Genomic DNA, 57,545 nt, shown 5'->3' on the forward strand with positions numbered 1-57,545 from the left:
GCGTACCGTGAATCCGTGCTGCCGGCGGCAGTGACTGCCCGCGTGGCGGTAGAAGCGGGTATTGCGGACTACTGGTACAAGTACGTGGGCCTGAATGGCGCTATCGTGGGCATGACCACCTTTGGTGAGTCGGCGCCGGCAGAACAGCTGTTCAAAGAGTTCGGTTTCACCGTGGAAAACGTGGTGGCCAAGGCGCAGGCACTGCTGAAATAAGCCCTGCCCTGTCGCGTGACCCTAAGCCCGGCACATTGCCGGGCTTTTTCTTGCCCAAAAATCGTCCAACCTCACAAAACACGAAGATAAAAAATCAACGGCGTTGCTTAAGAACACTTATTAACTATATGTTAATTTTTGGTTTATTAAATGTAACCAGGAGTTGATCATGTTAACAAGAATCAGCATGTCGGTCGTAGCGATGGCTGTGCTGGGCGCAGTGCCTGCTTACGCTGAGTTCCCGGCAGGCTATCCCGCTGACTATCAAAAAATCGTGGACGGTGCGAAGAAAGAGGGCAAGGTCGTGGTGTATTCCACCACAGATACCAAAGCTGCCGGGCCGCTGATCCAGGGATTCGAAGCGTTGTACCCGGGCGTTAAAGTCGAATACAACGATATGAACAGCACCGAATTGTACAACCGTTATATCAGCGAGCAGGCTGCAGGTGGCACCAGCGGCGACGTGGTATGGAGCTCGTCGATGGATACGGCGCTGAAACTGGCCACTGACTACGCGCAAGAATATGCCTCGCCAGAGCAGGGCCAACTGCCCAAGTGGGCGGTATGGAAAGAGAAAGCCTACGGCACAACCTATGAGCCGGTGGTCTTCATCTATAACAAACGACTCATCCCGCAGGGTGATGTGCCGGACTCACATGCTGCACTGGCAAAACTGATCGCCAGCCAAACCGACAAGTTCAAAAAGAAAGTCACGACCTATGACATTGAAAAGTCGGGGCTGGGGTTCATGCTGTCGGTACAGGACTTTAAGGCAGATCCCCATTATTTCGCCACGTTGGCAGACATTGCTAAAGGGGGGCTGGCGGTTCAGTCGTCTACCGGGACCATGATGGAAAGGGTGTCATCCGGTGAGAATCTGATTGGTTTCAATATCCTGGGTTCATACGCTGAAGCTCGCGCCAAAACCGACCCTTCACTCGGTATCTCTTATCCGAAGGACTATACCCTGGTGCTGTCGCGCGTGTCCTTTATCAGTAAAGAGGCGACCAACGCGAATGCAGCAAAACTGTGGCTTAACTTTGTGCTGTCGGAAAAGGGCCAGAGCATTCTCGCCAATCAGGCGGATATTCCCTCCATCCGTAATGACATTGAAGGCAAAAACGATATCGATGGCATGACCAAAATGCTCGGTAATGCGCTGAAGCCGATTCCGGTGGATGAAAGCCTGCTGGAGTATCTGCAACCGGCCAAACGTCTGGATTACATTAAACAGTGGCGTGCCGCCGCGGCCAAATAAGTTCAATATCCGGACGCGTGTCTGCCACCGTGGCGCGCGTCCTTTGGTGGTTTATGACCAGGGATAAATTATGAATGCATGGCGCAGAAAGTGGCAGAGCCTGCCGCGCAGCTTGGTGGTGGTGATAACCGCACTGGTTATTTATGTGCCACTGTCATTTATCGTGATTCAAAGTTTCCTCTCCGCTCCCTTTTTCTCTCCCTCCAAGGTTTTTAGCCTTGAGGCGTTCCAATTTATTTTCACCGATCCGGACTTTTACAAGGCGCTGAAAAGCGGGTTTATCCTGGCTTTCGGCCTGGTGGTGATCGCGATTCCGCTGGGGGGGATCCTGGCCTTTTTAATGGTCAGAACCGATTTGCCCGGCCGCCGATTTATTGAACCGCTGATCCTGGTGCCAATCTTTGTCTCGCCGATGGTCTTGGGCTTTGGCTATGTGGTGGCCGCCGGGCCGGTCGGCTTCTTTTCACTGTGGGCGGAATCGCTGCTGGGGTTTGTGCCCTGGAATATCTATTCGATGGCCAGCATCGTGGTGATCGCCGGGTTGACGCACGTACCGCACGCCTATCTCTATATCTCCTCGGCGTTGCGCAGCGTGGGTTCAGACGTAGAAGAAGCCGCCCGAACGGCGGGTGCTTCACCTTTGCAGGTAATGACTGCCGTTAGCTTGCCGATGGTGCGGCCTTCGATTCTGTACGCCGGGGTTTTGCTGTTCTTCCTCGGGCTGGAAGTGTTCGGTCTGATGCTGGTACTGGGGGATCCAGAGGGCAATCTGGTACTGGCAACCTACCTGTATCAATTGACCAACAAGCTGGGGACACCGTCTTACCATTTGATGGCGGCGGTAGCGGTGGTGCTGATCTGTATCACCATTCCATTGGTCATGTTGCAGCGCCGCCTGATGCGTACCGCCAACCGTTTTGTCACGGTTAAGGGTAAGGCCTCGCAGGCGCGGGCGTTGCCGCTGGGAAAATGGCGCTGGGTGGCCGGTGCGGTGGTGGTGTTTTGGCTGACGGTGACTATCGGTGTGCCACTGGTGGGTGTGGTGCTGCGTGCCTTTATTTCTAATTGGGGGGTGGGCGTTTCAATCTGGGATGAGCTGTCGCTCAACACTTTCCGCACTATCTGGCAGCAGCCGAACTTGCTGCGAGCCATCGTCAACTCGATGGCGATTGGGGTACTCGGTGGCGCGCTGGCGGTGGTCTGTTACTTGTTCATCGGCATTGCCATGCATCGCAAACCTGACGGGGCTACCCGTTTTCTTGATTACAGCGTGCTGGTGCCGCGTGCGGTACCTGGCCTGTTGGCGGGGTTAGCCTTCTTGTGGGTCTTCCTGTTCTTGCCAATGTGGCTGGATAAGTCGCTGAAAGAGGGCTGGCTTTCGGTGCTACCGATGGCTGAATGGCTGCGGGAAAACCTGATCGTCTGGCTACGTTCCTTACGCAGCACCATCTTCAGTGTCTGGCTGGCGTACACCGTCGTTTGGATGGCGTACGGCCTACGGCTGATCTCGTCGACGTTGCTGCAAGTCGGCCCTGAGCTGGAAGAAGCGGCGCGCAGCGCTGGGGCGTCCCGTGGCCAGATCACCCGCCACGTCACCATTCCGCTGTCGCGTTATGGCTTGATTGGCTCGTGGTTGCTGATGTTCCTGATTTTCGAGCGTGAGTATTCCACCGGGGTCTATCTGTTGTCTCCGGGCACTGAAACCATAGGTTCGATGCTGGTGTCTCTGTGGGCGGCGGGTGCCATTGATATTGTCGCCGCACTTTCCTTCATTAACATCCTGTTGGTGGTGTTAGGTCTGGGTATTGCCCTGCGCTTTGGAGTGAAATTACATGATTGAACTTTCGGTAGAGGATCTGCATTTAACTTACGGCGACAACCCGGTACTGAAGGGCGTCTCTATGCAGCTAAAGCGTGGCGAAGTGGTTTCGTTGCTGGGGCCGTCGGGCAGCGGTAAAACCACGTTGCTGCGTGCGGTCGCCGGGCTGGAAAAACCGACTCAGGGCCGCATTATCATTGGCAGCAATACCGTGTACAACGGCAGCGCGCGCAGCGAAATTCCTGCGGAGGAGCGCAACCTGGGGCTGGTATTCCAGTCCTACGCCCTGTGGCCACATAAAACGGTGTTTGAGAATGTTGCCTACCCGCTGAAATTACGCAAAGTGGCTTCGGCGGAAATCAACCAGCGGGTACAAGGTGTGCTTGATCAACTGGGGCTGGGGCATTTGGGTAAGCGCCATCCGCATCAGTTGTCCGGTGGCCAGCAGCAACGCGTGGCAATTGGCCGGGCGCTGGTGTACAACCCGCCGGTCATTCTGCTGGATGAGCCTTTGTCGAACCTTGACGCCAAGCTGCGCGAAGAGGCGCGGGTTTTCCTGCGTGAGCTGATCATCAAGCTGGGGCTTTCGGCGCTGATGGTGACGCACGATCAGAACGAGGCGATGGCGATTTCCGATCGCATTTTGCTGCTTAACAACGGAAAAATTGAGCAGCAGGGCACGCCGCAGGAAATGTACGGTTCGCCGTCGACCCTGTTTACCGCCGAGTTTATGGGCAGCAATAATCGCCTGAACGGCAAGATCACCGAGGTGGTTGACGGCAAAGCGCGCATTGAAGGCAAAGACTGGGCGTTGTGGGGCATGGCGGGGGCAGGGGTAAAAGCCGGCGAAGAGGCCACGGCGGTGATCCGCGTGGAGCGCGTACGCCTGGGGGATGACCCGCAGGGTAACCAGCTTGAGTTGCCGCTGCTGACCAGCATGTATCTGGGCGATCGTTGGGAGTACCTGTTCCGCACCGTCGCTGAGGATTTTGTCGTGCGGGCCTATGGCACTGAAGTGCGCGGCCAGACGCTGTGCCGGCTTTCCCTGCCGGCCGAGCATCTGTGGATATTCCCGAAAGCCTAGCGGTCCACACCTCATCGTTACCAAGATATCTGGCGTATCACAGCGGATTGAGATTGAAAAAGTGTGCGCTAGATCATCTTATTCTCGCAAAATGCCGTTCGGTTGTCAGGCAGGCTGTCGCATCTGTTCCTTTTGGCAAAACTTTGGTTTATGCTCGGCTGAAGCGTTTCAGTTGTAGCTGTATTCAACAGAAACGTCAGAGTGAAGGTAATGAGTGAAGGCTGGACCGAAGGAATAATGCGACGCGACGATTCACAGCAGGTGGTGCGCTAAAGTACTCTATGCGGGTTATCTAGATGACCCAGTCAGCGCCCTCTCAATAACGGTGAACGCGCCCGGGGAGAGTAGGCCCTTTTTCAGGAGCAGCATGACAATCCGCATAGCGATAAACGGTTTTGGCCGCATAGGCCGCAGCGTTTTACGCGCACTGTACGAATCGGGACGACGAGCGGAAATTTCCGTGGTGGCAATTAACGAATTGGCAAACGCCGAGGGGATGGCCCATCTACTGAAATACGACTCCAGCCATGGCCGCTTTGCCTGGGATGTGCGTCAGGAATGCGACATGCTGACCGTCGGGGACGACCGCATTCGCTTGCTGCATCAGCCCGCACTGGAACAGCTTCCCTGGGGTGAGCTTGGTGTAGATGTGGTGCTGGACTGTAGCGGTGTCTACGGCAGCCGAGCCGATGGCGAGGCCCATCTGGCTGCGGGGGCGAAGAAAGTGTTGTTCGCCCACCCTGGCGGTAACGATCTGGATGCCACCATCGTGTTTGGCGTCAATCATCAGACGCTGCTGCAGGAACACCGCATCGTTTCCAATGCGTCATGCACCACCAACTGCATTATTCCGGTCATTAAGCTGCTGGACGATGCCTTCAGCATCGAATCCGGAACGGTAACGACCATTCACTCTTCGATGAACGATCAGCCGGTGATAGATGCCTATCATCAGGATTTACGGCGTACTCGTGCGGCGAGCCAGTCGATTATTCCGGTCGACACCAAATTGGCTGCCGGAATTACCCGTATTTTCCCGCAGTTTTGCGATCGTTTCGAAGCGATTTCCGTACGCGTGCCGACCATCAACGTGACGGCGATAGATCTCAGCGTCAGCGTCAGTTCGGCGGTGAAAGTGGCAGAGGTCAACCAGTTGTTGCAAATGGCCGCACGGGGATCTTTTCGTGGTATAGTTGACTATACAGAACTACCATTAGTCTCGATCGATTTTAACCATGACCCGCATAGCGCTATCGTCGACGGTACGCAGACCCGGGTCAGCGGTCAGCACCTCATCAAGACCTTGGTCTGGTGTGATAATGAATGGGGCTTTGCCAATAGGATGTTGGATACAACACGGGCAATGGCCGCAAGCGGTTTCTAGTACGGCGGCATCGGCATTGGTCGATGCGCCGCTCAGGCAACTTTATAGTTTCTAGAGAATCAACCAAGAGGGTTCACCATGTCTGTAATTAACATGTCCGATCTGGATCTGGCAGGTAAACGCGTTCTGATCCGCTCCGATCTGAACGTTCCAGTGAAAGACGGTAAAGTGACTTCCGATGCACGTATCCGTGCCTCCCTGCCGACTATTGAAGCTGCGCTGAAACAAGGCGCCCGCGTGATGGTAACGTCCCACCTGGGCCGTCCTACCGAAGGCGAGTACAACGAAGAATTCTCCCTGCTGCCAGTTGTTAACTATCTGAAAGATCACCTGAAAACCCCGGTTCGTCTGGCGAAAGACTACCTGGATGGCGTTGACGTTGCAGAAGGTGAACTGGTTGTGCTGGAAAACGTCCGTTTCAACAAGGGCGAGAAAAAAGACGACGAAACCCTGTCCAAAAAATATGCGGCGCTGTGCGACGTGTATGTGATGGATGCTTTCGGTACTGCACACCGTGCGCAGGCGTCTACCCACGGTGTAGGTAAGTTTGCACCTGTAGCTTGTGCGGGTCCGCTGCTGTCCGCAGAACTGGAAGCACTGGGTAAAGCGTTGAAAACCCCAGCTCGTCCGATGGTTGCCGTGGTTGGTGGTTCTAAAGTTTCGACTAAATTTGATGTGCTGAACTCGCTGGTGAAAATCGCCGATACGGTGATTGTGGGCGGCGGTATCGCTAACACCTTCGTGGCTATCGATAATAACGTCGGCAAATCCCTGTACGAACCTGACTTCGTCGAGGCAGCGAGAAAACTGCGTGACGAGTTCAAAATCCCGGTTCCTACCGATTCTCGAGTAGGGACGGAGTTTTCTGAAACTGCACCTGCTACCTTGAAAAAAGTCAGTGAAGTCAACGATGATGAAGAGATCATGGACTTCGGTGACGAAACTGCGCTGGCTATGGCTAAGTTGTTGAAAGAAGCCAAAACCATTCTGTGGAATGGTCCGGTTGGCGTATTCGAGTTCCCTAACTTCCGTAAGGGCACCGAAATTGTCGCAAAAGCTATCGCAGACAGCGAAGCCTTCTCAATTGCCGGCGGCGGCGACACTCTGGCAGCCATCGATCTGTTCGGGATCGAGGATAAGATTTCCTACATCTCAACCGGCGGCGGCGCCTTCCTGGAATTCGTGGAAGGTAAAGCGTTGCCAGCGGTAGTGATGCTGGAAGAGCGCGCTAAGCAGTAATTCAGACAACGGGAGGCGAAAGCCGCCCGTTTGTTTTATACCGCGCGGCATACTGCGGCGCGGCATGAAAAAATCGATTTACATCCATCTACGGCCGACGAAACAGGACAAAGTAACATGTCTAAAATTTTTGATTTCGTAAAACCGGGTGTCATCACTGGTGATGACGTTCAGAAAGTATTCGCAGTAGCTAAAGAGAACAACTTTGCGCTGCCAGCAGTTAACTGTGTAGGTACCGACTCTATCAACGCCGTGCTGGAAACAGCAGCGAAGGTACGTGCTCCGGTTATCGTACAGTTCTCTAACGGCGGTGCTGCGTTCATCGCCGGTAAAGGCGTGAAGACTGACGTTCCTCAGGGTGCAGCAATTCTGGGCGCAATCTCTGGTGCACATCATGTTCACCAGTTGGCTGAGCATTACGGCGTGCCGGTTATTCTGCACACCGACCACTGTGCCAAGAAACTGCTGCCATGGCTGGACGGCCTGTTGGACGCTGGCGAAAAACACTTCGCAGCGACGGGCAAGCCACTGTTCTCTTCTCACATGATCGACCTGTCTGAAGAGTCCCTGGAAGAAAACATCGAAATTTGCAGCAAATACCTGACTCGCATGGCGAAGATCGGTATGACCCTGGAAATCGAACTGGGCTGCACCGGCGGTGAAGAAGATGGCGTGGACAACAGCCACATGGACGCATCTGCACTGTATACCCAACCAGAAGACGTTGCTTACGCGTACGAAAAACTGAACGCGATCAGCCCACGCTTCACCATCGCAGCGTCCTTCGGTAACGTGCACGGCGTTTATAAGCCAGGCAACGTTAAACTGACACCGACCATTCTGCGTGATTCTCAGGACTACGTGTCCAAGAAATTCAATCTGCCACACAACAGCCTGAACTTCGTGTTCCACGGCGGTTCCGGTTCTACCGACGCAGAGATCAAAGAATCCGTAGGTTACGGCGTGATCAAAATGAACATCGATACCGATACCCAATGGGCAACCTGGGACGGTATCCTGCAGTACTACAAAGCGAACGAAGCTTACCTGCAGGGCCAGTTGGGCAACCCGAAAGGCGCCGACCAGCCGAACAAGAAATACTATGACCCACGCGTATGGCTGCGTTCAGCTCAGACTTCCATGATTACTCGTCTGGAACAGGCTTTCAAAGATTTGAACGCAGTTGACGTTCTGTAATCTTGCCTAGCTGTTAGCCATAAAGGCTCCCTTCGGGGAGCCTTTTTTGTTTCTAGCTCAGCAGGCTGGCGCCGACGTTGATCGACAGCCCCAGGATCACCAGGTTGAAGACAAAGGAAATGACCGACTGTAGCAGGGCGACTTTGCGTACTTCTGCTGCGCCAACCGCGACGTCGGCGGTTTGCGAAGCGACTGCAATGGTAAAAGAGAAATAGGCGAAGTCCCAATAGGTCGGCTCTTGAAGGTTACCGGGGAACAGCAGCGGTAGAGGATCCTGCGGTGCGCCCTGGCGGTAAAACTGGTGCGCATAGTGCATGGTAAATGCCGTCGGTAGCAGTAGCCATGACACCACAAGCGTGGTGCCGGTTAACACCAGGTGCAGTGTTTTCAGTGAGTCGCTGACCTGCTTGGCCGTACTCAGTTCAAACAGAATGGCCAAAATGCTCACCAGACAACCGATGCTGACCAACGCCAAAACCATGCTGGCGCTTTCGTCCTGCGCGCGGGCACGTTGGCGAATGTGCTTGGGAGTGCTAACCAGCATCAGCCGCCAGAGAAACAACAGATAGAGCCAGGCCAGCACGTTCCAGCCGAGCATCAGCCGTTGCAGTTGAGACAGCTGGGCGGGGAGTAACAGATAGCACAGAATACCTGCGCCAACAGAAAGTAACAGCCGCGGACGGACCTGCCAGTAGTGCCTGAGCGGGGAAAGTATACGCATTGCGGGACAGGTTCCTTGTCTTAAAAAAGTGAGGGTGCTGTGTTCAGCATAGAAGAAGTCGAGCCACCGTTTTGGCTATTTTTAGCGCTTACGCTTGGCATGCTGCGTGAATGTTGGTTAACCTATGGCGGTGGTTTCCTACTGACATCTGATGTCGGTGTATTTTTGAGAGTTTACCCCTTTAGGGGCTGAGTTAGGACGACACGAATGAAAGATCTGAACGTAGTAGACGGCATTAATGGTGCCGGTAACTGGCTGGTGCAGAACCAGGATTTATTGATTCAGTATGCAGTGAACATCGTTGCGGCGATCGTTATCTTCATCATCGGTTCGATCATTGCTCGTGTGGTCAGCAATGCGGTAAATCGGGTAATGAAGCTGCGCGGTATCGACGCCACAGTCGCTGATTTCCTGTCGGCAATGGCGCGTTACGGTATTCTGGCCTTCACCTTTATCGCTGTGCTGGGGCGCGTTGGCGTACAGACCACCTCAGTGATTGCGGTGCTGGGTGCTGCGGGTTTGGCTGTGGGTCTGGCTTTGCAAGGGTCGCTGTCCAACTTCGCCGCAGGCGTGTTGCTGGTGGCCTTCCGCCCGTTGCGTGCCGGTGAGTATGTCGACTTGGGCGGTGTGGCCGGTACTGTCGACCAGGTGCAGATTTTCTCTACCACGCTGCGTACGGCAGACAACAAGACCATCGTGGTGCCGAACGGTAAAATTATCGCCGGTAACATCATCAACTATTCCCGCGAGCCAAATCGTCGCGTAGATATCGTGGTCGGCGTGGCGTATAACGCTGACATTGATGTAGTGAAAAAGGTACTTGGCGATGTGATCGCGGCCGACAAGCGCATCATGCACGCCAAAGGCGTGACTGTGCGCCTGACCGAGATGGCACCGTCCTCACTGAACTTTGTGACCCGTTCCTGGACCACCAATGCAGAATACTGGAACGTGTACTTTGATCTGATGGAAAACTTCAAGCGTGCGCTGGATGCCAACAACATCGGCATTCCGTTCCCGCAGATGGATGTTCATCTGTATCGCAACGATGCGACCACAGCGAAAGCAGAATAAGTGAGAAGGGGCCACGGCCCCTTTTTTACTGCCGGCCGAGGCGAGATCCCAGGGATGTCGCCTCGGCTTTTTTGTTGGATCAGTGTGGCAAAGCGGACGCTGGCGTGGGTACGCGGCGGTGCGAGCTGAGCCGGTAGAGCAGGAATATGGCGGCAGAACCCACCAACACCGGCATCGCCAGCCAGATAAAGAACACCTCAGACGAACCCGCAGTGACAATCATCCAGGCACCGAGCATGGATCCCACGATTGAACCGAAGCGCCCGCTCGCCATCGCCCAGCTGACCCCCGTGACGCGGGCCGCGGTGGGATAGATCGTGGCGGACACCAGGTTCAGACCGTTCTGCGCACCAGCCACGCCGAAACCGATCAGGAACACCGTGGTCGCCAGCGTGTAGACATCCCCCATCAGGTAACCGGTGGCGCCGACAACCAGCGCTGCACCCAGGTAGGACAGAGCAAGTACCCGGTATGGCCCGACGCGGTCCATCAGCAGCGCCATAAGGATAGCTCCGAGCGTCCCACCCAGTGGCACCATTGCCCCAATGCGCGACGCGTGCACGATATCGTAACCGGCATCTTTGAGAATACTCGGCAGCCAACTGGTGAGCTGGTAAAACACGAACAGCGAACAGAAGAATGCCACCCACAGCAACAGGGTGCGCACCGCACGGCCTTCGATAAACAGGTGCGATATCGGCGATCTGGCCTGTACTGGACGTTCGTCATCGACAATCGTTACGCCTGCCCAGTTTTTGCCGGTGATGCGTTCGACCACGTGGCGCAGGCGATCGGCATGTTTTGGGCTGGAAGTCATAAAGCGTACTGATTCGGGCATTTGCCAGGCCAGCAGCGGCAGCAACAGCAGCGGGGCAATGCCGCCGAACATCAACAGGCCACGCCAACCGAATGCAGGGATAATTTGCCCGGCGAGCAGGCCACCCAGCGCCAAACCGGCGGTAAAGCCGCTCCAACTCAGTGTGACCATGATCATACGGCGACGCGCCGGCGAGTACTCCGAACTGAGGGTGATGCAGGTGGGCATCGCACCGCCTAAACCGATGCCGGTGATTAACCGCAGCAGAGTCAGCGACTCGATTGAATGGGTATAGGCAGAGGCCAGAGTGCCGCCGCCAAAGATCAGTATCGAAACGAGCAGTACGCGTTTGCGGCCGATGGCATCGGCGACCGGGCCGAAGACTAAACTGCCAATCAAAAGGCCGAACAACCCGGCACCGAATGCGGGAGATAACTGCGCAGGCAGCAGGCCCCACTCTTCACGCAAGGCCGGGGCGATATAGCCGATGATGGCCGTGTCAAAACCGTCCAGCAAGACGATCAGAAAACACAGCGTGAGGATCAGAATCTGATAGGGCGAGATCTTGGCGCTGTCGATGATCTCGCTGATACGAGCGGTGTTTTGGCTCATGATAGTTCCACTTTATTCGTCTGGTGTGGAGCTGGCTGGAGGGCAGAGTAGGCGTCAGGTTCCTTCTGAAACGGGCCTGATCCAAAGCCGCTTTGGCTGGCGTGGTATAGAAATACGAGTATACCTCAGAGAGGAGACATTGAGAGGGGGGCGTGGGGGAGATGATGCGGGTGAGCTTGCAGTGACTGGCAATTACTCTGACACATAACCAACCCGGCACCCTCAAATCCTAGCGTCAGCTCAGTGCCAGAAACAGATGTTGCTAATACAACAGCGAGCTGCCTCATGAATACCTGAATAGCCGGTCACTCAGAAGAGTACCGGCTGATGATAGAAAAAACGGAAATTTCAAAAAGTGAGTGGAACTAAGGTGGATATGATTACCGTGTGTTAAGGTGAATCATTGATAACTTTACTGGGTGTGATGTAATAAATGGAGAAGATCGAACGTCGGTTTCAGCGCTGGAAAGTCATTATGGTTCCGGGGGAGAAATCCTATGAAAGCTGGGATGAAATGGTGACCGGTGAAAACTTTCCAGAAGAGGCTAGACAAAAATATAAAACGCATCGTACTAAGGCAATCGATCGGACGTTGAACCAACCCGGTTACGTTCATACCATGTCCGAGAATGGAATCACTGTCCGGTACCGAATGGAACGCTGGCGTTGAACGTGCGTAGCAGCAGGAGTACAGGGGGGGTATATCAAATATAACGGTAACAATCAGTCGTTGTGAGCGTAATGTCTGCTGCTCGCTCATAGCTGACCGCCAGTATCATGCTTTTTGGGGTGTCATCAGGTGTTCATCGTGTGGCAGGTGGTCATTTCCAGTCATGGCCGCCAGTATGTAAGGTGTCGGCGATGAGGGTGGCAGGCCAATCTTTAAAAAGTTGCTGTTGTCCAAGATGTGGCTATCATCTTTTCTTTAAACTGCCCTGAAAGGACTGCCTGCCGCTATGCCCGTGAATTTTGATCTGAACGATCTCTATGCTTTCCGTGCGTTGGTTGAATACGGTAATTTTCGGCTTGCCGCAGAGTCCATCTGCCTTTCACAGTCAGCATTGAGCCGCAGGATAGAGAAGCTGGAATCAGCGCTGGGTATTAAGTTGTTCGACAGAACAACCAGGCGCGTTACGCTGACACTTTATGGGCAGACCTTCGCCGAGCGCTCAGATCAGCTACTGATGAATGTTGAGCTGGTTCTGGCTGATATCAATAAGGTCAGTCAGGATCGCGTTGGGCTGGTAACGGTCGCGACCGTGCCCTCGGCGGCCTACTATTTTATGCCTGACGTGATTCGCAGTTTCCAGGCCCGCTATCCTCGGGTACGGGTTAAGCTTATCGATAGCAGTGCAGGTAACGTCATTGAAGCCGTTGCCAGTGGGCAGGCTGATTTCGGTATCTGTTTTGCGAGAACCCTGCAATCCAATATCGAGTTTCTGCCGTTGGTCGCGGATGTTTATGTGGCTGCCTGCAGGCGCGATCACCCCATCGCCGGTAAAAAAAGTCTGACCTGGCGCGAGTTTTATCAGCAAGACTATGTAGGGCTGGATAAGACGTCAGGTAATCGCAATTTGCTCGATCAGATGCTGGAGCACATCATTCCTGAGCGCCCCAGCATCTGCGAAACCCGGCATGTCACGACCATGCTGGGTATGGTTGAAGCGGGGATAGGCATTGCTGCGGTACCCGCCATGTCGATGCCGGCCTCAGAGCATTCGGTACTGACACACCTGCCACTGACAGATCCGGTAGTGAAGCGCACGGTTGGCCTGATCAGGCGCAGCGGGCGTTTGCAATCCTATGTTGCCGCCGAGTTGGAAAAGCTAATCACTGAACAGTATCACTCTGCTTAACGGGTGGCGCAGTCTTCACCGTTCTCATCCCGGTGGCGCGAATAATGTCTTGCGCCTGGGCGGAAGACAGGAAGTCCAATAGCGCTTTGCCTTCCTGGCGATGTTCTGCCTTGAGGATGACCGCGCCGGCAAAGCGGGTGATGTACTGGACATTTTCAGGCAATTCACCAATAAAGGTGACGCCCGGAACAGGGAGCAACTCACTGACTTGCTGGAAGCCTATCGCATATTTCCCTTTTGCTACCTCGCTGGCCACCGGAATGCGTTCAACCTTATGTGCTTTTTCTTTCACCTTGTCTTCAATACCCAGCTTTTTGAATAGCTGGTTGCTGATATACAGGCCGCTGGCACTGTCAGAATAGGCAATGGACTTAGCCTGTAGCAGGGTTTTGCGCAGATTTGCATCTTGTTTGATATTGGGTTTAGGGTCGCCTTGCTTAACCACCATACCAATCGGTGAATCGGCCAGTTCCACGCGCGAACCCGGTTGGATCCAGTTATCCTTTTCCAAATTCGTTAGTGCATCACCCACCATAATCACTACATCGGCTTTTTCTCCGCGAGCCAGGCGCGCGGGGATCGCCTGGGGCGTCTTGCCCATAGAGGGACCGGACACCAAGATGATTTTGTCGCCACTCTTTGCTTCAAATTGCGGAGCCAGTTTTTCCAGTGCGGCTTTAAAGCCGCCTGAAATCATGACGGTCACCTCTTTGGCCATCGCACCTGTGCTGACAGAGAGGAGTACCAGGGTGGCGAAGAGTGGGCGATAAATTTTTTGCATGACGAGACCCCCTGATTTAACGTGCGGTTAGTAGTGATAACGTGCGACGACGGTACAAATACAACGTCGCCAGTAAGGCACACAGAGCAGCAAAACTCATCCAGTAGCCGGGGGAGGCTTTATCGCCGGTGTACTCGATCAGTGCGGTAGAAATAACAGGCGTAAATCCGCCAAAGACAGCGGTTGCCAGACTGTAGGCCAGCGAGAAACCGGCAACCCGGACCTCTGTAGGCATGATCTCTGTTAACGCCGGGATCATGGCACCGTTGTAGAGCCCATAGATGAAGGACAGCCACAGCAACACGCTGAGCATCATGGAAAAACTGGGGGCTTCAGCAAGCAGGCTAAGGGCCGGATACGCAGTGAACAGCGCCAGCAACGCCATGGTAATCAACACCGACTTACGGCCAAAACGGTCTGACAGCGCACCCCCTACCGGCAGCCAGAAGAAGTTAGATACCGCGACCAGCAGGGTCACCAGCAGGCTGTCAGAGGCGCTGAGCATCAACACTTTTTTACCGAAGGTGGGTGCATACACGGTAATCAGATAAAACGCGGTGGTGGTCATGGCGACCATCAGCATGCCGGCAATAACCACCTGCCAGTTTGCCAAGAGGGTTTTAAACACATCGTGCATCGCCAGATGCTTGCGACGGGCGTTAAACTCTTGGGTCTCTTCCAGATTACGGCGCAGGAAAAAAATGAAAGGCACAATCAAGCAGCCGAACAGGAAAGGCAGACGCCAGCCCCATTCGCGAATGACGCTTTCTTCCATGGCTGCATTCAGTGCGAACCCCATAGCCGCGGCCACCATAATGGCCACTTGCTGACTACCTGACTGCCAGCTGGTGTAAAATCCTTTACGGCCTGGTGTGGCAATCTCAGCCAGGTAAACGGATACGCCGCCCAGCTCAGCCCCCGCTGAGAAGCCTTGCAATAAACGGCCGCCCAGTACCAGCAGTGGCGCCCACAGGCCGATGGTCTGATAGGACGGGATGAGGACAATCAGAAAGGTCCCAGCAGCCATGATCGACAGGGTTACAATCAGCCCTTTACGTCTGCCGACTTTATCAATGTACGCCCCCAGTACGATGGCACCGATAGGACGCATCAGAAAACCCGCGCCAAAGACCGCGAAGGTCATCATCAGCGAGGCAAACTCACTGCTGGCTGGAAAGAATGTATGAGCGATGTAGGTGGCATAAAATCCGAACAGAAAAAAATCAAATTGCTCCAGAAAGTTGCCAGAGGTAACGCGCAGTATCGCGCTGGTTCTTGCCCGAGTCGTCATTGGTGCGTTAGGGGGATGCATCTTTATCTCCAGTTTGTCATTGACGCTTTTACTGCGCCTGTTACTGCAGACTGGATCAGGAAAATGAAGTAAATAAGCGCATTAAACTCATAAACTGATGCGTGTAACGCATGAATTGATATTAACAATTGCGCGCGACAAGCTGTAACGTGCCATTAACACACGTGCCTTGTTTTACTTTGCTGGCAGCACGCTAAAAACTGCGTGCGTGTTTTGTGATAAGGATCATACGAGGGGTTGAGGTTGAAAGATGCTGAGAGGGCGAGAAAGAGGAGGGCGTCCCCCCGGTTTTGAAGAACCGGCCGCAATTCTCGCGCTTTGATATGTCTGGCAGACGCCTGGCGGCGTCTGCCACGAAGGATATTTATGAAAAGGGTTGTCTGTGAGTGCGGGCTAATCCGACTTACTGTCCGTAATAAGCATTTTTACCGTGCTTACGCAGGTAATGTTTATCCAGCAGCGCCGGTTGCATGCTGTGAATACCGGGCGTCAGCTGACGTGAAAAAATCCCCATATAGGCAATCTCTTCCAGTACCACGGCGTTATGCACCGCGCTGTGTGCGTCCTTGCCCCAGGCAAAGGGCCCGTGTGAATTGACCAATACCGCCGGAATGGCATTTGGATCGATACCGCGGCGGCGGAAGGTGTCAATAATCACCTTGCCGGTTTCCAGTTCGTATTCATGCTCTATTTCGTCTTCGGTCATTAGGCGGGTGCAGGGAATCGCGCCGTAGAAGTAGTCGGCATGAGTGGTACCCCAGGCGGGGATGTCCAACCCGGCCTGGGCCCAGATGGTGGCGTGGCGTGAGTGGGTGTGAACGATGCCGCCAATGTCGGCAAACTCACGGTAAAGCGCCAGATGGGTGGCGGTGTCGGAAGAGGGCTTTTTGGTGCCTTCCCGGGTTTGGCCACTGGCGAGATCGACCACGACCATGTCCTCGGCGGTCATGTGTTCATACTCCACGCCGGAGGGTTTGATCACCACGAGCCCGCGCTCGCGATCGACGGCGCTGACGTTGCCCCAGGTGAAGGTCACCAGGTTGTGGCGCGGCAGGTCGAGGTTGGCTTCCAGCACCTGTTGTTTAAGCTGTGGCAGCGTTAGCATGTTATACCCCCTTGTTGCATTTTTTGTTCGATCCACCGGCGTGCCTGGACAATCTCGGCCACCGGTTCTTCGGCTTTTTCGGTCCACATTTCGATCAGGAAAGCGCCGCGATAGTTAAGCTGTTTCAAGGTGCTGAAGACGGCGACAAAGTCGACGCAGCCTTCACCAAAGGGTACGTCGCGGAACTGCCCCGGTGAGTTTTCAGTGACCGGATAGGTGTCTTTCAAATGGATGGCCGCGATGCGGTCAATGCCCAGCGCCAGCTCCTGCCCTACGTCATTGCCCCAGGCGCTGAGGTTGCCAACGTCCGGATAGACCGTGAACCACGGCGATGCCAGGCAGGCGTCCCAGGCCTTCCACTTGCTGATCGAGTTCATAAAGGCGGTGTCCATAATCTCCACCGCCAGCATCACCTGGGCGGCGGCAGCGCGTTCGACCGCCCACTGCATGCCTTCGGTGAAGCGGGCGAGGGTGCTTTCGTCCTGCTGTTCGTAATAGACGTCATAACCGGCCAGCTGAATGGTGCGGATACCGACGTCCTTCGCCAGTTGGATCGCCTGTTCCATTACCTCGAAAGCGCGTTGGCGCAGTGCATCGTCATGGCTGCCGAACGGAAAGCGGCGGTGGCCGGACAGACACATCGACGGGATACTGATACCGGTTTCCAGCATGGCGCTGACCAGCGACAGCCGCTGTTCTTTGCTCCAGCTCAGGCGTGCCAGCCGTTCATCGCTTTCATCCACCGACATTTCGACAAAATCAAAGCCGCAGGCTTTAGCCAATGCCAGCCGTTCGGGCCAGGTCAGGTGCTTCGGCAAGGCTTTTTCATAAATTCCCAATGGGTGCTGACGCATATCAACTTCTCCAGATGTCATCAATGGCGGCGCGGAACTGACCGGCGGCGGCCAGCGGATCGGCAGCCTCCGCCAACGCTCTGCCGACGATAAAAGCGGTAACGGCGATGTCTTTAAACAGCGGTAAATCGCGCGGCGTGATACCCCCGGTAACCGACAGTTCAATGCCCAGATCCGACAAGGCTTTCATCAGATCCAAATCTTGTTTGCCCCAGGTTTGTCCACTGGCCTGCGCGTCGCGGCCACGGTGATAAATCGCCTGACGGATGCCGAGCGCACGCCACTGTTTGGCATCCTCCAACGTCCAGCGACCAAACAGCTCAATCTGGATATCCCCCTGGTGCTGTTGCGCCACGTCCAGTGCGCTGGCCATGGTGGCCAGCGGGGCGGCACAGATGACGGTCATCCAATTGGCCCCGTGACCGAAGGCCTGCTGCGCCAGCGTGCCACCGGCATCGGCGACTTTCAGATCGGCCACCAACGTATGTTGCGGGCAGCGTTCGCGCAGTGCGCTTACTGCCTGAATACCGGCGCTGATGCATAAAATGGTGCCGGCCTCGATGATGTCGACGTGCGGCTGCAGACGCTCCGCCGTCTGCAGGGCGGCGCCCAACTGGGTGTGATCGAGCGCCAGTTGCAAGCGGGGTTTATTGCTCATAGGGCCTCCTTTTGGGGGGATTGCAGCGTGTGTAACGTCGCCACCAGCGCCTGATAACGGCGATATTTTTTACCGTAAGCCTCGGCGGCGGTGGCGTCAGGCAGCACCTGTTCGAAGCGCGGTGCCAGTGCCCGCTGGGCGGCGGTGAAATCGCTGAATGCGCCGCTGCCGACCATCGCTGCCATGGCGGCGCCCAGACAGCCGGTTTCTTCCACCTGCGGCAGTTCCACCGGCAGGCCGCTAACGTCGGCGAACATCTGCATCCAGGGGGCAGACTTGGCCGGGCCACCGGTAACGCGCAGGGCGGTGGCCGCAGGGAAGCGTTGCCGCATGCGGTTGAGGTGGGTCATATGACAGAACACCACGCCTTCGTAGATTGCCTGCACCAGATGTTCACGCTGGTGGAAGGCCTGCATGCCATGGAAGCTGGCGCTCAATCCAAGCCCGGCGTTGGATCCGTATAGGAAGGGAACAAACAGCAGGCTGCTGTCGGCCTTCGGCAGCGTTGCCACCCAGTCGTTGAGCTGGGCGTAATCGTCTAGCCCCCATTGGCGGCAGAACCACTCCAGGTTGGCGGCGGAGGTGGGGCTCGCTTCGTGCACAATATATTTGCCAGCCTCGGCGTGGCGCCCATAAACAAAGGGGTGTTCGAACCCTTCGGTAATGCTGTCGGTGATGCCGCTGGTGACTGACCAGGTCCCCATCACGGCATTGAGCCGCGTCTCGTCGTGCAACCCGGCGCACAGCGCGGTGGACACCACGTCGAACAGCCCGCCGACCACTGGCGTACCCACCAACAGCCCGGTGGCTGCCGCGGCGGTAGCGTTGACCTGCCCGGCGATCTCGGCTGAGCCGACGATGGGCGGCAGTGCGGGCATGATGTCGCCGATGCCCAGCAACTGCGCCAGCGCCGTGTCATAGCGCCCGTCCGCCATGTGGTAAAGATTGGATTCGGAGATATTGGTTTCTTCACAGGCCAACTCGCCGGTCAGGCAGTAGCGCAGATAATCGTGCGCCATCAATACGCTGCCAATTTGGCGGTAGCGTTCAGGCTGGTGTTGCCGTACCCAGCGCAACAGCGATACCGGGTGACCGGTCCACAGGGTTTGTCGGGTCTGCGGATAGAGCGTCTGCGGCATGCCCTGCTTCTGCCATTCTTGCACCAGCGTCAGTGCGCGCTGGTCAGAAGACAACATGGCATTGCCCAGCGGCTGCCCTTGCTTGTTCAGCAGAAAGGCACCTTTGCCCTGCGCCGAGATGCCGACGGCCTGAATATCACCGGCGGCGATGTTGTTACGGGTCAGCACGTCGCGGATCACCTCGGCGGCGGTGTGCCACAGTGCGGGCATATCCCGTTCCGCCCAGCCGGGCTGCGGTGCGATAATCTCCAGATTGCGGCGTGCAATGCCCAATTCTGTGCCCCGACGGTCATACAGTCCGGCTTTGATAAAGGTGCCGCCGCAGTCCAACCCCAGCCAATATTCCATTATTCGGCTCCCGCTTTTTGGTCGCATTTATTCGGCAGCGTCAGCGCCAGTACCGAAGCGATAGCCAGTGACACCGCCAAGCTGTAAACGCCGACGTCCTTGCTGAACAGACTGATGAGCACGCCGACCATATAAGGGCCGCAGAAGCCGCCGAGGTTGCCGAGCGCGTTGATGACGCCGCGTGCACCGCCGGCCACTTCGGCGTTAAACAGTTTGGGAGGAATGGTCCAGAACACCCCGGCGGCAGCCTGGATAAATACACCGCAGCCGACCAGCGCCGCATACGACCACCAGATGTGCTCCTTTAGCAGCACCGACAGCGCCATACAGATGGCGAAGCAGGCCAACGGCAGCGCGACGAACACTTTGCGTTTGCCGGTGCGGTCGGAAAGGGTGGAGATAATCAGCATGCCGAAGATGGCACCGATATAGGGCAGGATAGCCAGCATGCCGACCTGCTCCATATTGCCGTTGGTCAGCCCTTTGAGAATGGTCGGCAGCCACAGGGTGTAGCCGTAGATCCCGGTCTGGTAGAAGAAGTTCACCATGATCAACTGCCACATGATCCTGTCGCCCAGCACCCGGCGCAGTGAGGCGTTACGCACCGTTTTGCCTTTGATCAGCAGTTGTTCGTCGTGCAGGGTTTTTATCAGATAGTCTTTTTCCGCCTGCGAAATCCATTTGGCTTCCTGCGGGCGGTTGCTGATGGTGAAATACCACAGCACCATCACGACCAGCGACAGCGCACCTTCCACCAGGAACAGCATGCGCCAGTCCCAGGCGGTGATGATCCAACCGGACAGCGGCGCGGTGAGGATGCCGGCGATCGGCACGAACATGATGACGATGGCGTTGGCGCGGCCGCGTTCTTTGTCCGGGAACCAGTTGCTGATCATGGTCAGCACCACCGGCAACATGCCGCCTTCCGAAACACCCAGCGCGAAGCGCAGGAACAGCAGTTGATACTGGTTGCTGACCAACCCGGTCAGTACCGATATCACCGCCCAGGCCAACAGCGACCAGCCGATGAATTTTTTACCGTTGCCGTACACCGCCAGCTTGCCGCCGGGCACTTGCAGGAACAGATAGCCAATAAAGAAGATGCCGCCGGCCAGACCGGCCATAGAGGCGGTGATACCGAGCTCGTCATCCATGCCACCGGGCATGGCGAAGGCGATATTTACCCGGTCCATATAGGAAATAATGCAGGTAATAAGAATAGGCGGCACTATTCTCAACCAGCGTAATTTGGGTATTGCCTGGCTTTGGCTAACGGAAACAGAGGCTGTATTCATATATACACCTTTCAATATTCTGTAGGGTCGGACTTTATTGTTTTGGTTTGTTTTGGGCACAAGGGGCCCCGCACCGGCCCAGGGACCGGTGTTTTTTACAGGTTATGTTTTGCCGCTAATTAGACGCTAAGCAACGCCAGCGGTATTTTCACCACCACTTTGCGAATAGCGCCGGGTTGCTGATTAATACAGGCCGGGCGATGAACATCCTGCGGGAAAAATACCGCAAAATTACCGGGCTGCATGGTTAACCAGGATTCATCCGCGACGTCCTGATAAAAAATAATGTCGCGTTCTGCCAATAAATCCTGGTGGATCGCGTTATCGCCCCGGTCTGCCGCCACGCCGATCAATTCGGTACCGCTGACCAGAAACTGCACGTCGACATTTTGGCGGTGTACTTCAGGCCGGAGATCGCTCGGTTGATGGGTGTGCAGATCCAGCACCTGTACTACGTAGCCGTTGGCAGGATCCTGATAGCGTCCGGCGGGCAGGGCGCGGAAATCGGTGTTTTGCAGATAGGCGATGGCGTTGGCCACCGGTACCGGGTACTGCTCTGGTGAGGTATGGGCGATATGGCCGAAGATCATGGTTATTCTCCTGTTACAGCGCCTGAATACGCGCCCAGATACGATCATCCACAGGGATGCCGTCACGCATGTTTTCCGCGTGAATACGTGGGAATTTATGGCCCGGCAGGCGAATGGCTATCTCCGGGTTATCGCGTTCGGCGCTGGTGATGTAGTCCATGATGCGCTGCAGCTTGGCATCGCGGGTGGCGCCGTCGATCAAGCGTTCGATCTCAATGGCGATGAAGACTTGCGACACGCCATACTCTTCGCGGTTGTCTTCGGTCACTTCCGCCACTGACGATCCGCCGGAGAGCAGGGTGGCGATCATATCCAGCACGATCGACAGTGCCGATCCCTTCCAGTAGCCCATCGGCAAAATGCGTCGGTTTTCTTCAATGGTGGCCGGATCGCGTGTTAGTTGACCGTCGTTATCGAAACCGCCGTCCACCGGCAGGGTTTTACCCGCCAGCCGGTTCAGCTCCAGCGCGCCATAGGAGAACATCGACATCGACATATCTACCATGGTGATCGGATTGCCCGGCACCGCGACGATCAACGGGTTGGTACCGATACGGCATTCTTTGGCACCCCAGGGCGGCATGACGGCAATAGAGTTGGTCCAGCAGATGCCGATATAGCCTTTCTCCGCCGCTTGCCAACCATAACCGCCGCCGCGCATCCAGTGGTTGGCATTACGCAGTGCCACCAGGCCGATACCGTGGTTGTCGGCTAATTGCATGGCGCGATCCATCATCTTGCGTGCGGTGAGGTTACCAATACCCTGATGTGCGTCCCACTGCTCAATAGCCCCCAGCGACAGCAGCTTACTGGGCTCGGCGTTCGGCACGATATCGCCTGCGTCCAACTGCTGAATAAAGCGTGGGAAACGGTTAACGCCGTGGGAATAAACGCCGCTGGCGGAGGTGTCGGCGAACATGCCGGCACAGTCGTCGGCAGTGGCTTCCGCCACGCCTCGCGCCAGTAACACGCGTTTGAATTGCTGTTTCAGATCGGTGTAACTCACTCTCATGCTGGTTCTCCGCTACGGCGCATTTGTTTGTTTTATGCTCTTTAAATTTCATTATGTGAAATCACATTTCAAATAAATGCTATACCTGCGATTAAACGAAGTCAAAGCGGTGCATGAGGAAATTATTTATATAAAACAGTTGGTTAAATTAATCTGATGATTTTGTGATCGGCGGCACGTTTTCGGCCTTTGCCGTGCTTCAGGCGTGGCAAAGCAGAGCGGTTTGGGGCCACTCTGCCTTCGCCTTTTTGACTCGCTAACCTCGGGTATTCAGCACCTTGCGGTATAGCGATGTGGTGGCGGTAATGTACAACTCATTGCCGTCAGGCCCACCGAACGTGCAATTGGAGACCCGTTCCGGCACCTCTATCTTACCGAGCTGCTTTCCCTGGCTGTCGAAGATCAGTACGCCGTCGGCACAGCTGCAAAACAGATTGCCGGCTTTATCGACACAGAAACCGTCCGGGAAGCCGGGGGCTACGGTGACGAAGCGTCGTCCGGCGTTCAGTTCACGTCCGTCGACCTCATACACACGTAGCTCTCTGCGGCCCAGGGTCGGGAAATCGACTATCGACATATCAGCCACGTACAGCAGCGACTCATCCGGTGAGAACGCCAGGCCGTTTGGCCGTTGCAGGTCACTGGCGGCAATGTTCAGCGAGCCGTCGCGCGGATCAAAGCAGTAGAGGTAGCAGCCGATCACCTGGCTTTCAGATTTGTAGCCTTCTTCGTCACTGGTAATGCCATAGGGCGGATCGGTAAACCAGATTGTGCCGTCGGAACGTACCGCCAGGTCGTTAGGCGAGTTGAAACGCTTGCCGTCAACCCGATCGACCAGCATTTGCACCTCACCGTCGTTTTCGGTTCGGCTGATGCCGCGTCGCCCGTGTTCGCAACTGATCACGCGTCCTTCGGCATCTCGTGCATTGCCGTTGGCATAGTGCGAAGGGGAACGCCATAGGCTCAGCTCCCCCTGTCGCGACCAGCGGAACATGCGGTTGCCCTTCACGTCGCTGAACACCACCGCATCCTGCTGCGGCAGCCACACGGGGCCTTCGGCCCATATCGCCGGTGCGCACAGGCGTTCAAGCTGAGGGTCTGCCATCAGTTCGTTCATGCTGACCTCCGTTTACTTCACGCCCCAGATGGCTTTGTAGTGGCCCTGATAATCATTCTGTGGGTCATACAGGTTGTTGGCACCGCCGTCGGCAGCGATATTGTCGCGAGTCACGAGGTGCGCCGGGGTCACGTAGCCGGAAGGTGGCTGCTTGGCGAAGGCGCGGTTGAACTCATCCAGCAGTTGCCAGCCGTGCAGTTTGAGTGGTTCCGGCACCGTGGCCGACTGGCTGCCGCCGGAGCGAATACGCTGGTAGGCAGAAATAGAGCCGTCACCGGCAGAAATGCTGTAGGGGGCGTGAGTGCCACCTTTACCGGCAGTTTTCAGGGCCGGAGCCATAAAATCAAAATACAGATCGTTAATGGCCAGTGCGTACTGGAACTGGTCGCCGTATTTTTGCAGCAGGCTGAAGGTCATGGCCGGCATGCGGTTGGCGGTATCCGCCAGCGGCGTATCGATAAACTCCACCACTTTGCAGCCACTGCATTTGCCGATTTCCTCTTTCATCACGTTGGCCTTATCCAGCGCAATCTGGTACAGCGAATCGGTAAAGATCAGCACATTGGCCTTGCCGCCGGACTGCACTACCGCATATTGCGCGGCAATGCGTGCCACGTCGTTGGAGTCAGAGGTGACGTTATAAAACACGTCGTATTTGGCGATCGGCCCCGGCTCTGGCACCGCGTGCCAGGCGGTGAGCACAATGCCTTGCTGGATGGCCTTTTTCAGCGGGATTTTGGCCACGTTGGGGTTCCAACCGCCGATCACGATGCCATCCGGTTTCTGGGCAATTGCCTGATTCAGTGAGGAGAGCTGATCTTTCACCGAGCCGCCGCCATCGAGCGTTTCCAGCTTCCATCCGGCGGCTTTCGCCGCCTCGCTCAGCCCTTCCTGTACGCCTTGCACGCCGCCGTTTTTCATGTCCGACGCGATAAAGATGATTTTCTTGTTGGCCTGCAATTTGGGCCCGCTGGTGGGGCCGTCCCACTGGGTCACGCTGGCGGTGGCTTTGGCGACAGCCGCCGTAGCCTGATCGAGATAGGCATCGGCCCAGACCGGGGAGGCGGCGCTGGTCAACAGCAGGGCAGTGGGTAATATCCAAAGACGTTTCATTCTGTGAGCTCCTGGTTAAGGATTGATCGCTTTTTGGTTATTTTTATCAGCCGGGGTGGCTGCAGTGCGTTGTACCGCTTTTTGGTTGAGCAACCGGCGGCGCTGGGCATAGCCAGCCAGAGTGATGGACAGCAACAGCGTTGCGCCGTTGAACAGCGGTTCGACCCAGAATTCCCCGCCGAACTGCTGGATACCGGCAATGCCGATGGCAAGAATGGCGATACCGACCACGGTACCCCAGACGTTGACCCGACCGGGGCGAATGGTGGTACTGCCGAGGAAAGCGCCGACTAATGCAGGTAGCAGGTAGTCCATGCCGACGCTGGCCTGGCCAACGCCCTGCTCGGCGGCGATCAGTACACCGCTAAAACCGGTCAGGACGCTGGAGGCAATAAAGGCGCCGATAGTAAAGCGATTGACCGAAATACCGTTCAGGCGTGCGGCTGCCGGGTTGCCGCCGACGGCGTACATACAGCGGCCCAGCGGGGTGTGTTCGGTGATCAGCCACAGCACCACTGCGACGATCAACACGTAGAACGCGACGATCGGGATCCCGCCGATCTCGGTGTGGTGCAGGGCGATAAAGGCGTCTGGCAGATCGCCTACGATCTGCCGGCCGCCGGAGTGCCACAGGGCAATGGCATACAGCACGGTGCCGGAGCCGAGAGTCGCAACGAAGCTGTCAATGTCTGCCAGGGCCACCAGAATGCCGTTCAATAAGCCGTACAGGGCGGAGATCGCGAGAACGGTGAGCACGGCCATCTGCCAAGAAAAACCGTATTCAACCTGTAACGTGATGGCCAGGATATGCCATAGCACGATGCCAAAACCGACGTTAAGGTCGATTTTCCCGACGATCATCGGGATGGTGGCTGCCAGTGCCAACAGCGCGATCTTGGCTTTGCTGGAGAGGATCGCTTGCAGCGTTAGCATCGACGCGAACGAAGGGGTGATCAGTGAAAACAGGATCACCAACCCAATGCACAGCAGCAGTAGGCCGTAGCGTGTGAGCACCTGCATCAGCCACGGGCCGGCACCGTCTTGCGACAGGCTGACTCTTTGCTCCAGTGCCGTTGATTTAACAGATGTTTTAGACATGACCCACCTCAGATTCTAACGTTGTCACGGGCGTTTCCCCGGCGCTGGCAGAAGCCAGTTCCAATAAATTGGCGAATGACACCTGCTGATTTTTCAATTCGCCGACCACTTTCCCCCGGTTGAACACCAGCGCGCGATTGCAGATATGGGCGATCTCCTCAAAGTCGTTGGAGATCACCAACACCGCTACGCCTTCCGCCAGGGATTTATTTAAAAGATGATAGATTTCTGCCCGAGCACCGACGTCTACGCCTGCGGTAGGGTCTTCCAGGATCAGCAGCGGAGCGCCCAGATGCATCCAGCGCGCCATTACCACCTTTTGTTGGTTACCGCCGGACAGGGCACTGATATCGATATTGACATCCTTGGGCCGTACGTCGAACAGCTGCACTTTCCACCAGCTGGCGCCGATCTCGGCCCGGCGGCTGTAGCGCGACAACAGTTTGTGGCCGCTGGCGCAGGGGTTGATAAACAGGTTTTCACGCACGCTCATCGACATCACCAGGCTCTCGCCGGTGCGGTCGCCCGCCACCAGCGAAACCCCGCAGGCCATCGCTTGCTGCGGGCTCGCGGCGGTATAGGCCCGGTCGCGAAAGCGGATTTCACCCTCGTCGGCGTGACGTAGGCCGAACAGTAAGCGGCCAATTTCTTCCTGTCCGGCACCGCGTAGGCCAGCCAGCGCCAACATTTCGCCGGGTTGCAGGCTGAAGCTGACCGGGCCGATATCGCCCACGGTGACGTTATTGAGCTGCAGGACCGGCGGGCGATTTTCCGGTAAGGGTTCGCGTTGATCGTCTGCCATGGCTTCGCCCACGATCATCTGCACCAGATCACGCAGTGAGTAATCAGCGGTATTGCCACCCGCGACGTAACGTCCGTCACGCATTACGCAAACGCGATCGGCGATCTCGATCACTTCATCCAACCTATGGGTGACATAAATCATGCCGACTTTTTTGTCGCGCAGCCGGTTGATCACGGCAAACAGGTGACGTACGTCGTTGGCAGGCAGCGAGGCTGTGGGTTCATCCAACACCAGCAGCTCTGCGTTAACCGCCACGGCCCGGGCGATTGCCAGCAAGGATTTCTCGGTACGCGACAGTTCGAAGACTCTGGCGTCGGGATCCAAGGCGATGCCGACATCCTGAAGTGCCTGAACGGCACGGCGGCGAATGGCACGCCAGTCGATCAGGCCGAAGCGGCGTGGAAAACCCATAACCAGTGCCATATTTTCCGCTACCGTCATCCATTCGATCAGCCCGAGATCCTGATGAATAAAGGCAATAGGCTGGCGGCTGTCACTTTTTATCGCAGCGGCGGAGGCTATGCTGTTCCCTTGAAACCGGATGTCGCCGCTATCACGTGGGTAAACCCCGGCCAGCACTTTGATCAGTGTCGATTTGCCGGCGCCATTTTCGCCCAGCAGGGCCAGGACTTCGCCTGGCATCACCTGCAGACTCACGTCATTCACCGCGACGTTGCCGCCAAAGCGCTTAACAATATGGCTGAGGGTAAGAATGGGTTGTTCCGCATTATCTGGTGTCATGTGATGCGCCCCTGGTACCTGCATACGCGATCGGCGTGTGCGAACTGGTGTTTATATCGTCATTAAATTTCAATATACGAAATTCAATTTCAAAAATAATATGCCGAACGCCGATCTAAAGCAAAGCCAGACGGTTTTTAATTGTTGTTTTAAAACAATGCGTTATTTGTCTCTTTGCGGAATTGTGACGTATAACTCACTTCGGCGGTTAGCGAAATGTTGCGCATTTTTAACCCACTACGGACAATGAAACGGCGTTCCGTCTTCACCTGATGCGGGCCTTGGGGTAACATTCCCGGCAAAGAGCCCGCTTACCACGCCGTGGCGTTGGCTGGCGGCTCGACACTGGAGAAATTGCGCTATGAGCCTGAAAGCTGTTGACGAGAAAGATGACAAGAAAGACAAGCCTATGGGCAGCCAAAGCCTGTTCCGTGGTTTGCAATTGATTGAGATCCTGAGCAACTTCCCGAATGGCTGCCCGTTGGCGCACCTGTCTGAGCTGGCCGGCATGAACAAAAGTACCGTTCATCGCTTGCTGCAAGGGCTGCATACCAGCGGCTATGTCACCCAGGCACCGTCACCAGGCAGCTATCGGCTGACGACCAAGTTTATTTCTGTGGGGCAGAAGGCGCTGTCTTCACTGAATATCATCCATGTTGCTGCGCCGCATCTGGAACAGCTCAATCTGGAAGTGGGGGAGACGGTAAACTTCTCCAGCCGCGAAGACGACCACGTCATTTTGATCTACAAGCTTGAGCCGACGACCGGCATGATGCGCACCCGTGCCTATATTGGCCAGCATATGCCGCTGTATTGCTCGGCGATGGGCAAGATTTTTATGGCCTACGGCAACAGCGATTACCCGGATCACTACTGGCAAACTCATCAGCATGAGATCCAGACGCTGACGCGTAATACCATCACCGAATTGCCGAAGATGTATGAGGAACTGGCCGATATTCGCCTGCGCGGCATGGCAATGGACCGTGAAGAGAATGAGCTGGGAGTGTCCTGCGTGGCGGCCCCGGTGTTTGATATTCAGCAGCGGGTTCCCTATGCGGTGTCGGTCTCGTTGCCCACCGCCAAACTGCAGCAGATTGGTGTTAAGGCCTTGATTAAACCGGTGTTGGCGACCGCGCAGCGCATTTCTCAAGAACTGGGGTTTGTCATTCCTGCCTGATTATTAGTATTTCTGATAGTTGATTAGAAGTATCAATTTCACCTAATAATTTTTTCCTCATATGATGCGCGTGTTGACCGACACGCGCCGCTGAACGGTGCTTTTTTCTGTGAGGAATTCCATGTTAGCTGTCTTTTTGCAGGGCTTTGCCCTGAGCGCGGCGATGATCCTGCCGTTGGGTCCGCAAAATGTTTTTGTGATGAATCAGGGGATACGCCGTCAGTATCATCTGATGATCGCGTCGCTGTGTGCATTGAGCGACATTGTGTTGATCTGCGCCGGCATTTTTGGTGGTAGCGCCTTACTGAGCCGTTCGCCGTTGCTGCTGGCATTGGTTACCTGGGGCGGCGTGGCCTTCTTGTTATGGTATGGCTGGGGCGCATTTCGCACCGCATTCAGTCGGCATTTGACGCTGGCCACGGCGGAGGAAATGAAGCAGAGCCGTTGGCGGCTGGTGGTCACCATGTTGGCGGTAACCTGGCTGAACCCACATGTTTACCTTGATACTTTCGTTGTGCTGGGCAGCCTGGGAGGCCAACTGGCACCGGACGTGCGCTCCTGGTTTGCGCTGGGGGCGGTGAGTGCTTCCATCGTTTGGTTCTTCGCGTTGGCGTTGCTGGCCTCTTGGCTGGCGCCGTGGCTGAAAACTCAAATGGCGCAACGCGTCATCAATACGCTGGTCGGCGTAGTGATGTGGGGCATTGCCTTACAATTGGCCTGGCAGGGGGCAAGTTTATAAGAATTTGTCACTAATCCGAATTCAAAAGCCCGTGCGATATGCTACGTTTGATGCCAAGGAACCGGCTGTTCTCGGTAGAGAAAAGTCGGTAATCAGTTACAGCCTGTCATCAAGGAGACACTGTGAAGCTTAAAGCATTGGCCATGGCCGCAATGATTGGATTAGGGACATTACCTCTGGCGCTGCAAGCGGCTGAAGTGCCAGAAGGGCCACACGTGGTAACCTCGGGTACATCCAGCGTTGATGCGACACCGGATATCGCCACTCTGGCGATCGAGGTGAGCGTATCGTCCAAAGACGCGGCACAGGCGAAAAAGCAGGTCGACGAACGTGTCGCGCAATACTTTGATTTCCTGCAAAAAAACAATATTGAGAAGAAAGACATCAGCGCTGCCAACCTGCGTACTCAGCCGGAATACGATTACCTGAAAACCGGTGAGTCAGTGCTGAAAGGCTACCGTGCCGTACGCCAGGTGCAGGTGACGTTACGCCAGTTGGATAAGCTGAATGAGCTGCTGGACGGCGCATTGAAATCTGGCCTCAATGAGATCCGCGCCGTGGAATTGGGCGTCGCGAAACCGGACGTCTATCGTGAACAGGCGCGCCAGAAAGCCATCGAGAATGCGACGCAGCAGGCGGCTTCATTAGCCAAAGGCTTTAACGCCAAGCTGGGGCCGGTTTACAGCATTCGTTATCATGTTGCTAACTACCAGCCGATGCCAGTAGCGCGTATGTACAAAGCGGCGGGCGCAGCGGCGGAGAGCGACGTGGCACAAACCTACGAACAGCAGAGCATTCACTTTGACGATCAGGTGGATGTGGTGTTTGAGTTGCAGCGCAACGCGGCGCAATAGTACGAAGTGTTGGCAAAGCTACGCAGGGGCTAAACCGGTAGGGGTCGAACATGTTCGACCCGATGTACCCATTGATGATGCTAACGGGCGAAGCATGCGGCACCCCTACGATGAAACAACAGAGCACTTTGTCAACGCCCTCAAAAGGTTCGCCACGGCGAACCTTTTGCATTTAATCCTGGCGCAGAACCTGGCGGCCATGTTCCAGCAGGGCATCGGTCACCTTACGCATCATGCGGCTTTCTGGCGCGAAGCGGTGCCAGAACAACATGCGGCGTTGGAACAAGCCCGGCGTCAGATCGATAAGCTCACCTGAATCCAACTCTTTCTCAATCTGCAGATGCGGGATCATGCAGCAGGTGGTGCCTTGGCGTGCCAACTGCACGAAGGCCTCCGATGAGTTCACGATATGGCAGGGGACGCTGCCCGGCGACAGATCAAAGTTCTGCTGCAGGAAAGCCTGATGCATATCGTCGAGATGATCGAACGCGACCGCGGGCGCTTTCAGCAGCGCGGAACGCGTAACGCCATTCGGGAAGTAACGCTCGGCAAAGCCTTTTGAGGCGACAAACAGATAGTCCAGTGCGCCCAGTTGATCCACCAGGCAGCTTGGCAGCGGTTGTGGCTGGATACTCACCGCGCCCACCACTTCACCGCGCCGCAGGCGTTCCTGAGTACGTGTTTCGTCTTCCACCTGCAAATTCAGGCGGATAGGGGAATCGGTCAGTACCGGCTTTAATGCCGGCAGCAGCCAGGTCGCCAGGCTGTCGGCGTTAACCGCCAGCGACAGCAGCAGCGGTGTATCAATGCCGGTGTCGTTACCCAGCCACTCTTCTTCCAGCAATTCAACCTGATGCAGCAACGCCAGCAGCTTCTGGCCCTGTTCGGTCGGCCGAGGCGGCACGGTGCGTACCAACAGCGGCTGGCCGAACAGGTTTTCCAACTGCTTGATACGCTGGGATACTGCCGATTGGGTGATACAAAGTTTTTGCGCGGCGCGCTCAAAGCCACGCTCACGGATCACCGCGTCCAGCGCTTGTAGCGTTCGATAGTCTGGGCGTTTCATCGGAAAGATATCCCTTAAAGTAAATTGATACAGGCACTATGCCACATCTCTGGCGTTTTACAGGTGGAAAATCACCGGGACATATTGCCGCGATGCGCCTAAAAATGCGGCTTAGGGCAAAGAAGTGTGATCCTGCCTGAGTGAAAAATAGCGATTTACCCTATAATACGCACACGTTTTCGTACAGAGGCAAGGGACATATTATGACGCAGGATGAACTGAAAAAAGCGGTTGGCTGGGCAGCGCTGGATTACGTTACCCCAGGCACCATCGTCGGTGTTGGCACGGGCTCGACCGCCGCCCATTTTATTGATGCACTCGGCTCGATCAAGCACCAAATCGAAGGGGCGGTGTCCAGCTCTGACGCTTCCACGGCCAAGCTGAAAAGCCTCGGCATCCACGTGTTCGACAGCAATGAAGTGGATTCGCTGGATATCTATGTCGATGGGGCCGATGAAATCAACCGCCAGATGCAGATGATCAAAGGCGGCGGCGCTGCGCTGACGCGTGAAAAAATCATTGCCGCCATTGCGCGTAAGTTTATCTGTATCGTCGACTCGACCAAGCAGGTCGACGTACTGGGTAAATTCCCGTTGCCCGTGGAAGTGATCCCGATGGCGCGTTCCTACGTCGCACGTGAGCTGGTGAAACTGGGCGGTCTGCCAGAGTATCGCCAGAATGTACTGACCGATAACGGCAACGTGATCCTCGATGTACATAACCTGAACATCGTCGATGCCATTGCGTTGGAAAATAAAATTAACGGTATTGCCGGCGTTGTCACCGTCGGTCTGTTCGCCAACCGTGGTGCCGATGTGGCGCTGGTTGGGACACCTGAGGGTGTGAAAGTCATCAAATAAAGAATCTCTCCGCAGGGGCGCAGCAGGCAGTGCCCCTGTGGTATAGGATCTTGGATCCCACCAGACCGAATAATTCACTGGCTAAAATATCTTTTATTAAAAGCGCCAAATTTGGTGACATATGTCACATTATGAGCGTTAGCTCCACGAAGCTCCTGTCTAATTCTTTCCCTATGGCATTTTCTACCAGAAACCGCAGACAACCCTGAGCCTTGTACTGACGGGCGGGCAATCGTTTGTATTGCCGCCTGCGTTATTTTTGTTATGTTGGATGGGTGCTGTTTGACAACAGCCGCTTCTGAAGTCTGAACATAGGGTCGGGTAAATGGCAAAAGTATCATTGGAGAAAGACAGGATTAAATTCCTGTTGGTGGAAGGGGTTCATCAGAGCACGGTAGATAATCTGCTGGCAGCCGGATATACCAACATTGAATATCACAAAGGTGCGTTAGACACCGAATCGCTTAAGGCATCCATTCGCGATGCTCACTTCGTCGGCATCCGATCGCGTACGCATCTGACCGAAGAGGTTTTCGCTGCCGCAGAAAAGCTGGTGGCGGTGGGGTGTTTCTGTATCGGTACTAACCAGGTTGATCTGAAAGCGGCGACCAAACGCGGCGTTCCGGTGTTTAACGCACCTTTCTCTAATACCCGATCCGTGGCCGAAATGGTGCTGGGCGAACTGCTGCTGATGCTGCGCGGTATTCCGTCCGCTAACGCCAAAGCGCACCGGGGTGAATGGCAAAAACTGGCCGTTGGCTCGTTTGAAGCGCGTGGCAAGAAGCTGGGGATTATTGGCTACGGGCATATCGGTACCCAGTTGGGCATCCTGGCCGAAGGCCTGGGCATGAAAGTGTTCTTTTACGATATTGAGAACAAGCTGCCATTAGGTAATGCACAGCAGGTTCGCCACCTGTCCGATTTGCTCAACATGAGCGACGTAGTGACGCTGCACGTGCCGGAAACTCCGTCGACCAAGAACATGATGGGTGCAGAAGAACTGGCGCTGATGAAGCCAGGTTCTATTCTGATCAACGCCTCACGCGGCACTGTGGTTGATATCCCTGCGCTGTGTAACGTACTGGCCAGCAAACACTTAGCCGGCGCGGCGATTGACGTGTTCCCGGAAGAGCCAGCTACCAACAGCGAGCCGTTTAACTCACCGCTGTGCGAGTTCGATAATGTGATCCTGACCCCGCACATTGGCGGTTCGACTCAGGAAGCGCAGGAAAATATCGGTGATGAAGTCGCGGGCAAACTGGCGAAATACTCCGACAACGGTTCGACGCTGTCTGCGGTCAACTTCCCTGAAGTGTCGTTGCCTGCACACAGTGCTAACGTAAGCCGTCTGCTGCATATTCATGAAAACCGCCCTGGCATACTGACGCAAATTAACCAGATTTTCGCGGAAGAAGGGGTGAACATTGCTGCGCAGTACCTGCAAACTGGCCCGGAAATCGGCTACGTGGTCATCGACATTGACGCGGAAACCGAACGTGCCGACGCTGCACTGCAACGTATGAAGGCAATTGCCGGCACCATCCGTTCTCGCTTGCTGCTCTGATTGAAAACGTTGTAACCCAAAGGCCGGATTTATCCGGCCTTTTGCTATTGCGCTATCTGCCAAGCCCAATTCTGCGACGGGGTCACGATTTCCGGCAGCGGGATATCCCAATGTTCCACCGGTATCTGTTCCACTTGTTGGCAGTCATGGGCTAACCCGATGGGGTAAGGGCCAGTTTGCTGCCAGTTTTGCAAGGTGCGATCGTAGAAGCCGCCGCCCATCCCTAACCGCTGGCCTGTGCTGTCAAATGCCACCAATGGCGTTAGCACCACGTCTAACGAATTTAAAGGCAGCACGTGGCGCACGTCGAGTTGTGGCTCACGGATATTGAAGCGGTTGCTAGCCAGCGGCGTTTCCGGGGTATAGCGCAGGAACAGCAGATTGCCGGGACTGAACGGATGCAGCACGGGCAGATAAACCCGCTTGCCTGACTGCCATAACCGTTCAATCAGCGGGCGCGTATCCAGCTCACCATCAAAGGATAAAAATACCGCGACGCTTTGCGCTGCCAGAATACGCGGATGTGCCGCAATGCGTTCGGCTGTTTGCTGGGCAAAGTTGTGTTGTTGTTCTGGTGTTAAAGCACGTCGACGTTGGCGGATTTGCTGTCGGATATTTTGCCGCTGTTGGGCATATTGGGCTTGAAAGGACATAGTCAGCACACTTACCGCTGAGGAAGGGGAATCTCCGAGATGCCGTCGCAGGCTGTAACCCTTGAACCCATGGTTCAAGGTGAACGTGCTGTCGCAATCTTAAGGCTTCTCGGCGGGCCGAGCATGCACACCGATCGCGGATCATCACATTCTGTTGGTACTAAATATCGGCTCAGGGGACTGGCCCGCTGGCGAACATCTCAGAGAAATTTTTTACTCGTTGCCGAAACCTTGGATCTCAGCAACTTAAGTTATTCGAATTGTGCATCCTGACGTTCAGAGATGCGACCTTGTTCAAGCAACGCTTGTTCAATGGTCTGTTGCAGCATACGAATGCGTTGTTCCATATTGGACGCATAATCACGGGTTTTCAACCGTTCTTGAGCAAGTTCGTGACAAACGTTCAATGCTGCGATGAAAACGAGCTGCTCAGTATTTGTGACTCTAGTGCGAACTTTAAGATCTTGCAACCGTTCGTTAAGATCGACCGCAGCCATGTTCAACGCATCTTGTTGTTCTGGCGGGCAATTGACTCTTAAAGAGCGACCAAAAATTTGAATATCTACTGGTTGTGCAGACATGCCACCTTCCTGCCTAAATTTCGCGCCAGCCCCAGCCTACCCTTACCGGGCCAACCAAAGCGGGCGCCACTATATATACCTCGGTACCAAGATACAACCCCTTTTTCAGTACCTGGTTGTAATCTACTGCGACAGACATTACCAGTCAAAAAAGGGTTTCAAAATGCGTATTTAGCGTCATTTTGATCCTTGCCGGCAGTGTGTGAGATCTGACACATCACGATTATAACTAGCCACTGAGGTGTCGCGCTTATCTGGTACAGCGACGGACCTTGGTGGTAGCATAACACGAACTTATCCTGCCAACGATGACGAATGCGCATGTCTATACAGAATACATTTCCAAGTTACCAATCTTTGACCGTTGCTCTTAACCAGCAAGCGGTGGCATTAACCGCAGCAGAAATGCACGGCCTGCTCAGCGGCCTGTTGTGCGGTGGCAGCCAAGACGCTGGCTGGCAATCTCTGGTCTATGATCTGACGAATGAAGGCGTGGCCTTCCCGCAGGCACTGAGCTTGCCGTTGCAGCAACTTTATGAAATTACGCGTGAAACCTTAGAAGACGACGATTTCATGTTCCAACTGATGATGCCGGAAGGCGAAACGGTCAGCGTGTTCGACCGCGCGGATGCATTGGCCGGTTGGGTGAATCATTTCCTGCTTGGGCTCGGCATGATGCAGCCGAAATTGGCCCAGGTGAAAGACGAAGTGGGTGAGGCGATCGACGATCTGCGCAATATCGCCCAGCTCGGTTATGACGAAGACGAAGATCAGGAAGAGCTTGAGCACTCTCTGGAAGAAGTGGTGGAGTACGTTCGTGTTGCCGCCATTTTATGCCATACCGAATTTACCCGCCGCAAACCAACGGCACCGGAAAATGCCAAGCCGACCTTGCACTAAACATCCGAATTCACGTCCTTAAATGGCCGTGAGCACAGGCAGATTGATTTCAGGAGAAGGTGATGACTCAGCAGGAATTCAACAGCCGCCGTCAGGCGCTGTTGGCGAAAATGGCTCCGGCCAGCGCGGCAATTATTTTCTCTGCGCCGGAAGCAACGCGCAGTGCAGACACAGAATACCCTTACCGTCAGAACAGCGATTTCTGGTATCTGACTGGTTTCAACGAGCCGGAAGCGGTGTTGATTCTAGTGAAGAGCGACGAGACGCATAACCACAGCGTACTGTTTAACCGAGTGCGTGATCTGACGGCGGAAATCTGGTTTGGCCGCCGCCTGGGACAAGATGCCGCCCCGGCGAAGCTGGGCGTAGATCGTGCGCTGTCGTTCGATGAAATCAACGAGCAATTACCCCTGCTGCTCAATGGACTGGACGTGGTTTACCACGCGCAGGGCCAATATGCCTATGCCGATCAGATCCTGTTCACTGCGCTGGACACGCTGCGTAAGGGATTCCGCCAAAACCTGCAGGCACCCGCGACCCTGACTGACTGGCGTCCATGGGTGCATGAAATGCGCCTGTTCAAATCGTCTGAAGAGATGGCGATAATGCGCCGGGCTGGCGAAATCAGTGCATTGGCCCATACCCGCGCGATGCAGAAATGCCGCCCCGGGATGTTCGAGTATCAGCTTGAGGCGGAAATTCATCACGAATTTACCCGCTTCGGTGCCCGTTACCCGTCTTATAACACCATCGTCGGCGGGGGTGAAAACGCCTGCATCCTGCACTACACCGAGAACGAAAGTGAATTGCGTGATGGGGACCTGGTACTGGTCGATGCGGGCTGTGAATATAAAGGCTATGCGGGCGACATTACCCGTACCTTCCCGGTCAACGGCAAATTCAGCCGGCCACAACGTGCGGTGTATGACATCGTGCTGGCGTCGCTGACGCGAGCCCTGGCGTTGTTCAAACCGGGCACCAGCATCCGTGAGGTCAATGATGAGGTCGTGCGCATCATGATCACCGGGCTGGTTGAGCTGGGGATCTTGAAAGGCGACGTCGAGCAGCTGATCGCCGAACAGGCGCATCGTCAGTTCTACATGCATGGGCTTGGCCACTGGTTGGGGCTGGATGTGCACGACGTCGGGCATTACGGTACGCCAAACCGCGACCGTACGCTTGAACCGGGCATGGTGTTTACCGTCGAGCCTGGGCTGTATATCGCACCGGATGCTGACGTGCCGGAAGAATACCGTGGTCTGGGCATTCGCATCGAAGACGACATTTTGATCACCGCTAACGGCAATGAGAACTTGACCGCCAGCGTAGTGAAAGACGCCGACGCCATTGAAGCCCTGATGGCGGCGGCAAGGTAATCGCATGAGCGTAATTATCGTTGGTGGCGGCATGGCGGGCGCGACCCTGGCGCTGGCTATCTCGTCGCTTACTCAGGGACGATTGGCGGTTGATTTGGTCGAAGCGACCCGGCCGGACGATCGCAGCCACCCGGGGTTCGACGCCCGCGCTATTGCTTTGGCGCAGGGCACCTGCCAGCAGTTGACGCGCATTGGTGTTTGGCCGGCGCTGCGTGACTGTGCGACAGCCATCACCCAGGTGCACGTTAGCGATCGCGGCCACGCCGGGTTCGTTAATTTATATGCGCAAGATTACCAGGTTGATGCACTGGGGCAGGTGATCGAGCTGCACGACGCAGGCCAACGGCTATTTGCGCTGCTGGCCAAGGCGCCGGGCGTCACGCTGCACTGCCCAGCCAAAGTGGTTGATGTGGTGCGCACGGCAGAGCAGACAGAAGTGCTGCTGGATAACGGTCAGCGTATCAGCGGGAAACTGCTGGTAGCGGCGGACGGTTCGCGTTCGGCACTGGCGCAGGCCTGTAATCTGCAATGGCAGCAGCGTGAATACCCGCAGTTTGCCACCATTGCCAACGTCACGACCGCAGAAGATCCACAGGGGCGTGCCTTTGAACGTTTCACCCGCCATGGGCCATTGGCGCTGTTGCCCATGTCCCAGGGGCGCAGCTCACTGGTGTGGTGTCACGCGCGTGAGGATCGCCAACAGGTCGATGCCTGGGACGATGCGCGTTTTATCAGTGAATTACAGCAGGCGTTTGGCTGGCGGTTGGGGCGTATTCTTCGCGCTGGCAAACGTCACAGCTATCCGCTCAGCCTGCTGACGGCCAATCAGCATGTCAGCCATCGTCTGGCGCTGGTGGGCAATGCCGCACAGACGTTGCATCCGATCGCCGGTCAGGGGTTCAATCTTGGCCTGCGTGACGTGATGTCTCTGGCGGAAACGCTGGCAGAAGCGCAGCATGCAGGGGAAGATCCCGGCGGTTATGCGTTGTTGAGCCGTTATCAACAACGGCGACAGCAAGATCAGCAGGCGACCATTGGCGTGACCGACGGTTTGATCCGGTTGTTTGCCAACCGTTACGCTCCCTTGGTCGTGGGGCGCAATCTGGGCCTGATGGCAATGGCCCAGCTACCGGCTGTGCGAGATGCCTTTGCCAAGCGAACGTTGGGCTGGGTAGATCGTTAAGCGGTGTCTAAGTAAGGGCGTAGCGTGCTGCGCCCAAATCGCTGTGCAATGGCTGCATAGCGAGTCATTTAAGGAAATTAAGCAGCATGCAATCATTTGACGTGGTTATCGCCGGTGGCGGTATGGTGGGGTTGGCAATGGCCTGCGGTTTGCAGGGCAGTGGCCTGCGCGTTGCCGTGCTGGAGCACCAGCAGCCAGATATGACGCCGCTGCAGCCACAGCCAGCGCTGCGTGTATCCGCTATCAACGCTGCGAGCGAGCGTCTGCTGCAACACATTGGCGTGTGGGACGAGATCCTCAACCTGCGTGCCAGCGCCTATAACGCGATGGAAGTGTGGGATCGCGACAGTTTCGGCAAGATTGCCTTCCGTGGCGATGAGTGTGGCTTTAGCCATCTCGGTCATATCATTGAAAACACAGTGATCCAACAAGCCTTGTGGAAGCGGGCGGAAAGCTTGAGTGATGTTACGCTGATTACCCCAGCCAAGCTCAAGCAAGTCGCCTGGGGCGAAAACGACGCTTTTATCACGCTGGAGGATGGCCGCATGCTGACCGCCCGGCTGGTGATTGGCGCCGACGGAGCCCATTCCTGGCTGCGCCAGCATGCCGATATTCCTTTGACCTTCTGGGACTACCGTCATTATGCGCTGGTCGCCACCATCCGTACCGAGGAGCCACATTTGGCGACGGCGCGGCAGGTGTTTCATGGCGATGGCATCCTGGCGTTTCTGCCGTTCAACGATCCGCATTTAAGCTCGATCGTTTGGTCGGTGTCGCCGGAAGAGGCTGAACGCCTGAAAAAATTGGAACCGGAGCAGTTCGACCGTGAGCTGGCGATGGCGTTTGATTTGTGTCTCGGTACCTGTACCCTGGAAAGCGAACGTCAGACCTTCCCGTTGACCGGGCGTTACGCGCGCAGCTTTGCTGCACACCGTTTGGCGTTGGTGGGGGATGCGGCACACACTGTGCATCCGTTGGCGGGTCAAGGGGTCAACCTGGGCTTTATGGATGCAGCGGAGCTGATTGCCGAACTGCGCCGTTTGCAACGTCAGGGCAAAGACATTGGTCAGCATCTGTATCTGCGTCGCTATGAGCGCCGCCGTAAGCACGGCGCGGCGGTCATGCTGGCCAGCATGCAGGGGTTCCGCGAGCTGTTCGATGGCAACCACCCCGCGAAGAAACTGCTGCGTGATGTTGGGCTACGGCTCGCCGACAGCCTGCCGGGCGTGAAGCCCAAGCTGGTACGTCAGGCGATGGGCCTGAACGATCTGCCGGAATGGTTGGCCTGACCGCATTCTGAGAGAGGTCACCAGGCCTCTCTGCCTCATTTTCCCGCATTAACGTCGTTCTCGAAGGCATAACCCTGCGCCTTTTACCCATCGCTTTTTCTTATATCACTCTTCATTTGAAATAATCTAATTTCATGCCAATTTTAGCATTAGTTTTTCTAATTCAATGTTCGGTTATCAAAAGTCGAAATTCCGCATCCGACCGTGGGTTTGTTATATAACTTTGGATTTTTGGTGCTTTAATTGTTGGTTTTGTGCCTTAAAGCGCATTTTTCCAGTCAAAAACTCTGCACACTAGCCCGGTATTTTACTGCCCTTGAACGACGCCAAACCTATTTTATCTTATGGTTAATGGGGGCGTTCGGTGCTAACGTCAGGGCAAAGGTATCGTTTGCGTCACGGCGGTTAGCCGTCTTTGGGCGCTATCATCGTAATGTTAAATACCCTAAATAATTCGAGTTGTATCGCGGCGGCAACCGATCGAGCACGATGAGCTTGCATGAGTAGGTGATTCGGGTAAGAAGAGCAGCCAACAGCGCGGCGGTTTGAATTATTGCGGGGATTTGTGGAGTGAGGGAAAAGATGGCAAAGCAAACCCCATTGTACGACCAGCACGTGGCGTGCGGTGCGCGTATGGTAGATTTTCATGGCTGGATGATGCCACTGCATTACGGTTCCCAGATCGATGAGCACCACGCCGTGCGTCAGGATGCCGGTATGTTTGACGTCTCCCATATGACCATTGTAGATCTGCGCGGTGCCCGTACCCGCGAGTTCCTGCGTTACCTGCTGGCAAACGATGTTGCCAAGCTCACCCAACCGGGTAAAGCGCTGTACACCGGCATGTTGAATGCGTCCGGCGGCGTGATCGACGACCTGATCGTTTACTTCCTTACTGAAGATTATTTCCGCCTGGTGGTGAACTCCGCCACGCGCGACAAAGACCTGGCCTGGATCGAAGAGCATGCCGCTCCGTACGGCGTAGCCCTGACGGTGCGTGACGATTTGGCGCTGGTTGCGGTGCAAGGCCCACAGGCCAAAGAGCGTGCCGGCACCTTATTTACCCCAGAACAAAAAAACGCCGTTGAAGGCATGAAGCCGTTCTTCGGCGTACAGGCCGGGGATCTGTTTATCGCGACCACCGGTTATACCGGCGAAGCGGGTTATGAAATTGCGCTGCCAAAAGAGCAGGTTGTGGACTTCTGGCAGAAACTGCTGGCGGCTGGCGTTAAGCCGGCGGGCCTGGGCGCACGCGACACGCTGCGTCTGGAAGCCGGCATGAATCTGTACGGGCAAGAGATGGACGAAGGCATTTCGCCATTGGCCGCCAACATGGGCTGGACCATTGCCTGGCAGCCGGAAGATCGTCAGTTCATCGGCCGCGACGCGCTGGAAAAACAGCGTGAATTGGGCACCGAGCAACTGGTCGGCTTGATCATGACGGAAAAAGGCGTATTACGTAATGAGCTGCCGGTGCGTTTCACCGATGCGGCAGGCCAGACGCACGAAGGGGTGATCACCAGTGGCTCATTCTCGCCGACCCTGGGCTTCAGTATTGCCCTGGCCCGCGTCCCTGCTGGCATCGGCGAACAGGCCATCGTACAGATCCGCAACCGCGAAATGCCGGTTAAGGTCACCAAACCTGGGTTTGTGCGTGCCGGTAAGCCCCTGACTCATTAATTTTTTATTGGTTATTCCCCATGGATTTTGCGCTGCGGCCAACAACGCTGCGGTGTGAAAGACGCAGGGAAATTATTTCTTCGAAGGAGTAGCTGGCTATGAGCAATGTGCCAACAGAATTGAAATATGCGTCCTCACACGAGTGGGTTCGTTCAGAAGGTAACGGCGTTTACACCGTAGGTATCACCGAACACGCGCAGGAACTGCTGGGCGATATGGTGTTTGTTGATTTGCCAGAAGTGGGCCGTGTTGTGGCCGCCGGCGAAGATTGCGCTGTGGCTGAATCTGTCAAAGCGGCCTCGGACATTTATTCGCCAATCAGCGGTGAAATCGTTGCGGTAAACGTTGAACTGGAAGGTTCCCCGGAGCTGGTGAACAGCGAGCCTTACGGTGAAGGTTTCCTGTTCCAGATTAAAGCGTCAGACGAAAGTGAACTGGCTAACCTGCTTGATGCCGGTGCTTACCAGGCCTCTATCGACGAGTAATCGGCATACTCTTCGTCTTTCAAGCCGCAGCGTTGTTATCTGCACATGCTTACCCCAGTAGCTGACTAAAGTAAGCCACTGGGGATAAGCAAACTGGTCGCCTCGCGGCAACTTGAAATCCATTGAGTATGTAACGCCTTGACCTAGGGTCTTAATAGGAAGGCGTTTTAGTTATAGAACAGGCTATATCCCGTACCACGCCAGAATTCAGGAATTTGTAGCAATGACTCAGACACTCAGCCAACTTGAACACAGCGAAGCGTTCATCGAACGCCATATCGGCTCTTCTGCAGAACAACAGCAGCAGTTGCTGGAAGCGGTGGGCGCACGCTCGCTCAACGCGCTGATCCAACAGATTGTGCCGGCAGACATTCAACTGCCTGCGCCGCCGCCGGTGGGCGATGCGGCTACTGAACATCAGGCGTTGGCAGAACTGAAGGCGATTGCCTCTCAGAATCAGCGCTACAAATCCTATATCGGTATGGGTTACAGCGCGGTGCTGACGCCACCGGTGATCCTGCGTAACATGCTGGAAAACCCAGGCTGGTACACCGCTTATACCCCTTATCAGCCGGAAGTGTCACAGGGCCGTCTTGAGGCGCTGTTGAACTTCCAAACCGTGACCCTTGATCTGACCGGTCTGGACCTGGCATCCGCTTCATTGCTGGACGAAGCCACCGCCGCTGCCGAAGCGATGGCGTTGGCCAAGCGCGCCAGCAAGCTGAAAGACGCTAACCGTTTCTTCGTCGCTGATGACGTACATCCTCAGACGCTGGACGTTGTACGCACCCGTGCTGAAACCTTTGGCTTTGAAGTTATCGTCGATAAAGCTGAAAAAGTACTGGAGTTGCAGGGTGTGTTTGGCGTACTGCTGCAACAGGTTGGCACCACCGGTGAACTGCACGATTACAGCGCACTGCTGGCCGAGCTGAAAAACCGTAAGATTGTCACCAGCGTGGCCGCTGACATTATGGCGTTGGTGTTGCTGACTGCACCGGGCAAGCAGGGCGCAGACGTGGTATTCGGTTCCGCGCAGCGCTTTGGTGTCCCTATGGGCTACGGTGGGCCACATGCTGCTTTCTTCTCTTGTCGGGATGAGTTCAAACGCTCGATGCCGGGCCGTATCATTGGGGTTTCACGCGATGCTGCCGGTAATACAGCGCTGCGTATGGCGATGCAAACCCGTGAGCAACACATTCGTCGCGAGAAAGCCAACTCGAATATCTGTACATCGCAGGTTCTGCTGGCCAACATCGCCAGCCTGTATGCGGTGTACCACGGCCCACAGGGCCTGCAGCGTATCGCCGGGCGCATTCATCGCCTGACCGACATTTTGGCTGCTGGGCTGCAAAAGGCCGGCCTGCAACTGCGTCACAAAACCTGGTTCGACACCCTGACCGTGGAAGTGAAAGACAAGGCTGCGGTCCTGGAGCGCGCGTTGAGCTTCGGTATCAACTTACGCACCGATATTCACGGCGCAGTAGGTATCACACTGGATGAAGCCACCTCACGTGAAGACGTGCAGACCCTGTTCGCCTTGCTGGCCGGCGACAACCACGGCCTGGACATTGACGCGCTGGATGCGGCAGTGAGCAAAAGCAGCCAGTCGATCCCGGCCGGTATGCTGCGTCAGGAGCCAATCCTGACCCACCCTGTCTTCAACCGCTACCACAGCGAAACCGAGATGATGCGTTATATGCATCGTCTGGAACGTAAAGACTTGGCGCTCAATCAGGCGATGATCCCACTGGGTTCATGCACCATGAAACTGAACGCCGCTGCGGAAATGATTCCGATTACCTGGCCTGAATTCTCCGAACTGCACCCGTTCTGCCCACCAGAGCAGGCGGCAGGTTATCAGCAGATGATCGGCCAACTGTCACAATGGTTGGTGCAATTAACCGGTTACGATGCGGTCTGCATGCAACCGAACTCAGGTGCACAGGGTGAATACGCCGGTCTGCTGGCAATCCGCCGTTACCATGAAAGCCGTAACGAAGCGGGCCGTCATATCTGCCTGATCCCAAGCTCTGCCCACGGTACCAACCCGGCTTCTGCTCAAATGGCTGGCATGAGTGTGGTCGTGGTGGCTTGCGACAAGAATGGCAACATTGATCTGCACGATCTGCGCATCAAGGCAGAACAAGCAGGTGAAGAGCTGTCTTGTATCATGGTGACGTACCCGTCGACCCACGGCGTGTATGAAGAAACCATCCGTGAGGTGTGCCAGATCGTCCATCAGTTCGGCGGCCAGGTTTACCTTGACGGTGCCAACATGAATGCCCAGGTGGGTATCACCACCCCAGGGTATATCGGTGCGGATGTTTCACACCTTAACCTGCATAAAACCTTCTGTATTCCGCACGGCGGCGGCGGCCCAGGCATGGGACCAATTGGCGTGAAAGCACACCTGGCACCTTTTGTACCGGGCCACAGCGTGGTGCAAATTGACGGTGTGACAACCCAACAGGGCGCAGTTTCTGCAGCACCGTTCGGCAGCGCCTCGATTCTGCCAATCAGTTGGATGTATATCCGTATGATGGGCGCGGAAGGGTTGAAGCAAGCGAGCCAGGTCGCGATTCTGAATGCCAACTATATAGCGACTCGCCTGAAAGAGGCTTATCCAGTGCTGTATACCGGCCGTGATCACCGCGTGGCACATGAATGTATTCTCGACATTCGCCCTCTGAAGGAAGAGACCGGCATCAGCGAAATGGATATTGCCAAACGTCTGATTGACTACGGTTTCCATGCACCGACCATGTCGTTCCCGGTGGCGGGTACGTTGATGGTTGAGCCAACCGAATCAGAAAGCAAAGTGGAGCTGGATCGCTTTATCGACGCGATGCTGGCTATCCGTAGCGAGATTGATCGGGTAGCCAAAGGTGAATGGCCACTGGAAGACAACCCGCTGGTGAACGCGCCACACATTCAGGCTGAGCTGGTCAGCGATTGGCAGCATGCCTACAGCCGTGAACTGGCCGTGTTCCCTATCGCGGGTGTGCGTGAGAACAAATACTGGCCGAGCGTGAAGCGTCTGGATGACGTGTACGGCGACCGTAACCTGTTCTGTTCTTGCGTACCGATGAGCGAATACGAATAACACGTTCGGCAAAGCGGACATTCAAGGGACACTGCATGATGCAGTGTCCTTTTTTTATTGTCGTCGCAGGGTAACTCGAACGGAATAAGGAGCAATGATGAAAGCAGCTATTGTAAACGTCTTGGGCCAGGCACCGGTGGCCGGTAATGTGGATGAACCGACCGCACGCGAAGGCGAAACGCTGGTCACGGTGAGTGTCGCCGGCATTAAACAGCTCGATCGTGCCATGGTGGCAGGTACTCATTATTCCAGCCCGAAGCGCCTGCCGATCGTGCCGGGTACCGATGGTGTGGGTTATACACCCGACGGCCAGCGGGTGTACTTTGCCTCTTTCCGCCAGCCGCATGGCGCGTTAGCCGAACGTACCGTGGCTTCCTGGACCGTACCTGTGCCAAAGGGCGTGGATGATGCTACCGCAGCCGCATTGATTAATCCGGCGTTCGCTGCCTGGCTGCCGCTGCACTGGCGCGCTGAGGTTCAGGCGGGCGAAACAGTGCTGATTATTGGCGCGACTGGCACTTCAGGCAAACTGGCGGTGGCGGCTGCACGTCAGGCTGGCGCGGGCCGTATTGTCGCCGCCGGCCGTCGCCAGAGCGTGCTGGATGCATTGGGTGTGGATGCCACGGTCGATCTTTCACTGGAAGGTGCGGAGTTGGTGCAGGCTTTCGCTGCCGCCGCGGGACCCAATGGCTATCAGGTTATTGTCGATTACATCTGGGGCCCCGCCACAGAAGCATTGCTTGCGACGCTCAATAACCACGATTTGTCTTCTTACGCGGGCGGACGCGGCATCCGTTTGGTCAACGTTGGTTCGATGGCGGGGCCGGACATTCGGTTGCCTGCGGCGGTACTGCGCAGTAATCAATTACAGATCATGGGCAGCGGTACCGGTAATTTCCCACCGGTGGCTGAAATGCAGAGATATGCCAGTGAGATCCTGGCGTTGGCAGCAGCGGGGGAGATCTCGGTTGAGACTCAGGAACACGATTTATCCGAGATCGCCGACGTCTGGGATCTCAATAAGAAAAGTGACGTGCGTTCGGTGATCCGCATTGCCAGATAAACAGCCTGCTACGGGCTGCTATAGCAGGCCAGGTGAATATCTTCCGGTTCGCGGGCAAACAGTTCTGCATCGGGTTGAGTCATTAACTGGCAACCCTGCGACAGGTAAAAATCCACGGTGTTTTTACTTGGAATAGAAGAGACATACAGCCCGTGAGCGCCGTCTTGTTTGGCCTGGTGCAGGCAATGGCTGAACAGACGTTTGCCCAGTCCTTTACCCCGCAGGCTGGCGCTGACGTAGAAAAACAGCAGCTGGCGTAAGTCCTGCCGCGGACCGCGCGGCAGGGTATCCAGCACGGCCGCTGCAAGGATCTTCTCTTCTTCGAACAGGGCGAAAAAGTGCCCACCGTGCGCAAAGCAGTGTTCGTGGATCGGGTCATAGGTTTCCCGATCGTGCGGATCCCAACCTTGCAGATCATAATGGGCGGCATAAGGCTGTAACTTGCCATCCTGCAGGCGGTAGAGCGTATTGATCACTTCACTACGATCGATCTGCCAGAGCAAATCAAGTTGATGTTGTTGCAGCAAAATGGGGTGGGTCATCGTCCGTTAATTCTCTCGTGGTGCAAGGTAGTTTTCCGGCAGATCAATGATAAAACCGATGCCGCGCTCATCAAGCCCTTCGGTTATCCGCAATTGCGCGCCAATTTTATCAGCCAGGTTTTTCGCAATGGCGAGCCCGAGACCGCTGCCGTTCTGCTGCGTGCCGGGTACACGATAAAAGCGCTCGAACAGCCGTTTGTGGTACTCCGGACGGATACCTGGGCCATTATCACGCAATGTAATATAGCAGCCCAGCGGCGACAGCGATCGGATGCTAGCTTCGATTCGTGCACCGTTTGGCGCATATTTAATGGCGTTCTCCAGCAGATTGGTGAATATCGTAATCAGCGAATGGCGATCGGTCTCAATCATCACATTTTCACTCCCATCCAGAGAGAGTTCGACGTTCTTCTCCAGCGCATAAGGGACATGCTGGGCAATGCATTTGCTGATTTCTGCGTGGATGTTCACCGTTTCAATCTTCAGTGGGAAGTCTTCCGATTCCAGTTTGGCCAAGTCAATCAGTTGGCGTGACAGCGATGCGGCGCGATCCAGCCCGTGTTGCATATCTTCAATGATCTCCTGGCGTTCGGTTTTATCAGCTACCTGGGTCAGCAGGTGCAACTGGGCCAGCACGGCGGCGATGGGGGTACGTAGCTCGTGCGCCGCATCGGCCATAAAGCGTTTTTCACGCTGGTTAGCGGCGTCGATACGTCCCATCAACTTATTAATTTCTAAAACGATGGGGCGAATCTCCTGATATTGCGCGCGCACATTTATCGGCGACAAGTTACCCGGCTTACGGTCAGAGATCATTCTGGCGATTTGCCGCAGTGGTCGCAGGCTGAAATAGGCCGTAACCAAGAGGGCGACAATGATTGCAGCCAGCGTGACCAGCAGTGGGATGGCCGTGCTTTCTGCCGGATTGCCGAAAATGGTGGTGCGGTTGTCAAAGGATTCACCGACGATCACCCTAAATTGCTGCTTATCGCTCCAACTGCCGGCGATATGCCACTTCACGTTGCCATAGCTGATGGTGCCGGACAGCACCGAAGGTGGCAGAATCAACGGTTCCTTTTGAGGTGGGGAGGTGTAAATAATCTTATTATTGCGATCGTAAACCACAAGTAATGGGCGATAGTCTATTTCATCCTGCATACCGTTTTTAATGGAGTCGATATACATGACTTCGATATCTTTAATAATATTAATATAATTGAGGTCGGTAACGTCTGTTTTATCAAGAATATTGGCAATGCCACGTGCAACAAGGCGCTGCTGATTATCAAAATATTTTTCTGCGTCAGGGAAATAGAGATATTTTGCCCAGCCAATCAAAACACCCCAAAGTAATAATATCGCCAATACCTGAAAAATGATGGTGCGCATAAAAAAGGATTTAAAACTGATCATCCCTGGCCCTCTTTTTTTAATAAATAGCCAATGCCACGCACGGTAATAATTCTTTCCTTACCGATTTTGCGTCTCAAATTATGCATATGCACCTCGAGGGAGTTGCTTTCCACGCTGTCGCCATTCCCAAATAAGCTCTGTTCTAATGCGGCCTTACGTACCACGGTGCCGGCACAACGCATAAGCTCATGCAGTAATCGGTATTCTTTTTTTGATAGCAACAGCAGTTCGCCATCCAGCGTGACCTGGTGGTTAATCGGATCCAGATACAGGTTGCCCAGGCTCCAGGTTTGGGAGGCGAACCCCGCCATGCGACGGTTCACCGCCTTCACGCGTGAAATTAATTCCGGTAGTGCAAAAGGCTTGGCCAGGAAGTCGTCTGCGCCAGAGTCCAGGCTATTGACCAGGCTTTCGATGCGATCTCGGGCCGTCAGAATAATGATCGGAATGTTCTGTCCGGCGGCGCGCCATTCGATCAGCTTTTTTAATCCGTCACCGTCGGGCAGGGTGAGATCCAACAGCATTAAATCGAAGCTGCCTTGGGTTAATTTATGTTGTGCATCATGGACCAATCGCACCCAGCACAGCTCAAATCCAGCCAGCTCCAATGCACGGCACAGGGCTTTGCCCAATTGCAGATCGTCTTCCACTAACAATATGTTCACGTGGTATCCGGTTTATATCACTACGCTGGCGGCTATATAACTACAACTGTCGGGGGAAGACAACGCCGCACGGCTTTTCGCCCATACCTTCTTAAGCAAACCTTAATCTGGCGTTAATTTCACGTTAAGGGAACGTCGTTGTGATTCGGGTAGGCTTCTCAGCACAATCATTACCGCAGAGTAAGCACCATGCATACCGGCAATGCGTCACATTTAGCTATCACCGGCGGATTTATTCGCTTGTGCGCGATCTTATTTGTCGTGCTGTTAACGGTGCATTTTCACGCTGACGCTCAGGGCGTAAATAGCCCAATGCCACATTCATCAACCTTGCGGCCCCAATTGCAGACGGTGGTTTCAGATGCCTGTAGTCGTTTTAAACCACGAATAAAAAAACAATTGCGCCGCCTGGTGGCGCTATAAACCTCATTAAATATAAGGCAAATACGGTGAAAAATACCCTGGGTTATTCTGCGGTGGCGTTGTTAATGGCATTTCCCTTACAAGGATCCGCACAGGAAGAAGCAAAGGCGTCGTTGACGCTGAGCGGGGGTATCGCGGTGGCGCCGTTGTATCAAGGGGCGTCTATTTATAGCGCGGTGCCGCTGTACGATGTTCAGGCCGGTTATGGCAATCCAACATGGGGAGATTTTAGCCTGGGGCTGGGCGGTGCCAGCTGGCAGTTGCCGTTGTCGGGGCCATTCGGCATTGCCTTATTGGCGGGTTATGACGGTGGGCGAGACGAAGACATTAAAACGTTGGGAGGGCGAAAAAATCGGCTCAAAGGCATGGGGGATTTGGGGGGCGCGTTTGAAGCAGGTATTGAGCTGAGCTATAAATTCGAACCCTTTCGTACGTATGTCAGAGGGATGCAGGCCACCAAGGCGCGTCGCTACGGCGGTGAAGACCTGGGGCATACTGCCTATGTTGATGTGGGTGTGGCAGCGCTTTACCCGTTAAGCGATGCGCTCAGTCTCTCTGCCGATTTGACCGCCACGTGGGCCAACAGTGGCTATCAGCGTGGTTATTTCGGTGTCACCCAGCAACAAGCGGAGCATAGCGCTTTTGATGCCTATCGCCCAGGCAGCGGCATGAAGCAGGTGATACTCAATACCGCGCTGAATTATCAATTGACGCCGGAAATTGCCTTCCAGGGCGGTGTCGGTATCTATACTCTGTTGGGTGATGCGGCGAACAGCCCGATCGTCGAGAAAAAGGCCGCAGGGGTGGGTTTCCTGAGCGCCAGCTACAGTTTCTGATTCCCCAACCAGAGAAGGAATAGCATGACGAAAGTTGCACTGGTCACCGGCGCTAGCCGGGGTATTGGCCGCGCCACCGCGCTGCTTTTGGCCCAGAAGGGCTATGCGGTGGGCGTTAACTATTTGAAAGATGAGGTCGCCGCACAACACGTTGTGACAGAGATTGAATCCCAGGGCGGCCAGGCGTTGGCGCTGCGGGCGGATATTGCCGAGGAAAGCCAGGTGGTGGCGATGTTTACCGAACTGGATGCGACCCTTGGCCCAATCGCTGCGCTGGTCAACAATGCCGGCATTTTGTTTCAACAGACAAGCATTGAACAACTCACGGCAGAGCGCATCAATAAGGTGCTGAGCACCAACGTCACCGGTTATTTCCTTTGCTGTCGTGAGGCGGTGAAACGCATGGCGCACCGTCATGGTGGGCAGGGCGGTGCCATCGTCAACGTCTCTTCTGCCGCAGCCCGTTTGGGGGCTCCCTGGGAGTATATCGATTATGCCGCATCCAAGGGGGCGGTAGACACACTGACCACCGGACTGGCGCTGGAGGTGGCGGGCCAGGGCATTCGTGTCAACGCTGTGCGGCCGGGGTGTATTTACACTGAAATGCACGCCAGCGGCGGTGAACCGGGGCGTGTTGATAGGGTTAAGGGCAACTTGCCGATGCAACGTGGCGGTACCCCGGAAGAGGTCGCGGAAGCCGTTATCTGGCTGCTATCCGATGCCGCTTCTTACGTCACCGGCAGCTTTATCGAGGCGTCCGGCGGCCGCTGAAGGTCCGTCGTATGATGCAGTGACGTTAATAAACCGCGACGAGTTGGCGTGCCGGGTGAGGGAACCACCCGGCTAACTACGGCAGCAAAAGGGTTACTTCAGCCAGCCTTTGCGCTGTGCGTCCTGCAGATGTTGCAGCAGGTATTTCCACAACTCCGGTTGGACATCAGCGATGGTCGTGTTACGCGCCAATACTTGCTCCAGACTGATGCCGTTCTCGACCCAGCTTTGGCCGCCATTGTGCAGGTTCATCAGCATCGGCATGGTGCGATCCAGCACCAGCGCAAAGCGCGCGTCGGCAGTTTCGCCATCTTCATATTCCTGCCATAAAGCGGTGAAATACTCGCGCTGAGTGTCCGGCAGCATGCCGAAAAGCCTGCGCGCCGCGGCCACTTCTACATCATGGATTGCTGCACGTGCCGCCAGATCGTAGACCAGTACGTCACCGGCGTCGATCTCAACGATGTCATGCAGCAGCGCCATTTGAATCACCCGCTGGATATCTACGCCTTCGCCGGCATAAGGGGCCAGGCTCAGGGCAGCAATAGCAAAATGCCAGCTATGTTCGGCGGAGTTTTCCTGGCGTTGGGTGCCCAGCACTTTGGTGCGGCGTTGCACGCTTTTCAACTTATCGATTTCCATCAGGAACTGGATGACCTGGGTCATGGAGCCGAAATCTAACGCGGGTACAGCGGATGACATGGTGTAAACCTCAAGGTAGATGGGTTGAAGCCGAACGATTGTAGACCAGTGGGAGAGGGATTTCGATGGTTACACGCGTACACAGTTTTATTTTGGCGTACACGTGTACACTGAAATTATTCTCAGTTAAGCTGCCTTGCGGTAATTTCGAACAATGCTGGGTGTTTTGAGGGGTTGTGCTTTATGGGAAAAACGGGCGTAGTGAAAGCCGGTACCGAAGACGTTACCGTTGCGGCCTATCCGTGGGCGGAAGAGATCGCTAACAGTATCAGCCACGGCATCGGTTTGGTTTTCGGCATCGTCGGCTTGGTATTGCTGTTGGTTCAGGCGGTTGATAGCGGCGCTGGTGTGACGGCCATCGCCAGTTACAGTCTTTATGGCGGCAGCATGATTCTGCTGTTTCTTGCTTCCACGCTCTACCATGCTATTCCCCATCAAAAGGCCAAGCACTGGCTGAAGAAGTTTGACCACTGCGCCATTTACCTTTTGATTGCCGGTACCTACACGCCATTCCTGCTCGTGGGGCTAGACTCACCGCTTGCCAAGGGGCTGATGGCCGTAATTTGGGGATTGGCACTGTTGGGCGTGCTGTTCAAACTGGCGTTTGCCCACCGCTTTGAAGCCTTGTCGTTGGTGACTTATCTGACGATGGGCTGGCTGTCGCTGATCGTGATTTATCAGTTGGCGACCCGGCTGGCTATTGGCGGCGTGACGTTATTGGCGGTTGGCGGTGTAGTTTATACCCTGGGGGTGATTTTCTATGCCTCTAAGCGTTTCCGCTTTGGCCATGCTATCTGGCATGGTTTCGTACTCGGTGGCAGCCTGTGCCATTTTATGGCGATTTATTTGTACGTTTGATCGCTGTCCGGTCTGCGTTAATGCCATGTTGATCCCGCGTTTCTTTTAGGTTAGAAAAGAAACGCTTGTTTCTTTCGGGTATCCAACAAGCCCATGTTTTTTCGTTCCTGAGCCCGCCATTACACCTTTGGTGTATTCGTTAACTTTTTCAGGACTCATCACGATGATCGTTCGCTTATCCAAAGCGCTGTTGGTGTGTGCGATTGCCCTGTTTGCCACGTTGGTGGCTTTTGGCAATATCACGGATTACGGTTCCAACTTCGCCTTTGTGCGTCATGTATTTATGATGGACACTATTTTCCCAGACGCCACCATCACCTACCGCGCCATTCAATCCCCTTGGCTGCATCACGCTGGCTACATTGGCATCATTACGCTAGAAAGCCTGACGGCATTATTGTGTTGGGTGGGCGGTTTGCGCTTGCTGTGCGGCCTGAAGCTGCCAGCCGTGGCCTTTAACAGAAAGAAAAAAATGGCGGTTGCTGGCCTGACGATCGGTTTTCTGACCTGGCAGGTCGGATTTATGTCGGTAGGCGGGGAATGGTTCGGTATGTGGATGTCGCAGCAATGGAATGGGGTGCCCAGCGCATTTCGTTTCTTTGTCACCATTATTCTGGTGCTGATCTATCTGGTGCAGCGGGACGGCGAACTGGACGAGTAAAGCCTCAGGCAGCAGGCGTGAGCCTGCTGCCTGAGTATTATTTCTCTTCCACCAGTGAGTACGGCAAGGGTTTGATGGCCAACTGGCTGGTTGCGTCATCGCGCACCCGTAAAGTGCTGTCGGCGTCCAGATCGTTGTTCAGGACAACCTGTACCCACAGCGTACCGTCGGCCAGCTTGGCTGCGCTCAGTACGGTGCCGGTACGGCGCCAGTTTTCACCCAGTTGCAATTCAACGTCCTCAGCGGCCTCCGGCACTCGCCCGGCTTTGCCTTCCAGCCAGTACAGTGCGCGCTTGTTGGCCCCGCGGAACTTGGCCCGTGCGACCATTTCCTGGCCGGTATAGCAGCCTTTGCTGAAGCTAATGCCTTCCAGCGCCTGTAGGTTGGTGGCCTGTGGGATGAGCTGCGCGCTGTTGGCGCTGTCAATGACCGGGTAACCGGCTTCAATATCCAGCGTTAGCCACTGTTGGCTGTCGTTCAGTTCTGCCTGCTCGTGCAGCTTGTCGACCAATTTCTCGGCAACGGCGGTTGTGGTGACCAATAAAAAGCGTTCAGCCGGCAGCGCGAAATGCAGCAGGGTGGTTTCGCCGTCTTGCACGACCTGATGCTCAGCATCCGGCAGGGTGCTGAACACGTCAGCCAGCGCTGCGCGGGCCTGAAAACCGGCGACGCCGAGCAACACCGCGTCGTTATCAGCGGCGATGGTGAGTTTGGAAAATACCGCGTATTTTTTGATTTCAGCCAATTGGCTGTCCAGCACGCTGCGGCGTTCCAGATAGGCAAAGCCTTCACCGCGGTGGAACAGACGCAGGTTGCTCCACATTTTTCCTTTGGCATCACAGTGGCCGCATAACACGTGCCGATCGGCTGGCAGCGTGTCGATATCTGCAGTCACCTGGCCTTGAAGGTATTTCACTGTGTCCGGCCCGTTCAACGTCACCAATGCCCAATCTTCCAGCGAGATTAAGGTCAGGGGCAGATGGGAAGAAGCGGAAGGTTGACGGGGTGGAAATGGAATTTTATACGCCATAGTAAGACCCTGCTTAACGTTAACTTACCTGAAGGTGTGTTGGCCCCATGGTAAAAGAGGCGGCGGCCTTTGCAAACTGTTATTCACGCTTGCCTCCCCGGCAGCGCTTTTTTTGACATTTAGCGCTTTATTGCGTTTTACGCAGAGAACCTTCTTCCCGGCGAGTATGTCAAATTGTTACTCTATAGGCTTGCGGCCAAGGGTACCCCTTGCAGACAGATCTTTGGCTGATGGAATTATATCGCGCCGGTGTTGCCATACAGTGTGTCAGTTGAACCCTGCGATGGCGTTGCCACGCTGAAAAGAGGTTAGTCATAACAACATGGATATTAATAACAAAGCACGTATCCACTGGGCGTGTCGCCGTGGTATGCGCGAGCTGGACATCTCAATCATGCCGTTCTTCGAGTACGAATATGATCGGCTCAATGACACAGACAAAGCGCTATTTGTCCGTCTGCTTGAATCTGATGATCCCGATCTCTTCAATTGGCTGATGAATCATGGCGCTCCGCAGGACAGTGAACTGCAGAGAATGGTGACACTGATCCAGACGCGAAATAAAGACCGTGGCCCAGTGGCGATGTGATGTCCGTATTTCCTGGCGCACCCAGTTACTTTCGCTGCTGACACACGGCGCACTGATCCTACTGATTCTGATTTCACCCTGGCCGGAGGGTTACGGCCCAATCTGGCTGGTCCTGCTGACGCTGGTGGTGTTTGAATGTATTCGTAGCCAGAAGCGCATTGCGTCGCGGCAGGGTGAACTACACCTGCTGGCGAATCAACGCGTGGGCTGGCACGGGCAGGAATGGCAACTGGTAAAACAGCCCTGGATGCCGCGTTACGGCATTTTGTTGACGTTGCAGCTGGCCCAAGGGAAAAAACGTCGTCGGTTGTGGCTGGCTTCCGATTCTATGGCTAAAGCCGATTGGCGGCATTTGCGTCAGTCGCTGCTGTATCCGCCCACCAGTGATGGCGAGGAACCCTGATGAAGCCGACGCTCTGGCTGGTGGAAGATGAGCCTAGCATTGCTGACACGCTGATTTATACCCTGGAAAGCGAAGGCTTTCAGGTGCGCTGGTTCGAGCGTGGCGAGCCGGCATTGCAGGCGTTGGCGCAGGGTGCGCCAGCGCTGGCTATCCTCGATGTCGGCCTGCCAGATATCAACGGTTTTGAACTGTGCCGCCAGCTGTTATCGCAGTCGGCGGATTTACCCATTTTGTTTCTCACAGCCCGCAGCGATGAAGTTGACCGCCTGATTGGGTTAGAGATTGGTGCCGACGATTACGTTGCCAAGCCTTTTTCCCCACGAGAAGTCAGTGCCCGTGTGCGCACCATTTTACGTCGCCTGCAAAAACAGCAACGTTTGCAACAGCCTGCGTTGTACAGCTTTGGTCCTTTTGGGATGGATGAGCAGGCCGCGGCCATCTATTACCATCAGCAGCCACTGCCATTGACCCGCTACGAATTTTTGTTGCTGAAAACCCTGTTGCTGGCGCCCGGACGGGTATTTTCACGTCAGCAGTTAATGGACAGTGTCTGGTCTCAGGCCGAGGAAAGCCTGGATCGTACCGTCGATACGCATATCAAAACGTTGCGTGCCAAGTTGCGCGCGATCGATCCCGGTGAACCGCCGATCCACACCCATCGAGGCCTGGGCTATAGCGTGAGCCGTCAGCCATGAGAATAGGTTTGCGCCTGCTGCTGGGATATTTCCTGATTGTGGCTGTCGCGGGCTATTTCGTGTTGAGCATTTTTGTGCAGGAAGTGAAACCCGGTGTGCGGCGGGCGACCGAAGGCACATTGGTGGATACAGCCAATCTGCTGGCGCAGATCGCCCGTCTCGATATGCAGCGTGACGACGTGGCACACGGGCAACTGGCGCAGGCGTTTGCCCAACTCAATCAACGGCCCATCGGCGCCAATATTGCCGGTATCCGCAAGGATCGCAGCGAATATCACGTCTACCTCACCGATCATCAAGGCAACGTCATTTTTGATTCCAGCGGACAGGCGCTCGGGCAGGATTACTCACGCTGGAATGACGTCTATTTGACGTTACGTGGCCAATACGGTGCGCGCAGCACCCGCAGCAATCCACAGGATGAAAACAGTTCAGTCATGTACGTCGCCGCACCGGTGTTGGAGCAAGGAAAAATCATCGGTGTGCTCAGCGTCGGTAAACCCAACAGCACCATGGCACCGGTAATCAAACGCAGCGAGCGACGCATTCTATGGGCTGGTGCGCTGTTATTGGGGATTGCACTGCTGATCGGTTTGGGTTTTGTTTGGTGGATAAACCGCTCGATTGGTCGGTTGGTGCGCTACGCTGACGGCGTGGCGCAGGGCGAAAGCATCCCGCTGCCGAAAATGGGCGGCCATGAGCTGAAGCAATTGGCACAATCGTTGGAAAGCATGCGCGTGAAGCTGGAAGGTAAGGCTTACATCGAACAGTATGTGCATACCTTGACCCATGAGCTGAAAAGCCCACTGGCGGCGATCCGCGGTGCAGCCGAGCTGCTTCAGGAACTGCCGCCGCCGGCCACGGCTCAGCGTTTTCTGACCAATATCGAACAGCAGAGTGCACGCATTCAACAATTGGTGGATAAACTGCTGGTGCAGGCGCGGCTGGAAAGCCGGCCTGGTCTGGAATTGGCACCTTTGGCGATGGCTGTGCTGGTACGCCAGGCCGTGGCAGGTAAAGAGGCGCAGGCAGCGCAGCGTGGTGTCTTGCTACAGATTGAGGAGGTTGAGGAGATGACCTTGACCGGTGATGGGCTGCTGATCAGCCAGGCGTTGACCAACTTGCTCGACAATGCCTTGGACTTCACCCCCCCGGGCGGTGCCATCAGCGTGTGCGGCAAACGGCAGGACAACCACTATCGCATCACCATCAGTGACGACGGCACGGGCATTCCCGATTATGCGCTGGACAAGGTGTTCGAACGTTTCTATTCACTGGCCCGGGCCGACAAGCCGAAAAGCAGTGGCCTGGGGCTGAGTTTCGTACAGGAAGTTGCGCGGTTACACCGTGGTGGTATTCGCTTGCATAATCGCCAGCCGCAGGGCGTGGCCGCTATTTTCACCTTATCTCTCTGACTTCACCGTCCCTTCACATAACCACATCCTGTATTCACCAGAGGCCTCTATCGTGGCGCAATAACCTACAAGGAGCGCGCGGCGATGATGAAATCGGTATTGTTTTGGAAGATAACCACTCTGCTGGGATTGATGATCTTAATGATCATTCCGGTGACACAGTTAATGAACGTGATTGAGGAACGCAGCGGTTACCGCCAGAGCGTAGTGGGGCAGGTCAGCGAAAGCACCAGCCGGGCACAGCGCATCTTGGGGCCGCTGATTGTCATTCCTTATAGCGAACGCGAAGAGAAGACGGATGACAAGGGGCAGAAAGTGGTGCAAATGGTCCGCCACCACCGTTATCTCCTGCCGGAGACGCTGCAGGTCAGCGGCAAACCGAATGTCGACGTGCGTAAGTTGGGCATCTACCAGACGCAAGTGTATCAAGGGCCGTTGAATTTTAAGGTGAAGTTTGGCCAGCCCGATCTGGCCGATTTGCAGCGCAGTAATGTGATTCTTGGCCAGCCGTTCTTGCTGGTATCACTGAGCGATTCACGCGGTATCAAAAGTATCTCACCGCTTATCGGCGCACAGACGCAGACAACCTTTGAGCCGGGTACTCAGGTCAGTGTGCTGCATCAAGGGGTTCACGCACCGCTGACGCTGAGCGAATTGCAGAAAACGGGGCTGGATGCTGAGTTTACCCTCACGCTGGCGGGTACCAGCAGTTTGTCATTGGTAC

Annotated in this window: 55 protein-coding genes and 1 other RNA gene (1 of these 56 running past the window's edge); 32 read left to right on the forward strand and 24 right to left on the reverse strand. The window is 55.4% G+C overall.

Annotated features, from left to right (window positions below):
* From JOE25_RS23420 to fbaA, 7 genes are all read left to right on the forward strand, one after another.
* A partial coding sequence (locus JOE25_RS23420) for a transketolase C-terminal domain-containing protein (protein WP_280921300.1) occupies positions 1-213 on the forward strand: 213 nt, incomplete at its 5' end.
* 169 nt (positions 214-382) lie between these two features.
* The gene (locus JOE25_RS23425) at positions 383-1,471 is read left to right on the forward strand and encodes an ABC transporter substrate-binding protein (RefSeq protein ID WP_209639488.1); all 1,089 of its coding nucleotides are present in this window, start codon (positions 383-385) and stop codon (positions 1,469-1,471) included.
* Positions 1,472-1,541: 70 nt separating this feature from the next.
* Complete coding sequence (locus JOE25_RS23430) at positions 1,542-3,311, forward strand: iron ABC transporter permease (protein ID WP_209639491.1); 1,770 nt, start codon at positions 1,542-1,544, stop codon at positions 3,309-3,311.
* Entirely contained in the window at positions 3,304-4,374 is a 1,071-nt protein-coding gene (locus JOE25_RS23435; protein ID WP_209639494.1) for an ABC transporter ATP-binding protein, read from the forward strand. Before JOE25_RS23430 ends, JOE25_RS23435 begins: the two co-directional genes overlap by 8 nt.
* A gap of 367 nt (positions 4,375-4,741) precedes the next feature.
* Positions 4,742-5,758 carry an erythrose-4-phosphate dehydrogenase gene (gene epd / locus JOE25_RS23440; RefSeq protein ID WP_209639496.1) on the forward strand — a complete coding sequence of 339 codons (1,017 nt, stop codon included), beginning with the start codon at positions 4,742-4,744 and terminating at the stop codon, positions 5,756-5,758.
* Between the two features lie 78 nt (positions 5,759-5,836).
* Positions 5,837-6,997 (forward strand): phosphoglycerate kinase, encoded by a 1,161-nt coding sequence (gene pgk, locus JOE25_RS23445; RefSeq protein ID WP_209639499.1) that lies wholly within the window; start codon positions 5,837-5,839, stop codon positions 6,995-6,997.
* Between the two features lie 117 nt (positions 6,998-7,114).
* On the forward strand, positions 7,115-8,194 hold the full coding sequence (fbaA, locus tag JOE25_RS23450; protein WP_037426794.1) for a class II fructose-bisphosphate aldolase: 1,080 nt from the start codon (positions 7,115-7,117) through the stop codon (positions 8,192-8,194).
* Positions 8,195-8,246: 52 nt separating this feature from the next.
* On the opposite strand, the gene JOE25_RS23455 is transcribed toward fbaA, so the two are convergent.
* Entirely contained in the window at positions 8,247-8,915 is a 669-nt protein-coding gene (locus JOE25_RS23455; RefSeq protein ID WP_209639502.1) for a DUF1345 domain-containing protein, read from the reverse strand.
* Between the two features lie 207 nt (positions 8,916-9,122).
* On the opposite strand from JOE25_RS23455, the gene mscS reads away from it, so the two are divergent.
* Entirely contained in the window at positions 9,123-9,989 is an 867-nt protein-coding gene (gene mscS / locus JOE25_RS23460; RefSeq protein ID WP_209639504.1) for a small-conductance mechanosensitive channel MscS, read from the forward strand.
* Positions 9,990-10,068: 79 nt separating this feature from the next.
* Here mscS and JOE25_RS23465 read toward each other — a convergent pair whose 3' ends face one another.
* Entirely contained in the window at positions 10,069-11,418 is a 1,350-nt protein-coding gene (locus JOE25_RS23465) for an aromatic acid/H+ symport family MFS transporter (RefSeq protein ID WP_209639507.1), read from the reverse strand.
* 433 nt (positions 11,419-11,851) lie between these two features.
* Here JOE25_RS23465 and JOE25_RS23470 point away from each other — a divergent pair, with 433 nt between their 5' ends.
* Both JOE25_RS23470 and JOE25_RS23475 read left to right on the forward strand, forming a co-directional pair.
* Positions 11,852-12,088 (forward strand): hypothetical protein, encoded by a 237-nt coding sequence (locus JOE25_RS23470; RefSeq protein ID WP_197838266.1) that lies wholly within the window; start codon positions 11,852-11,854, stop codon positions 12,086-12,088.
* A 286-nt stretch (positions 12,089-12,374) separates the two neighbouring features.
* Positions 12,375-13,274 carry a LysR family transcriptional regulator gene (locus tag JOE25_RS23475; RefSeq protein WP_209639510.1) on the forward strand — a complete coding sequence of 300 codons (900 nt, stop codon included), beginning with the start codon at positions 12,375-12,377 and terminating at the stop codon, positions 13,272-13,274.
* Here JOE25_RS23475 and JOE25_RS23480 read toward each other — a convergent pair.
* From JOE25_RS23480 to JOE25_RS23540, 13 genes are all read right to left on the reverse strand, one after another.
* Positions 13,249-14,055, reverse strand: coding sequence for a substrate-binding domain-containing protein (locus tag JOE25_RS23480; protein ID WP_209639513.1), 807 nt, complete (start codon positions 14,053-14,055; stop codon positions 13,249-13,251). The two genes, JOE25_RS23475 and JOE25_RS23480, sit on opposite strands and share 26 nt — an antisense overlap.
* A gap of 16 nt (positions 14,056-14,071) precedes the next feature.
* A complete protein-coding gene (locus tag JOE25_RS23485; protein WP_209639516.1) occupies positions 14,072-15,367 on the reverse strand; it encodes an MFS transporter in 1,296 nt (431 codons plus the stop codon).
* A 403-nt stretch (positions 15,368-15,770) separates the two neighbouring features.
* Entirely contained in the window at positions 15,771-16,472 is a 702-nt protein-coding gene (gene araD / locus JOE25_RS23490) for an L-ribulose-5-phosphate 4-epimerase (protein WP_209639519.1), read from the reverse strand.
* Positions 16,466-17,326 carry an L-ribulose-5-phosphate 3-epimerase gene (locus JOE25_RS23495; protein ID WP_209639522.1) on the reverse strand — a complete coding sequence of 287 codons (861 nt, stop codon included), beginning with the start codon at positions 17,324-17,326 and terminating at the stop codon, positions 16,466-16,468. The genes araD and JOE25_RS23495 overlap by 7 nt, the downstream gene beginning before the upstream one ends.
* A gap of 1 nt (position 17,327) precedes the next feature.
* Positions 17,328-17,984, reverse strand: coding sequence for a 3-keto-L-gulonate-6-phosphate decarboxylase UlaD (ulaD, locus tag JOE25_RS23500; protein ID WP_209639524.1), 657 nt, complete (start codon positions 17,982-17,984; stop codon positions 17,328-17,330).
* A complete protein-coding gene (locus tag JOE25_RS23505) occupies positions 17,981-19,471 on the reverse strand; it encodes an FGGY-family carbohydrate kinase (RefSeq protein WP_245210080.1) in 1,491 nt (496 codons plus the stop codon). Before JOE25_RS23505 ends, ulaD begins: the two co-directional genes overlap by 4 nt.
* Positions 19,471-20,766: an MFS transporter gene (locus JOE25_RS23510; RefSeq protein ID WP_209639526.1), complete on the reverse strand. Its 1,296-nt coding sequence runs from the start codon at positions 20,764-20,766 to the stop codon at positions 19,471-19,473. Before JOE25_RS23510 ends, JOE25_RS23505 begins: the two co-directional genes overlap by 1 nt.
* A 119-nt stretch (positions 20,767-20,885) precedes the next feature.
* Positions 20,886-21,356, reverse strand: a complete 471-nt coding sequence (locus JOE25_RS23515; protein ID WP_209639530.1) for a YhcH/YjgK/YiaL family protein — start codon at positions 21,354-21,356, stop codon at positions 20,886-20,888.
* Positions 21,357-21,369: 13 nt separating this feature from the next.
* Positions 21,370-22,368 (reverse strand): 3-dehydro-L-gulonate 2-dehydrogenase, encoded by a 999-nt coding sequence (gene yiaK / locus JOE25_RS23520; protein WP_209639534.1) that lies wholly within the window; start codon positions 22,366-22,368, stop codon positions 21,370-21,372.
* Positions 22,369-22,624: 256 nt separating this feature from the next.
* Positions 22,625-23,485, reverse strand: a complete 861-nt coding sequence (locus JOE25_RS23525) for an SMP-30/gluconolactonase/LRE family protein (RefSeq protein WP_209639537.1) — start codon at positions 23,483-23,485, stop codon at positions 22,625-22,627.
* Between the two features lie 12 nt (positions 23,486-23,497).
* Positions 23,498-24,598: a substrate-binding domain-containing protein gene (locus tag JOE25_RS23530; protein ID WP_209639540.1), complete on the reverse strand. Its 1,101-nt coding sequence runs from the start codon at positions 24,596-24,598 to the stop codon at positions 23,498-23,500.
* Positions 24,599-24,613: 15 nt separating this feature from the next.
* Entirely contained in the window at positions 24,614-25,696 is a 1,083-nt protein-coding gene (locus JOE25_RS23535) for an ABC transporter permease (RefSeq protein WP_209639544.1), read from the reverse strand.
* Positions 25,689-27,242 (reverse strand): sugar ABC transporter ATP-binding protein, encoded by a 1,554-nt coding sequence (locus JOE25_RS23540; protein WP_209639547.1) that lies wholly within the window; start codon positions 27,240-27,242, stop codon positions 25,689-25,691. Before JOE25_RS23540 ends, JOE25_RS23535 begins: the two co-directional genes overlap by 8 nt.
* 361 nt (positions 27,243-27,603) lie before the next feature.
* Here JOE25_RS23540 and JOE25_RS23545 point away from each other — a divergent pair, with 361 nt between their 5' ends.
* The 3 genes from JOE25_RS23545 to JOE25_RS23555 all read left to right on the forward strand — a co-directional run bounded on the left by JOE25_RS23545 (position 27,604) and on the right by JOE25_RS23555 (position 30,015).
* Entirely contained in the window at positions 27,604-28,422 is an 819-nt protein-coding gene (locus JOE25_RS23545; protein ID WP_209639550.1) for an IclR family transcriptional regulator, read from the forward strand.
* A gap of 121 nt (positions 28,423-28,543) precedes the next feature.
* A complete protein-coding gene (gene argO, locus JOE25_RS23550) occupies positions 28,544-29,161 on the forward strand; it encodes an arginine exporter ArgO (RefSeq protein WP_209639553.1) in 618 nt (205 codons plus the stop codon).
* Between the two features lie 122 nt (positions 29,162-29,283).
* Positions 29,284-30,015 carry an oxidative stress defense protein gene (locus JOE25_RS23555; protein WP_209639556.1) on the forward strand — a complete coding sequence of 244 codons (732 nt, stop codon included), beginning with the start codon at positions 29,284-29,286 and terminating at the stop codon, positions 30,013-30,015.
* A gap of 172 nt (positions 30,016-30,187) precedes the next feature.
* Here JOE25_RS23555 and JOE25_RS23560 read toward each other — a convergent pair whose 3' ends face one another.
* Positions 30,188-31,081, reverse strand: a complete 894-nt coding sequence (locus JOE25_RS23560; protein ID WP_037418226.1) for a LysR family transcriptional regulator ArgP — start codon at positions 31,079-31,081, stop codon at positions 30,188-30,190.
* Between the two features lie 203 nt (positions 31,082-31,284).
* On the opposite strand from JOE25_RS23560, the gene rpiA reads away from it, so the two are divergent.
* Both rpiA and serA read left to right on the forward strand, forming a co-directional pair.
* Entirely contained in the window at positions 31,285-31,941 is a 657-nt protein-coding gene (rpiA, locus tag JOE25_RS23565; RefSeq protein WP_209639560.1) for a ribose-5-phosphate isomerase RpiA, read from the forward strand.
* A 325-nt stretch (positions 31,942-32,266) separates the two neighbouring features.
* Positions 32,267-33,505 carry a phosphoglycerate dehydrogenase gene (serA, locus tag JOE25_RS23570; RefSeq protein ID WP_209639563.1) on the forward strand — a complete coding sequence of 413 codons (1,239 nt, stop codon included), beginning with the start codon at positions 32,267-32,269 and terminating at the stop codon, positions 33,503-33,505.
* Positions 33,506-33,549: 44 nt separating this feature from the next.
* Here serA and JOE25_RS23575 read toward each other — a convergent pair whose 3' ends face one another.
* From JOE25_RS23575 to zapA, 3 genes are all read right to left on the reverse strand, one after another.
* Positions 33,550-34,158 carry a 5-formyltetrahydrofolate cyclo-ligase gene (locus JOE25_RS23575; RefSeq protein ID WP_209639568.1) on the reverse strand — a complete coding sequence of 203 codons (609 nt, stop codon included), beginning with the start codon at positions 34,156-34,158 and terminating at the stop codon, positions 33,550-33,552.
* 27 nt (positions 34,159-34,185) lie between these two features.
* Positions 34,186-34,368: non-coding RNA, 6S RNA (ssrS, locus tag JOE25_RS23580), on the reverse strand.
* A gap of 41 nt (positions 34,369-34,409) precedes the next feature.
* Positions 34,410-34,739, reverse strand: a complete 330-nt coding sequence (gene zapA / locus JOE25_RS23585) for a cell division protein ZapA (RefSeq protein ID WP_012146623.1) — start codon at positions 34,737-34,739, stop codon at positions 34,410-34,412.
* A 321-nt stretch (positions 34,740-35,060) separates the two neighbouring features.
* Here zapA and JOE25_RS23590 point away from each other — a divergent pair, with 321 nt between their 5' ends.
* The 8 genes from JOE25_RS23590 (at position 35,061) to JOE25_RS23625 (ending at position 45,818) form a co-directional block, all read left to right on the forward strand.
* Positions 35,061-35,639: a YecA family protein gene (locus tag JOE25_RS23590; RefSeq protein WP_209639571.1), complete on the forward strand. Its 579-nt coding sequence runs from the start codon at positions 35,061-35,063 to the stop codon at positions 35,637-35,639.
* Positions 35,640-35,701: 62 nt separating this feature from the next.
* Positions 35,702-37,015: a Xaa-Pro aminopeptidase gene (pepP, locus tag JOE25_RS23595; protein ID WP_209639574.1), complete on the forward strand. Its 1,314-nt coding sequence runs from the start codon at positions 35,702-35,704 to the stop codon at positions 37,013-37,015.
* Positions 37,016-37,019: 4 nt separating this feature from the next.
* On the forward strand, positions 37,020-38,198 hold the full coding sequence (gene ubiH, locus JOE25_RS23600) for a 2-octaprenyl-6-methoxyphenyl hydroxylase (RefSeq protein WP_209639576.1): 1,179 nt from the start codon (positions 37,020-37,022) through the stop codon (positions 38,196-38,198).
* Positions 38,199-38,284: 86 nt separating this feature from the next.
* The gene (gene ubiI / locus JOE25_RS23605; protein WP_209639579.1) at positions 38,285-39,487 is read left to right on the forward strand and encodes an FAD-dependent 2-octaprenylphenol hydroxylase; all 1,203 of its coding nucleotides are present in this window, start codon (positions 38,285-38,287) and stop codon (positions 39,485-39,487) included.
* A gap of 582 nt (positions 39,488-40,069) precedes the next feature.
* Positions 40,070-41,167 carry a glycine cleavage system aminomethyltransferase GcvT gene (gene gcvT, locus JOE25_RS23610; RefSeq protein ID WP_209639582.1) on the forward strand — a complete coding sequence of 366 codons (1,098 nt, stop codon included), beginning with the start codon at positions 40,070-40,072 and terminating at the stop codon, positions 41,165-41,167.
* Positions 41,168-41,265: 98 nt separating this feature from the next.
* Positions 41,266-41,652 carry a glycine cleavage system protein GcvH gene (gcvH, locus tag JOE25_RS23615; protein WP_209639586.1) on the forward strand — a complete coding sequence of 129 codons (387 nt, stop codon included), beginning with the start codon at positions 41,266-41,268 and terminating at the stop codon, positions 41,650-41,652.
* A 223-nt stretch (positions 41,653-41,875) separates the two neighbouring features.
* Positions 41,876-44,755: an aminomethyl-transferring glycine dehydrogenase gene (gene gcvP / locus JOE25_RS23620; protein ID WP_209639589.1), complete on the forward strand. Its 2,880-nt coding sequence runs from the start codon at positions 41,876-41,878 to the stop codon at positions 44,753-44,755.
* A 97-nt stretch (positions 44,756-44,852) separates the two neighbouring features.
* Positions 44,853-45,818, forward strand: coding sequence for a zinc-binding alcohol dehydrogenase family protein (locus JOE25_RS23625; protein ID WP_209639592.1), 966 nt, complete (start codon positions 44,853-44,855; stop codon positions 45,816-45,818).
* Between the two features lie 8 nt (positions 45,819-45,826).
* Here the strand turns inward: JOE25_RS23625 and JOE25_RS23630 are convergent, their stop codons facing one another.
* The 3 genes from JOE25_RS23630 to JOE25_RS23640 are packed head-to-tail and all read right to left on the reverse strand — an operon-like array spanning position 45,827 to position 48,438.
* Positions 45,827-46,360, reverse strand: a complete 534-nt coding sequence (locus JOE25_RS23630; protein WP_209639595.1) for a GNAT family N-acetyltransferase — start codon at positions 46,358-46,360, stop codon at positions 45,827-45,829.
* 6 nt (positions 46,361-46,366) lie between these two features.
* Positions 46,367-47,773, reverse strand: a complete 1,407-nt coding sequence (locus tag JOE25_RS23635; RefSeq protein ID WP_209639598.1) for an ATP-binding protein — start codon at positions 47,771-47,773, stop codon at positions 46,367-46,369.
* On the reverse strand, positions 47,770-48,438 hold the full coding sequence (locus JOE25_RS23640) for a response regulator (RefSeq protein WP_209639601.1): 669 nt from the start codon (positions 48,436-48,438) through the stop codon (positions 47,770-47,772). The genes JOE25_RS23635 and JOE25_RS23640 overlap by 4 nt, the downstream gene beginning before the upstream one ends.
* 449 nt (positions 48,439-48,887) lie before the next feature.
* On the opposite strand from JOE25_RS23640, the gene JOE25_RS23645 reads away from it, so the two are divergent.
* Entirely contained in the window at positions 48,888-49,697 is an 810-nt protein-coding gene (locus JOE25_RS23645) for a MipA/OmpV family protein (protein WP_209639604.1), read from the forward strand.
* Between the two features lie 24 nt (positions 49,698-49,721).
* Positions 49,722-50,468 carry an SDR family oxidoreductase gene (locus JOE25_RS23650; RefSeq protein ID WP_209639607.1) on the forward strand — a complete coding sequence of 249 codons (747 nt, stop codon included), beginning with the start codon at positions 49,722-49,724 and terminating at the stop codon, positions 50,466-50,468.
* Positions 50,469-50,561: 93 nt separating this feature from the next.
* Here the strand turns inward: JOE25_RS23650 and JOE25_RS23655 are convergent, their stop codons facing one another.
* Complete coding sequence (locus JOE25_RS23655; RefSeq protein WP_209639610.1) at positions 50,562-51,170, reverse strand: HD domain-containing protein; 609 nt, start codon at positions 51,168-51,170, stop codon at positions 50,562-50,564.
* A 183-nt stretch (positions 51,171-51,353) separates the two neighbouring features.
* Between JOE25_RS23655 and JOE25_RS23660 the strand changes: the two genes are divergently transcribed.
* Positions 51,354-52,028 carry a hemolysin III family protein gene (locus JOE25_RS23660; protein ID WP_209639613.1) on the forward strand — a complete coding sequence of 225 codons (675 nt, stop codon included), beginning with the start codon at positions 51,354-51,356 and terminating at the stop codon, positions 52,026-52,028.
* A gap of 163 nt (positions 52,029-52,191) precedes the next feature.
* A complete protein-coding gene (locus JOE25_RS23665) occupies positions 52,192-52,689 on the forward strand; it encodes a DUF2165 domain-containing protein (protein ID WP_209639616.1) in 498 nt (165 codons plus the stop codon).
* A 37-nt stretch (positions 52,690-52,726) separates the two neighbouring features.
* On the opposite strand, the gene ygfZ is transcribed toward JOE25_RS23665, so the two are convergent.
* A complete protein-coding gene (gene ygfZ / locus JOE25_RS23670; RefSeq protein WP_209639619.1) occupies positions 52,727-53,719 on the reverse strand; it encodes a tRNA-modifying protein YgfZ in 993 nt (330 codons plus the stop codon).
* Between the two features lie 322 nt (positions 53,720-54,041).
* On the opposite strand from ygfZ, the gene sdhE reads away from it, so the two are divergent.
* The 5 genes from sdhE to creD form a co-directional block, all read left to right on the forward strand.
* Positions 54,042-54,308 (forward strand): FAD assembly factor SdhE, encoded by a 267-nt coding sequence (sdhE, locus tag JOE25_RS23675; protein ID WP_209639622.1) that lies wholly within the window; start codon positions 54,042-54,044, stop codon positions 54,306-54,308.
* A complete protein-coding gene (locus JOE25_RS23680; protein WP_209639625.1) occupies positions 54,289-54,711 on the forward strand; it encodes a protein YgfX in 423 nt (140 codons plus the stop codon). The genes sdhE and JOE25_RS23680 overlap by 20 nt, the downstream gene beginning before the upstream one ends.
* The gene (gene creB / locus JOE25_RS23685) at positions 54,711-55,406 is read left to right on the forward strand and encodes a two-component system response regulator CreB (protein WP_209639628.1); all 696 of its coding nucleotides are present in this window, start codon (positions 54,711-54,713) and stop codon (positions 55,404-55,406) included. The genes JOE25_RS23680 and creB overlap by 1 nt, the downstream gene beginning before the upstream one ends.
* Positions 55,403-56,821 carry a two-component system sensor histidine kinase CreC gene (gene creC / locus JOE25_RS23690; RefSeq protein WP_209639631.1) on the forward strand — a complete coding sequence of 473 codons (1,419 nt, stop codon included), beginning with the start codon at positions 55,403-55,405 and terminating at the stop codon, positions 56,819-56,821. Before creB ends, creC begins: the two co-directional genes overlap by 4 nt.
* A gap of 84 nt (positions 56,822-56,905) precedes the next feature.
* Positions 56,906-57,545, forward strand: the start of a protein-coding gene (gene creD / locus JOE25_RS23695) for a cell envelope integrity protein CreD (RefSeq protein ID WP_209639634.1). 725 nt of this gene lie beyond the right edge of the window; the window shows 640 of its 1,365 coding nt (coding positions 1-640); the start codon lies at positions 56,906-56,908; its stop codon lies off the right edge, out of view.

It is taken from the genome of Serratia sp. PL17, assembly GCF_017832355.1.
GTDB lineage: Bacteria > Pseudomonadota > Gammaproteobacteria > Enterobacterales > Enterobacteriaceae > Serratia.

Coding starts and splice junctions, on each gene's coding strand:
- JOE25_RS23425 (WP_209639488.1), top strand. CDS start 383: ATGTTAACAAGAATCAGCATGTCGGTCGTAGCGATGGCTGTGCTGGGC.
- JOE25_RS23430 (WP_209639491.1), top strand. CDS start 1,542: ATGAATGCATGGCGCAGAAAGTGGCAGAGCCTGCCGCGCAGCTTGGTG.
- JOE25_RS23435 (WP_209639494.1), top strand. CDS start 3,304: ATGATTGAACTTTCGGTAGAGGATCTGCATTTAACTTACGGCGACAAC.
- epd (WP_209639496.1), top strand. CDS start 4,742: ATGACAATCCGCATAGCGATAAACGGTTTTGGCCGCATAGGCCGCAGC.
- pgk (WP_209639499.1), top strand. CDS start 5,837: ATGTCTGTAATTAACATGTCCGATCTGGATCTGGCAGGTAAACGCGTT.
- fbaA (WP_037426794.1), top strand. CDS start 7,115: ATGTCTAAAATTTTTGATTTCGTAAAACCGGGTGTCATCACTGGTGAT.
- JOE25_RS23455 (WP_209639502.1), bottom strand. CDS start 8,915: ATGCGTATACTTTCCCCGCTCAGGCACTACTGGCAGGTCCGTCCGCGG.
- mscS (WP_209639504.1), top strand. CDS start 9,123: ATGAAAGATCTGAACGTAGTAGACGGCATTAATGGTGCCGGTAACTGG.
- JOE25_RS23465 (WP_209639507.1), bottom strand. CDS start 11,418: ATGAGCCAAAACACCGCTCGTATCAGCGAGATCATCGACAGCGCCAAG.
- JOE25_RS23470 (WP_197838266.1), top strand. CDS start 11,852: ATGGAGAAGATCGAACGTCGGTTTCAGCGCTGGAAAGTCATTATGGTT.
- JOE25_RS23475 (WP_209639510.1), top strand. CDS start 12,375: ATGCCCGTGAATTTTGATCTGAACGATCTCTATGCTTTCCGTGCGTTG.
- JOE25_RS23480 (WP_209639513.1), bottom strand. CDS start 14,055: ATGCAAAAAATTTATCGCCCACTCTTCGCCACCCTGGTACTCCTCTCT.
- JOE25_RS23485 (WP_209639516.1), bottom strand. CDS start 15,367: ATGCATCCCCCTAACGCACCAATGACGACTCGGGCAAGAACCAGCGCG.
- araD (WP_209639519.1), bottom strand. CDS start 16,472: ATGCTAACGCTGCCACAGCTTAAACAACAGGTGCTGGAAGCCAACCTC.
- JOE25_RS23495 (WP_209639522.1), bottom strand. CDS start 17,326: ATGCGTCAGCACCCATTGGGAATTTATGAAAAAGCCTTGCCGAAGCAC.
- ulaD (WP_209639524.1), bottom strand. CDS start 17,984: ATGAGCAATAAACCCCGCTTGCAACTGGCGCTCGATCACACCCAGTTG.
- JOE25_RS23505 (WP_245210080.1), bottom strand. CDS start 19,471: ATGGAATATTGGCTGGGGTTGGACTGCGGCGGCACCTTTATCAAAGCC.
- JOE25_RS23510 (WP_209639526.1), bottom strand. CDS start 20,766: ATGAATACAGCCTCTGTTTCCGTTAGCCAAAGCCAGGCAATACCCAAA.
- JOE25_RS23515 (WP_209639530.1), bottom strand. CDS start 21,356: ATGATCTTCGGCCATATCGCCCATACCTCACCAGAGCAGTACCCGGTA.
- yiaK (WP_209639534.1), bottom strand. CDS start 22,368: ATGAGAGTGAGTTACACCGATCTGAAACAGCAATTCAAACGCGTGTTA.
- JOE25_RS23525 (WP_209639537.1), bottom strand. CDS start 23,485: ATGAACGAACTGATGGCAGACCCTCAGCTTGAACGCCTGTGCGCACCG.
- JOE25_RS23530 (WP_209639540.1), bottom strand. CDS start 24,598: ATGAAACGTCTTTGGATATTACCCACTGCCCTGCTGTTGACCAGCGCC.
- JOE25_RS23535 (WP_209639544.1), bottom strand. CDS start 25,696: ATGTCTAAAACATCTGTTAAATCAACGGCACTGGAGCAAAGAGTCAGC.
- JOE25_RS23540 (WP_209639547.1), bottom strand. CDS start 27,242: ATGACACCAGATAATGCGGAACAACCCATTCTTACCCTCAGCCATATT.
- JOE25_RS23545 (WP_209639550.1), top strand. CDS start 27,604: ATGAGCCTGAAAGCTGTTGACGAGAAAGATGACAAGAAAGACAAGCCT.
- argO (WP_209639553.1), top strand. CDS start 28,544: ATGTTAGCTGTCTTTTTGCAGGGCTTTGCCCTGAGCGCGGCGATGATC.
- JOE25_RS23560 (WP_037418226.1), bottom strand. CDS start 31,081: ATGAAACGCCCAGACTATCGAACGCTACAAGCGCTGGACGCGGTGATC.
- rpiA (WP_209639560.1), top strand. CDS start 31,285: ATGACGCAGGATGAACTGAAAAAAGCGGTTGGCTGGGCAGCGCTGGAT.
- serA (WP_209639563.1), top strand. CDS start 32,267: ATGGCAAAAGTATCATTGGAGAAAGACAGGATTAAATTCCTGTTGGTG.
- JOE25_RS23575 (WP_209639568.1), bottom strand. CDS start 34,158: ATGTCCTTTCAAGCCCAATATGCCCAACAGCGGCAAAATATCCGACAG.
- zapA (WP_012146623.1), bottom strand. CDS start 34,739: ATGTCTGCACAACCAGTAGATATTCAAATTTTTGGTCGCTCTTTAAGA.
- JOE25_RS23590 (WP_209639571.1), top strand. CDS start 35,061: ATGTCTATACAGAATACATTTCCAAGTTACCAATCTTTGACCGTTGCT.
- pepP (WP_209639574.1), top strand. CDS start 35,702: ATGACTCAGCAGGAATTCAACAGCCGCCGTCAGGCGCTGTTGGCGAAA.
- ubiH (WP_209639576.1), top strand. CDS start 37,020: ATGAGCGTAATTATCGTTGGTGGCGGCATGGCGGGCGCGACCCTGGCG.
- ubiI (WP_209639579.1), top strand. CDS start 38,285: ATGCAATCATTTGACGTGGTTATCGCCGGTGGCGGTATGGTGGGGTTG.
- gcvT (WP_209639582.1), top strand. CDS start 40,070: ATGGCAAAGCAAACCCCATTGTACGACCAGCACGTGGCGTGCGGTGCG.
- gcvH (WP_209639586.1), top strand. CDS start 41,266: ATGAGCAATGTGCCAACAGAATTGAAATATGCGTCCTCACACGAGTGG.
- gcvP (WP_209639589.1), top strand. CDS start 41,876: ATGACTCAGACACTCAGCCAACTTGAACACAGCGAAGCGTTCATCGAA.
- JOE25_RS23625 (WP_209639592.1), top strand. CDS start 44,853: ATGAAAGCAGCTATTGTAAACGTCTTGGGCCAGGCACCGGTGGCCGGT.
- JOE25_RS23630 (WP_209639595.1), bottom strand. CDS start 46,360: ATGACCCACCCCATTTTGCTGCAACAACATCAACTTGATTTGCTCTGG.
- JOE25_RS23635 (WP_209639598.1), bottom strand. CDS start 47,773: ATGATCAGTTTTAAATCCTTTTTTATGCGCACCATCATTTTTCAGGTA.
- JOE25_RS23650 (WP_209639607.1), top strand. CDS start 49,722: ATGACGAAAGTTGCACTGGTCACCGGCGCTAGCCGGGGTATTGGCCGC.
- JOE25_RS23655 (WP_209639610.1), bottom strand. CDS start 51,170: ATGTCATCCGCTGTACCCGCGTTAGATTTCGGCTCCATGACCCAGGTC.
- JOE25_RS23660 (WP_209639613.1), top strand. CDS start 51,354: ATGGGAAAAACGGGCGTAGTGAAAGCCGGTACCGAAGACGTTACCGTT.
- JOE25_RS23665 (WP_209639616.1), top strand. CDS start 52,192: ATGATCGTTCGCTTATCCAAAGCGCTGTTGGTGTGTGCGATTGCCCTG.
- ygfZ (WP_209639619.1), bottom strand. CDS start 53,719: ATGGCGTATAAAATTCCATTTCCACCCCGTCAACCTTCCGCTTCTTCC.
- sdhE (WP_209639622.1), top strand. CDS start 54,042: ATGGATATTAATAACAAAGCACGTATCCACTGGGCGTGTCGCCGTGGT.
- creB (WP_209639628.1), top strand. CDS start 54,711: ATGAAGCCGACGCTCTGGCTGGTGGAAGATGAGCCTAGCATTGCTGAC.
- creC (WP_209639631.1), top strand. CDS start 55,403: ATGAGAATAGGTTTGCGCCTGCTGCTGGGATATTTCCTGATTGTGGCT.